We start from the raw sequence: 56,986 nt of genomic DNA, 5'->3' as shown, positions 1-56,986 counted from the left end.
CCCCCTGCAAGCCGTCGCCGACGCATTCCTTTTCGATTAGTACGCGATCCTGTCGCCTTCTCCGCGGCGCGGCCTCATTAAGCCAAAAGCTTAATTTCCCCCCTCCATAAATGATTACGTCATTCCTATATGAATCTGACTGAACTCAAGCAAAAGCCGATTACCGACCTGCTCCAATTGGCCGAAGAAATGGGCATAGAAAATATGGCCCGTTCGCGCAAGCAGGACGTGATTTTCTCCCTGCTCAAAAAGCACGCGAAAAGCGGCGAGGAAATCTCCGGTGATGGCGTGCTGGAGATTCTCCAGGACGGCTTCGGCTTCCTCCGCTCTGCAGACGCTTCCTATCTTGCCGGCCCAGACGACATCTATGTCTCGCCGAGCCAGATCCGTCGCTTCAACTTGCGCACCGGTGACACCATCGTTGGCAAGATCCGCCCTCCTAAGGAAGGCGAGCGTTATTTCGCCCTGCTCAAGGTCGACACGATCAACTTCGACCGTCCCGAGAACGCGAAAAACAAGATTCTCTTCGAGAACCTGACCCCGCTGTTCCCGACTGTGCGCATGAAGATGGAAGCCGGTAACGGTTCCACCGAAGACTTGACCGGTCGTGTCATCGACCTGTGCGCCCCGATCGGTAAAGGCCAGCGCGGTCTGATCGTCGCACCGCCGAAAGCCGGTAAGACCATCATGCTGCAGAACATTGCAGCGAACATCGCTCGTAACAACCCGGAAGTTCACCTGATCGTGTTGCTGATCGATGAGCGTCCGGAAGAAGTAACCGAAATGCAGCGCACTGTGCGCGGCGAAGTGGTTGCCTCCACGTTCGATGAGCCGCCAACCCGCCACGTGCAGGTTGCCGAAATGGTGATCGAGAAGGCCAAGCGCCTGGTCGAACACAAGAAAGACGTGGTGATCCTGCTCGACTCCATCACCCGTCTGGCCCGTGCCTACAACACCGTGATCCCAAGCTCCGGCAAAGTGCTCACCGGTGGTGTCGATGCCCACGCCCTGGAGAAACCAAAGCGTTTCTTCGGTGCTGCGCGGAACATCGAAGAAGGCGGCTCGCTGACCATTATCGCCACCGCGCTGGTTGAAACCGGCTCGAAGATGGACGAAGTGATCTACGAAGAGTTCAAGGGTACCGGCAACATGGAACTGCCGCTTGACCGTCGTATCGCTGAGAAGCGTGTGTTCCCTGCGATCAACATCAACCGCTCCGGCACCCGCCGCGAAGAGTTGCTGACCGCCGACGACGAACTGCAGCGCATGTGGATCCTGCGCAAGCTGCTGCACCCGATGGACGAAGTCGCCGCCATCGAGTTCCTGATCGACAAGCTGAAAACCACCAAGACCAACGACGAGTTCTTCCTGTCGATGAAGCGTAAGTAACACGACGCTCCAGGTCCGAAAAACGGCGCCCTTCGGGGCGCCATTTTTTTGTGTTGAGAAAGAGAGCTTTGCAGGACAATAGTGTCAGTTAAGAAACAAAAAAACTGAGTGCGGCTACGCTCATTCCCATTCGAATCAGGCTGACCTACGATTTATGACCGCTCTTGCTTACCGAAGGGACATTGACGGCCTGCGTGCCATCGCTGTCCTGGCTGTTGTGCTGTTCCATTTTGGAGTTCCAGGCGTCACTGGCGGCTTTGTTGGCGTTGATGTGTTCTTTGTGATTTCAGGGTTCCTGATCACTTCGATTATCTGGCGCGAGCGTGAAGCCGGGCGTTTCAGTTTCCTCGATTTCTGGGCTCGCCGGGCCCGGCGCATCCTGCCGGCACTGGTCGTCATGATGTTCGTGTCATTGGTGGTTGGCTGGTTTTTGATGGCGCCCAAGGACTATTCAGAGCTGGGACGCTCGATTCACAACCAAGTGATCTTCATCTCCAACCTCTTCTTTATGCGTCAGGACGGCTATTTCGATACAGCCTCCGATATGAAGCCGATGCTGCACACCTGGTCGCTTTCGGTTGAAGAGCAGTTCTACATCGGTTTTCCACTCTTGCTGGCGCTGCTGTCGAGCCGGCTCAAGCAATGGCGTGGTGCCTTGTTTGTGCTGATGCTCGCCTCATTTGCTGCCAGCGTGTGGGCGGTGTCCCGAGAACCGGACAAGGCCTTTTTCCTGTTGCCGATGCGAGCCTGGGAGTTGTTGGCGGGCTCCATGCTGGCGGTAATGCCGGCGCGGGCGCAGCGCGCAAGCCCGATGCTGGCGCAGACCGTCAGCTTGATTGGCCTGGGAATGATTCTGGTGGCGGTACTGGGTTATGACGCCAGCACCGCCTTTCCAGGGGTTGCAGCGCTGTTGCCGGTAGTGGGTGTGGTCGGGCTTATTTGGGCCAACGGTCAGCACAGCACACTGGTAGGCCGGTTGTTGGGTAGCCGTGTGCTGGTGGGCGTAGGGCTGATTTCCTATTCCTGGTACCTGTGGCACTGGCCGGTGCTGGTGTTTGGCAAGTACGCCAGCATTTTCGGCCTGGCGCCTGTGGAGGTTGCGGGCCTGTTTTTCCTGAGTCTGGTACTGGGCTATGGGTCCTGGCGATTCGTTGAGGGGCCCTTTCGCGAGCGGCGTCTGTTGGCGGGCAATCGGGCAATCCTGGCCGCGGGCGTCATGGCGCTCGTCAGCCTCGGCCTGATCGGCAAGAGCCTGGTGTGGTCGGATGGTTTTGCGTGGCGGCTGCCGCCTCAGGCGCTGCAATTTGCCCAGGCGTACACCTGGAGTCCCACGCTTATGAACTGCTTGTCGGACGACAAGAAAAACAAGCACCGTGAGTTGTGCCATTTTGGTCCGCAGGCGGCCACGGCCAAGGCGCTGGTCTGGGGCGACAGCCATGCCTCGGCGCTGATTCCGGCATTGAGCGATGCTTCAAAACAGTACGACTTCAGCATCACCCAGGCAGGCTACGCCGGTTGCCTGCCGTTCTACCGCAAAGAAAACACCCCAGGGTGCGGGGCGTTCAACGAGCGCGTTACGCAGTTGCTCAAGCGCGAGCCCTTCAGTGATGTGGTGCTGGTGGCGCGCTGGAGCCTGTACGTGTATGGACAGCGCTCCGGTGATACCGGTGCGTCGATCCATGACCCGGCGACGGGGAAATATGACCGCGCCGTGGCTGAGCAGCTATTCAGCGAGGGTTTGAATACCTTGGTGCAGCAATTACGCGCCGGTGGTCATCGTGTATGGCTGGTCAAGGAAGTGCCGCTGCAGGAATTCAATGTGCCGTACCGGCTTAGCCGTTTGGCCATGTTGGGGCGCCCGACCGACCGCGAAGGCTTGCCCCTGGCCGAACACCTGCAGCGCCAAACCTTCATCAGCGGTGTCTTTGAGCAGATCGCAGCGGCCGATCCAGGTGTTCAACTACTGGACCCGGCGCCGAAGCTGTGCGACACCAATGGGTGGTGTCGCGTCGAACTCGGCGGCCAGTCGCTGTATACCGATGACAACCACCTCTCAAGCGTGGGCACGCGGTATGTGGAAGGGTTCCTGGAGCCGTTCTTCCGCACCCTGCGCCAGGCCTCGGTGCAAACAGATGTAAGCCGCAATGATGTGCAATAAGCTGCCAGCGCTCGTAAGAGCAGGTAGGATGTACGCCTATTTTACGAGTGGCATGGTTAATGAAATTCAAGGATCTTCGGGATTTCGTGCAGCAACTTGAGCAGCGCGGAGAGTTGAAACGTATCCAGGTGCCGATTTCCCCGGTGCTGGAAATGACTGAGATTTGCGACCGTACCCTGCGTAACAAGGGCCCGGCGCTGCTGTTCGAAAACCCGACCGGCTTTGATATTCCGGTGCTCGGCAACCTGTTCGGCACGCCCGACCGTGTTGCCTTTGGCATGGGCGCCGAGTCGGTCAGCGAGCTGCGCGAGATCGGCAAGCTGCTGGCCTTCCTCAAGGAGCCCGAGCCACCCAAGGGCCTCAAGGATGCCTGGTCGAAGCTGCCGATCTTCCGCAAGATCATCGCCATGGCGCCCAAGGTGGTCAAAGACGCCGTGTGCCAGGAAGTGGTCATCGAAGGCGATGACGTCGACCTCGGCATGCTGCCCGTGCAGACCTGCTGGCCGGGCGACGTCGGCCCGCTGATCACATGGGGACTGACCGTCACCAAAGGCCCGAACAAAGACCGCCAGAACCTCGGCATCTACCGTCAGCAAGTGATCGGCCGCAACAAGGTGATCATGCGCTGGCTGAGCCACCGTGGCGGCGCACTGGACTTTCGTGAGTGGTGCGAAAAACACCCCGGCAAGCCGTTCCCGGTTTCCGTGGCCCTGGGCGCTGACCCGGCGACCATTCTCGGCGCCGTCACGCCAGTGCCCGACAGCCTCTCTGAATATGCCTTCGCCGGCCTGCTGCGCGGTAACCGTACCGAGCTGGTGAAGTGCCGCGGCAACGACCTGCAAGTGCCGGCCACCGCCGAAATCATCCTTGAGGGCGTGATTCATCCGGGCGAAATGGCCGATGAAGGCCCTTACGGCGACCATACCGGCTACTACAACGAAGTCGACAGCTTCCCGGTGTTCACCGTCGAGCGCATTACCCATCGGATCAAACCGATCTACCACAGCACCTACACCGGCCGTCCGCCGGATGAGCCGGCCATCCTGGGCGTGGCGCTCAACGAAGTGTTTGTGCCGATCCTGCAGAAGCAATTCCCGGAGATCACCGACTTCTACCTGCCGCCGGAAGGCTGCTCGTACCGCATGGCCATCGTGACGATGAAGAAGTCGTACCCGGGCCACGCCAAGCGGGTAATGCTCGGTGTGTGGTCGTTTTTGCGACAGTTCATGTACACCAAGTTCGTTATTGTCACCGACGACGACATCAATGCCCGGGACTGGAACGACGTGATCTGGGCCATCACCACGCGCATGGACCCCAAGCGCGACACGGTGATGATCGACAACACGCCGATCGACTACCTCGACTTCGCATCGCCAGTGTCAGGCCTGGGCTCGAAAATGGGCCTGGACGCCACCCACAAATGGCCGGGTGAAACGACCCGCGAATGGGGCCGGGTAATCGTCAAGGATGACGCCGTGACCGCGCGTGTCGATGCAATCTGGAAAGAATTGGGAATAGATTGATGCGTGTAACCCTGCAACCTTCCGGCGCTGTACTGGAACTGGTCCCTGGCGAGCGGATCCTCGAAGGTGCGCGCCGCCTGGGCTACGAGTGCCCGCAAGCCTGTCGCAATGGCGTGTGCCATGTGTGCGCGGCGCTGCTGGTAGAAGGGCGGGTACAGCAAGCCGGCGAGGTGCGCGACCATGGTGAGTTCTACACCTGCATCGCCGAGCCGCTGGAAGATTGCATTGTGTTGTGGGATGGCGTGCTGGCGCCGGGAGAGTTGCCGTTGCGCAAGTTGTCGTGCCAATTGAGTGAGTGCGTGGAAGTCGGTGGCGATGTATGGCGCGTGCGCCTGCGGGCTCCGGCCGGCAAGCCGGTGCGTTACCACGCCGGGCAATACCTGATGATCGAGCGGGAGAATGGCGAGAAATCGGCGTTTTCTTTGGCTTCGGCGCCCCACGCCGGGCGTGAGCTGGAATTGCATGTGCTGGCCCGTGAGGACAGCGCGCGTAACCTGCTCGAACAGTTGCAGCGTAATCAGATGGCTCGCATCGAATTGCCGTTTGGCGATACCCACCTGGCTGAACTGCCGGACGGACCGCTGGTATTGATCGCCGCCGGCACCGGCATGGCGCAGATGCACAGCCTGATCGAGCATTGCCGCGCCTCTGGCTTCAAGCACCCGGTGCACCTGTACTGGGGCGTGCGCCGCCCGGAAGACTTCTACGAAATCGAGCACTGGGACCAGTGGCTGAAACTGCCCAACCTGTTCCTGCACAAAGTGGTCAGCGACCTCTGTGGCTGGGAAGGCCGTTGCGGCCTCCTGCATGAAGCGGTGTGTGAAGACATCAGCGACCTTAAAGCCGTGCATGTCTACGCCAGTGGCTCGCCGGCGATGATCTACGGCACGCTGGATGCGCTGGTTGAAGCGGGTATGGATGCGCACCAGATGCGCGCCGATGTGTTCGCCTACGCACCGCGCCCTTAAAAGCGCACGCCGGTGGTGACCATCGCGGCATTAAAGCCCAGTAACACCAGCTCTGCTGCTACCGGCCCATAGTGGGCACCCACGGACGGGATGATCACCGGCGCAACGCCGAAACGGTTCAACGGGATCTTGTCGCGGTACTCGCCGCGATAGCCCTGCAATAACCCGCCCGTGAGTTTTACATACACCGGATAGTCGGCCATGTCATAGCGCTTGCCTGCATAGGCGTAGTAAGCGCGTTGGCTGAACGAATTGCGAAATGTCGCCGCGCCGTACACAAAACCTGACGCCTCATTGCGCTCCAGGCCGATCAGGTCCTGGTTGTTGTTGTGCTTAGGGTCGGGCGCGAAATGCCGGGTGTAGACGCTGGTCTGCGCGTACCAGAACCCTTTGTTTTCATCAGTTGGCGGCACTTCGGCCGCCAGTGCGGTGGTGGCCTGGGCCAGGAACAACAGGCTGGGCAATCGAAACTTCTTCATGGGTGCGACCTCGATAGGCGGTTGGACGGCTAAGTGGGTCGTGCTGTGCGCTATTTTGAGGGCTTAGCGCGTTGTCAGGCTGAACCGCGGCTGAAATTACCGGGATCGCTGGCCCCAATCCTGATGAACAGGTGCGGCGCTTATGCTTTTGCTTATGCATTAAAGGTATTTAATTTGTTACATAAATATCATTAAGCTATATCTCAACGGACTACCGACTATCTGCCAATAACCAATAACCAATAACTGACCGCCACCGCCCGCCAGCCGGATCGATCGTAGGAACTCAGAGCATGACGTTCTGATGTCTGATTCTGAGGGGAGCGGTATGGGGAGCTACAAGAAACACGCGCTGTACACAGCGATTTTGTCGGCCAATTTGCTGACTGCTGTGGGATTCAATCCCGTCATGGCTGCGCAGACAGCGGCCACCGATGCACCAAAACTCGACACCGTCATCGTCACCGGCACTCGCGCCCAAGAGCGCACGGCCAGTGCTTCGCTGTCGCCCATTGATGTGATTTCCGGCGACAGCCTGCGCAGCACCGGCTCCGATGAGCTGGGCGCTGTGTTGGCGCGCCTGATTCCGTCGATCAACTTCCCGCGTCCAAGCCTGGTGGACGGCGCCGAACTGGTGCGCCCTGCGCAACTGCGCGGTCTGTCGCCGGATCAAGTGCTGGTGCTGGTCAATGGCAAACGCCGCCACACCAGCGCCTTCGTCAACCTTGGCGGGGCAGTGGGGCGTGGCTCGGCCCCGGCGGATTTGAATGCGATCCCGTTGTCGGCAGTCGACCACATCGAAGTGCTGCGTGACGGCGCGTCAGCGCGTTATGGCTCTGACGCGATCGCCGGCGTGATCAACGTGATCCTCAAGCACGACGACCACGGCGGTTCGATCTCGACCAAGTTCGGCGAATACAAAAAGGGTGATGGCATCCAGCGCAATGTCAGCGGCAATACCGGGTTTGCCTTGGGCGACAATGGCTTTATTAATGTCTCGGGCGAAGGTGCCGACAACGATTACACCAACCGCGCCGGCGACGACTTCCGCCCAGGCAGCATCGGTTCCACCACGTATGGCCAGCGCGTGTTCCGTCAGGGCGAACCGGCCACCAATGAAGGCAAATTCCAGTTCAACTCGGAATATTCCTTCAACGATGCAGCCGAGTTCTACACCTTCGGCGGCTACAGCAAGCGTCGCGGCGAGACGGCGGCGTTCTACCGGGCGAGCAATGCGTCCAATAACATCCCCGCGCTGAACCCTAATGGCTACCTGCCGTTGATCAAAGGCAACCTGGAAGACACCTCATTGGTCGTCGGCCTGCGCGGCTTGCTGGCTTACGACTGGCATTACGACCTGTCGGCCAACTACGGCAAGAACCAGTACGAGCTGAGCACCGAAACCATCAACACCTCACTGGGCCTGGCCACGCCGCGCAAGTTCGACAACGGCACCCTGAGCAATGACCAGAAGCAAGTCAGCCTGGACCTGTCGCGCGAATTCGACGTGGGCTTCCTGCCGTACCCGGTGTCGGTGGCGTTTGGCGGCGAGTACCTGCGCCAGGGCTATGAAATCGAAGCCGGAGAACCTGCGTCCTACTATCAAAGCGGCAGCTCGGGCCTGGGTGGTTTCCGTGATGCCGACGCCGGCAGCAGCGCGCGGCATAGCTGGGCGCAGTACCTGGACCTGGAAACCAACTTCACCGAAAAACTCAGCGCCTCGGCCGCCGTGCGTCATGAGGACTACAGCGACTTTGGGTCCAACGTCAGCGGTTCGCTGTCGGCCCGTTATGACTTCACCCCGCAAGTGGCCTTGCGTGGCAGCATCTCGAACGGCTTTCGCGCACCTTCCCTGGCCCAGCAGAACTTTGCCTATACCTCGTCCCAGTTGATCGGTAACACCATTCAGGAAGCCGGCACGTTCCCGGCCAACAGCCAGGTGGCCCGCCTGCTCGGCGCCGAAGACCTGAAAGCCGAGAAGTCGCGCAACTACAGCCTTGGCCTGGTGCTGGAGCCTGCCGATGACTTGACCGTGACGCTCGACGTGTACCGGATCGATATCCGCGATCGCATCAGCCTGTCCTCCAACCTCAATCTCAACCCGGCCACCATCGCCTACCTGCAAGCCAATGGGGTTGGCAATATCAACTACACCAGCGCCCGTTACTTCACCAACGCCACCGACACCAGCACCGACGGCGTCGATCTGGTGGCCAACTATCGGTACCCGTTCGATAACGGCATCCGCTGGAACAGCACCGTGGGCTACAACTACAACCACACCAAAGTGCCCGACGTGAAGCCTAACCCGGCGATTCTGGACAGCCTGGGCGCCAACCTGGTGCGGGTGGACCGTCGTGAGCGCATCGGTTTGCTCGGCGACACCACGCCTCAGCACAAGCTGAGCCTGGGTAACGATTTCACCTATGGCCATTGGGCGCTGCACAGCAACCTGGTTCGCTACGGTGAATTCACCAGTTATCAGGCGGACAAGGTCAACGACCAGACCTTCAAGGCCGCCTGGGTGTTGGACCTGTCGGCGGACTACAAGCTCAAGAACTGGACTTTCACCCTGGGCGGCGACAACGTCACCGATAAATACCCGGAAAAGGTCAACGCTTACGCCAGCAGTGGCGGCAACCTCGCCTATAGCACTTTTTCGCCGTACGGTTACAGCGGCGCGTTTTATTACGGTAAAGTTGCTTACAACTGGTAACAGCTTATTTGAGTGAGAAAGGAGACCTAAGCGATCCGCCATGACCGTTATTGAAACCGATCTTTTGCAATTGGCTTACCCTCCGCGGCTCGATCTGGGGCCGCAACTGACTCACGAGCAATTAATGAGTTCGATGCAGGCCACCATGGCCAAGCACAAGGGTGGGCCGGTCTGGCTGTTCGCTTATGGTTCGCTGATCTGGCGCCCCGAATGCTCGTCGACCCAGCGCATGCGCGCACGGGTTCACGGCTATCACCGGGGTTTGTACCTGTGGTCACACGAGCATCGGGGTACGCCGGAGTTGCCGGGGTTGGTGTTCGGTCTGGATCGCGGCGGCTCATGCAGCGGGTTTGCCTACCGCTTGCCGGAGGATCAGCTGGAGGCCTCGCTTTACGCCCTGTGGCAGCGCGAGATGCCGTATCCCTCATACCGGCCGCACTGGCTCAGCTGCCGTCTGGAAGATGGCAGTCAGGTACAAGCGTTGGGGTTTGTGTTGGAGCGGCATTTGCCCAGTTATGCCGGCAACTTGCCCGATATCGTGCTCAATCACGTACTGGAAAGCGCTTGCGGGCGTTACGGCACCACGCGCGATTATGTCGAGCAGACCGTTAACGCCCTGCGTAGCCACGCCATGCCAGATAAAAATCTGGAGGCGCGGCTCAAGCGTTGTGCAAAGGATTGCTCAGGCGGTTAACGCGCTGCGCTGACGCTGTTGGTGTGCCACAGCGTTGGGATCAGGAAGGCAATCGCCAACAGACACGCGCCTACCAGCAACACAAAACCGCCGTCCCAGCCGAAATGGTCCACGGTGTAGCCCATGGCCGCACTCGCTGCCACTGAACCGCCCAGGTAACCGAACAAGCCCGTGAAACCCGCAGCGGTGCCCGCGGCTTTTTTCGGCGCCAGTTCCAGCGCCTGCAGGCCGATCAGCATTACCGGGCCGTAAATCAGGAAGCCGATGGAGAACAGCGCGATCATGTCGATCATCGGGTTGCCTGGCGGGTTGAGCCAGTAAACCAGGGTCGCCACGGTGACCAATGCCATGAACACGATGCCGGTCAGGCCGCGGTTGCCACGGAAGATCTTGTCCGACATCCAGCCGCACAGCAGCGTGCCCGGAATACCCGCCCACTCGTAGAAGAAGTATGCCCACGAGGTTTTATCCACGTCGAAGTGCTTGGCTTCCTTGAGGTACGTTGGCGCCCAGTCCAATACGCCGTAGCGCAGCAGGTAGACGAAGACGTTGGCGAATGCGATGTACCACAGCATTTTGTTGCGCAGCACGTACTTGACGAAGATTTCCTTGGCGCTGAATTCGTCTTCGTGGCTGGCGTCGTAGCCTTCCGGGTAGTCGTTTTTGTATGCCTCGATTGGCGGCAGGCCGACCGATTGCGGGGTGTCACGCATGGTGATGAAGGCAAACGCCGCCACCAGCAATGCCACGGTCGCCGGCACATAGAACGCTGCGTGCCAGTCGTTGAACCAGGCCATGCCCAGCAGGAACAGCGGGCCGATCAGGCCACCGCCGACGTTGTGCGCCACGTTCCATACCGACACCACGCCGCCGCGTTCTTTCTGCGACCACCAGTGCACCATGGTACGTCCGCTCGGCGGCCAGCCCATGCCCTGAGCCCAGCCGTTGATGAACAGCAAAATGAACATCATGGTCACGCTGGACGTGGCCCAAGGCGCGAAACCGAAAATGAACATCACCCCGGCCGATATCAGCAGGCCGAAGGGCAGGAAATAGCGTGGGTTGGAGCGGTCGGACACCAGGCCCATGAGGAATTTGGACAAGCCGTAGGCAATCGCAATCGCCGACATCGCCAGGCCCAGCTCACCACGGGTGTAACCCTCGTCGATCAGGTACGGCATGGCCAGCGAGAAGTTTTTGCGCAGCAGGTAGTAACCGGCGTAACCAAAGAAAATACCGGCGAAGATCTGCCAGCGCAGCCGTCGGTAGGTACTGTCTATTTTTTCTTCAGGCAGAGGCGCCTGGTGTGCGGCAGGACGAAAGAAAGCAAACATTCAAGAGCTCCAAATTTCTTGTTTTGACTGCGGATGCGAATGTTACAGTTTCGTTACCGAAAATAGCATCGCCTCTTATCTGCAAACACAGGAAATCGGAGCGATTGCATGTTCTGTTATGAACATGTCGCTAATAGGCAAGTGTGGGTCGTGATTGCGTTCTTCAGAACGATGGGAATCCAAATGTGGAAGCGGGCTTGCCCGCGAAAGCGCTGGGTCAGTCAGAACATGTATCGCTGACAGACCGCTTTCGCGAGCAAGCCCGCTCCCACATTGACCGCGTTTCAGATCAGTCGGCGGGTCTGGACGACGACCTTGCCCACCGCCTTGCGCTGCCCCAGATCATTGATCGCCTGGGCAGCCTGCTCCAGCGGATACACCTGCGACACCAGCGGCTTCAACTTGCCCTCGGCGTACCAGGTGAACAGTTGCTGGAAATTCGCCGCATTGTCCTGCGGCTGGCGCTGGGCAAACGAACCCCAGAACACCCCGACCACCGACGCACCTTTGAGCAGCGCCAGGTTCACCGGCAGCTCGGGAATACGCCCACTGGCAAAACCCACCACCAGCAGGCGGCCGTTCCAGGCGATGCCGCGAACGGCCTGGTCAAACAGATCGCCGCCCACCGGGTCGTAGATCACATCGACACCGTTGCCGTCGGTCAGGCGCTTGATCTCATCCTTGAGGCTGGCTTCGCTGTAGTTGATCAACTCGTCTGCACCGGCCGCCTTGGCCACGGCGAGCTTGTCGGCGCTGCTGGCGGCGGCGATCACGCGGGCACCCATGGCCTTGCCGATTTCCACGGCGGCCAGGCCCACGCCGCCAGACGCGCCGAGCACTAACAGGGTTTCGCCGGACTGCAGGTTGGCCCGTTGTTTCAAGGCATGCATCGAGGTGCCGTAAGTCATGCTGAACGCGGCCGCGACGTTGAAATCCATGCTCGGCGGGATCGGCAGCACGTTGTAGCCGGGGACCGCGACCTGCTCGGCAAAGCTGCCCCAGCCGGTCAGCGCCATGACCCGGTCGCCGACTTTCAAATGGCTGACCTTCTCGCCCACTTCACTGATCACGCCCGCCGCTTCGCCACCCGGCGAGAATGGAAAGGGCGGCTTGAACTGGTATTTGCCCTCGATGATCAAGGTGTCCGGGAAATTGACCCCGGCCGCGTGCACGTCCAGCAGGATTTCGTTCTTCTTGATCGTGGGGCTTGCGATCTCTTCCAGCACCAGGGTTTCGGCGGGGCCGAAGGCTTTGCACAGCACAGCTTTCATCGGACTATTCCTTTTGGCGTCATGGCCGATAAGTGTAGGAGGGTACGCCCGTGGGTCAACGAGCATGCCCAGGCCTGATAAGTCGCCATAAGCTTGTGCTCAGCCTTGCTAGCGTTATGCTACCCGGCAACCGAATTTGAGGAATGAACTGTGAAAGCGTGGATCCTGTTGATGCTCGCCCTGACCTTGCCGATGGCAGCCCAGGCCGAAGAAGCGAAAGAAGGCGAGGCACCGAAGGTCAGCTACATCAGCCTGACGCCGCCGTTCGTGGGCAACTATGGCCTGGACGGCTCCGCAAAGCTCAAGGTGTTCAAGGCCGACATTGCCCTGCGCGTGACCGGGCCTGAAGCCGCCGCTGCGGTCAAGGCCAACGATGCGTTGATTCGTAACCAACTGGTGGCGTTGTTCACCCAGCAGACCAACGAGGCCATGAGCACCGTTGAGGGCAAGGAAAAGCTGCGCCAGGAAGCCCTCAAGCAAACCCAGCAAGTGATGAACGACGAGACCGGCAAACCGGTGGTGGAAGACCTGTTGTTCAACAACTTGATCATCCAGTAACGGTTCCATGTGGCGAGCGGGCGTGTCGTGGCAAGCAGGGTTGTCGTGGCGAGCGGGCTTGCCCCGCGTTGGGTGGCGAAGCCGCCCCAGAACCATACGCCTCGGTACACCTGAATCAATGCGCTGACTTTGAAGGGGGCTGCTGCGCAGCCCAACGCGGGGGCAAGCCCGCTCGCCACAACACGCCCGCTCGCCACAATTAAGAGGCCAGGCTCTTTCTGAACCGTGCCAGTGCCACTGCAAAAAACACTAACCCAATCCCCGCCAGCGCCAGCACATCCGGCCACACCACGCTCACGCCTGCGTCCCTGAACAGAATCGCTGCGCTCAAACTCACAAAGTGTGTCGACGGCGATCCCTGCATCACCCATTGCAACCACTCGGGCATGCTGTCCAACGGCGTACTGCCGCCCGACAGCAACAGCATCGGGATGATCACCGGAATCGCCAGCAGCCCGAACTGCGGCGTCGAACGGGCGAGAGTGGCGAGGAATATCCCCAGCGCGGTGCTCGCAAACAAATACAGCGCCGTCACAAACAGAAACAGGCTCAAGGAGCCGGCCAACGGCACGCCGAGCAGGCCTTTGACCACCAGCTCCAGCGACAGCCACGTGCACAGCACCACCACCAGCATGTTGCTCCAGATTTTTGCCAGCATGATTTCCAGCGCGGTCAGTGGCAGCACCAGCAAATGGTCGAGGGTGCCGTGCTCGCGTTCGCGCAGCAGCGCGGTGCCGGTCAGCACAATCGCGAGGATGGTGATGTTGTTGACGATCTGGATCACCGCCAGAAACCAGCCGCCTTCCAGGTTGGTATTGAACAGCGCGCGGGTGGTCAGCAGTGCAGGCGCCTTTTGGCTGGCGTCGGTTTGGCCGCTGTAGTTGAGCAATTCGCGCTGAAAAATCCTGCCGATGTAACCTGCGCCCATAAACGCCTGGCTCATCGCCGTGGCATCCACGTTGACCTGCACACCTGGCTGGCGCCCGGCCAGCAGATCGGCCTGGAAATTGGCCGGCACGTTGATCACGAATGTGTACTCGCCGCTGTCCATGACCTTGTCCAGCTGGTCGTAGGCCAGCGGCGCAGGCGGCTGGAATTCGGGCGGTTGCAACGCCTCGGCCATTCGCCGCGAGAGCGCGCTGTGGTCTTCATCGACAAAGGCCACGCTGGCGTTGTGCACGCCAATCACCGAACCGGCGGCGGGCATGTAGATCGCGACTGTGAAGGCGTAGGCCAGAAACAGCAGCAATACGCTGTCATGGCGCAGGCTGGTCAATTCCTTGAAGCCCAGGCGCAGGATATGAGCGAGCTTGTGCATCAGGCCTCCTGCTTCTTGAGCATGATCAGGCTCAGGCCGGTGAACCCGACGAAAAACCCGAACAGCGCCAGGCATTGCGGCCACAACTGGCGCAGGTCGAGGGCTTTGGTGAAGGTGCCCACGGCGATATCCAGAAAGTGCCCGGCCGGAAACAGCATGCCCATCAGCGCGGCTGCGCCCTCCAGGGATGAGCGCGGCACGATCAGCCCGGAGAACTGGATGGTCGGCAGGCTGGTGATGATCATCGTGCCCAGGATTGCCGCGATCTGCGTGCGTGTGAACGCCGAAATCAGCAAGCCCATGCTGGTGGTGGCCAACACATACAACAGGCCGCCGAATGCCAGCGCCAGGCCGCTGCCCTTGAACGGCACGCCGAACAACCAACGGTTCATGGCCACCAGTAACGCCAGGTTGACCAGGCTAACGGCCAGGTACGGCGCCTGCTTGCCCAGCAGGAATTCCAGGCGGGTCAGGGGCGTGGCATAGAAGTTGGTGATCGAGCCCAGCTCTTTTTCGCGCACGATGCCCAGCGCGGTGAGCATCGCCGGGATAAACGCCAGGATCAGCGCCATCACGCCGGGGCCAATGGCATTCACGCTGACCACGTCCTGGTTGTAGCGAAAGCGCGTTTCCAGCTTGGCGGCGGCTTGAGTGCTGCGGGGCAGGCTGCTCAGGTCGGCCAGTTGCTGGAGGTTGCCTTGATGTACCGCTTCCACGTAATTACGGCTGGTTTCCGCGCGAAACGGCATGCCGCCGTCAATCCACGCCGCCACGGTGGGTTGGCGGCCGGCGTAGAGGTCACGGCCAAAGCCGGGCGGGATTTCCAGGGCGAGTTTGATTTCCGAACGTTGCAGGCGCCGATGCAGTTCGCTGGCATCGCGAATGGGCGCCTGTTCGGCGAAATAGCGCGAGCTGCGGAAGGCTTCCAGGTAGGCGCGGCTTTGTGGGGTCTGGTCCTGGTCATAGACGGCGAAGGCGAGGTTTTCCACGTCCAGGGAAATGCCGTAGCCGAAGATCACCATCATGAACATCGCCCCGAGCAGGGCAAAGGCCATGCGCACTTTGTCGCGCAGTAGCTCTTTGCCTTCGCGGCTGGCCACGGCCAACAGCCGAGAAAGACTGAAACCACGTTTGCTCATGGGCGGCGCACTGGTTTCGCTGACGGTGCTGCTGGGTGCTGCGGGTTCGGGAGCGCCTTGAGCTTGCTCCAGGCAGGTGACGAACGCGGCTTCCAGGGTGTCGCCGTGAAATTGCTGTTGCAGGGCGTCGGGTGTGTCACATGCCAGCACTTTACCCGCGTGCATCAGAGAGATGCGGTCGCAGCGCTGGGCTTCGTTCATGAAATGGGTCGACAGGAAAATCGTCACGCCTTGTTCGCGTGACAGCTCGATCAGCAGCCGCCAGAAGTCATCCCGCGCCGCCGGATCGACGCCCGAGGTGGGCTCATCGAGGATCAGCACTTCCGGGCGATGCAGCACCGCCACGGCCAATGACAAGCGCTGGCGCAGGCCAAGGGGCAATTCGCCGGAAGGCTGCTCGGCCACCTCGCCGAGGTCGAAGCGCTGAATCAACTCATCGATACGCGGGCCGCTGTCGGCCTTGGGCAGATCGAACAGCTGCGCGTGCAACACCAGGTTCTGGCGCACACTGAGTTCGCCGTACAGCGAGAAACTTTGCGACATGAACCCAACGCGCTTGCGGGTCGCCAGGTCCTTGGCATTCACCGGGTTGCCGAGCAGCGTGGCACTGCCCTCGGTGGCCGGCATCAGCCCGGTGAGGACTTTCATGGTGGTGGTCTTGCCGCAGCCGTTGGAGCCGAGAAAGCCGAAAATCTCACCGCGACCAATCGCGAAGCTGACCTTGTTTACCGCCGTGAAATCACCAAAGCGCAGGGTCAGGTCGTGGGCTTCGATGGCGATATCGGTGTTGCCGTTTTCGCGCGGCGGGATCACCAAAGGCTGATTGTTGTGGGCGCTGTCGCCCTGGAAATGGGTAAAGGCTTCATCGAGTTTGCCGCTGGGTGTCGCGGCTGCCAGTTCGCGGCTCAGGCCATCGGCGATGAGTTTGCCGCGATCGAGCATCAGGCAATGTTCGAACTGCTCGGCTTCTTCCATGTAGGCCGTAGCCACCAGCAGCGTCAGTTGCGGGCGCTCGCTGCGCACGCTTTCGACCAGTTCCCAAAAGCGTCGGCGCGACAGCGGGTCGACGCCGGTGGTGGGCTCGTCGAGGATCAACAGGTCCGGGTCGTGGATCAGTGCACAGCACAGGCCGAGTTTCTGTTTCATGCCGCCGGACAACTTGCCGGCCGGGCGCTCGGCGAAGCGTGCAAGGTCGGTGGCCAGCAGCAGGTTGTGCATGCGCTGTTCGCAATCGCCTTTCGACAGGCCGAACAGTGTGGCGAAGAAGCGGATGTTCTCGCTGATGGACAATTCCGGATACAGGTTGCCACCCAGGCCTTGGGGCATGAAGGCAATACGCGGGTACAGGCTGTTGCGGTGGCGGCGATCCTCGATGGAGCCGCCGAGCACCTCGAGCTGGCCGTCTTGAAGTTTTTTAACCCCGGCGATCAACCCCAGCAAGCTCGATTTGCCCGCGCCGTCCGGACCGATCAACCCGCAGCGCGTGCCGGCGGGCAGGCTGAAGGCAATGTCGACCAGTGCCTGTTGCTTGCCGTAGCGATGGTTGATGCCCGTGGCGTGCAGCGCCAGGCCGGTCATTGCAGGTTGGCCGGCCAGTCGATATCCGCCGTGCGCACGTAGCCTGCGCCGGGCATGCCCGGTTTGGCTTGCGGTACGGCACTGGGTTGGGTCAGGCGCAGTTTGACGCGAAACACCAGCTTCTGGCGTTCGTCGCGGGTTTCCACTTCCTTGGGCGTGAACTGCGATTTAGCCGCGACAAAGCTGATTTTCGCCGGCAGCGGTTGTTGGGGTAGGGCGTCGAGCAGAATGCGCGCGTCACTGCCGACGGTCAGGCGACCGGTGACGGAGGCGGGCAGGTAGAGGTTCATGTACTGGTCATTCGGATCGATCAGCAGCAACACGCGACCGCCCGCGCCGAGCACTTCACCTGGCTCGGCCAGGCGCAATTGGATAATGCCGTCGATGGGCGCGCGCAGGCTGCTGTCGTCGATTTCGCTGGTGAGCTGCGCAACCTGGGCCTGTGCGGCGCCGATGGCAGCCTTCACCGAGTTGACCTGGGCTTGCGCGGCGATCACTGCGGCATTACCGGTGTTCTGGCGTGCTTGTTGTTGGTCGATCAACTGGCTGCTGGCGAAGCCGCGCTTGTACAGCTCCTGGGTGCGCTTGAGTTCCTGATTGGCCAGCAGTTGCTCGCTTTGGCGCAACTGCACGTTGGCCTGGGCGGCGGCGAAGTTTTCCCTGGCGCGCAGCACCTCGGCTTCAGCCTGGGCGCGCTGGGCTTCGAGGGTGCGGGTGTCCATGCGCGCGAGCAATTGGCCCTTGAGCACTTTGTCGCCTTCATCCACGCGCACTTCGGCCAGGCGCCCTGGGATCTTGGCGGCGATCTGTACTTCGGTGGACTCCAGGCGGCCATTGCCCATGCTCAAGCCTTCGGGCAGGCGGTCCTGGGTCGATCGCCAGTAACCGAAGCCGCCTGCGCCCAGTAACAGGACGATCAGGGCGATGGCGAAAAGGCGCGACATATGATGGTTCGTAGACATGGCTGCATCCTGCGGCATTAGCATCCTAGTTTGACCGATAGCGTCGGAGCGGCCGTTGATACCGGTCAAATGAAGCGCAAGCCTAACCCGCTTGGCACGCAGATGCATGCGCCAGAAGTGTGACCGCAGGGTTCTGCCCTTTCAGCGCAGCGCCAGCACCGCCGCCCACTGCTCGGCGGTCACCGGCATCACCGACAGTCGGCTGCCTTTTTGCACCAAGGGCAACTCGGCGAGGGCGCTTTGTTGTTTCAGATAGCCCAGGCCCAGCACCTTTGCGAAGGTTTCGACGTGGGCGACGTTGATTGCACTCCACGGATTTTTCTGCGGGCTGGCCTTGGCGTCGAAATAGTGGCTTTGCGGCTCCAGCGCTGTCGGGTCCGGGTAGGCTGCCTCGACGATCTTGCCGATGCCGGCAATGCCGGGCTCGGGGCAGCTGGAGTGGTAAAAGAAAAACTCGTCACCGACGGCCATGGCGCGCAGGAAATTGCGTGCCTGGTAATTGCGTACGCCGTCCCAGCGGGCTTCGCCGAGCGTTTCCAGGCCCTTGATGGAGAGTTCGTCGGGCTCGGATTTCATCAGCCAGTAGGCCATTGTTGGGCTCCTGAAAAAGGCATTGGGCAAGTTGTCGGGCAATCCCATGACAAACCGACAGTCGGTTGGCGCCAAGGTTTGCGTGTTGGTTCACGTTACCGCAGAATGCGCGCTTTTAAGCTTGACGCAGCTGCAACGGACTACTTTGGAACGTTGTTGTCATCGTGTACGAGGTGCCTGAAGGGGGGCAATCGATGCAACGTAAACCGGATTTACTATGGATTTTGGTTATTTTGTTTGGTCTGGGCGTCGTGACCACCGGGTATGCCCAGAGCTTGTGGTCGAACAAGACCGATGCGCCGGTTGAACTGGCTCAGCAGCAGCCACAACCGTTCAAGCGTTAACACCCTTCAAGGCGTCGCTGGTTCCAGCGACGTTTGTGCGACATACCACTGCTTATCCGTGACGGTGCCTGCCAGCGGCACATCCCAGCTTGCCTGCGCCAGGCGCTCGACTTTCTGACATTCATGGGCCAGCCCCAGCAGCGCGGGCGTGCGCCAACTCTGGCGCCTGGCGAGGTAGGCCAGGCTGCGGTCGTAAAAACCACCGCCCATGCCCAGACGCCCACCCACATCATCGAACCCCACCAGCGGCAGCAGCACCAGGTCGAGTGCCCAGACGGGGCGCTGGCGATTGGCATTCACGCGCGGCTCCAGGATACGAAAACGGTTGGGCGACAACTTGTCCCCAGGCCGCACCCGCTGGAACACCATCTTGGTTCGCGGCCAGGCGCTGAGCACTGGCAGGTAAGTCGCCTTGCCCCGGCGCTGAGCGGCGCGCAGCAGCAGGCGCGGATCGATTTCACCGTCCGTCGGTAGATATAAGGAAATATGTTTAGCCCGGCGAAACAGCGGGTGCTGCGCCAGTTGCCGATACAGGCCATGGGCGGCCTTGCGCTGCTCGCTCGGCGTCAGTTCGCGGCGGGCTTTGCGCAACATGCGTCGAAGTTGCGGACGGGAAAGCGGCGCAGGTTCGGTCATGGTTTTTCGGCTCATAAAACAATGCCAGTCCGAGGACTGGCATTGAGTTTGGAATTCAGGCTCCCCGACAGAGCCGCTGTCGACTTAGCCCTTGAACCCGAAAGTTCAAGGTGGAAGATGCAGTAGGCTTTAAGGCTTTCCGTCTAGCGGACATGCACACCAGCCCAACGTGCAACTTCCAGGGTAGTGCGAATCGGCTCAGGGACATCGCCGACTGGCAAACACGCCAGGGAGTGGGGCGAGTATACCTTAAACAGACTCGGCAATCAGCCCTTGGGTGGCTCTGGATCGGTAGAAAGTACCAGATCAACCCGTTCCAGCAGGTCGCGCACTTGCTCGCGCGTCGAACCGCTGGCCTGCACGTCAGGCCGTTCCTGCTTATGCAGCAAATCGTGGGTAATGTTCAGCGCGGCCATCACGGCGATACGATCGGCGCCGATGACTTTGCCGCTACTGCGGATTTCACGCATCTTGCCATCCAGGTAGCGGGCAGCACTCACCAGGTTGCTGCGTTCTTCCTGGGGGCAGATGATCGAATATTCTTTGTCGAGGATCTGCACGGTAACGCTATTGCTTGAACTCATGAGTCTTGCTCCAGGGCCTTCAGGCGCGAAATCATCGATTCGACCTTACGCCGGGCGATTTCGTTTTTTTCAATGAGGTGAGCGCGTTCCTCGCGCCAGGTCTTTTCCTGAGCTAATAGGAGTCCGTTTTGACTCTTAAGTTGCTCGACCCGATCAATTAGCAATTCGAGTCTGGCCATCAGCGCTTGCAGGTCGGTGTCTTCCATTGGGTTCCACTGGATTTGTCTGATGAATGGCAACTGCAGGATAAACGATCTGACGCCCTCGATAGTCTTGGTACGTCTGCCGGTGCTAGGATACAGCGCTTCATTCTAGACATTGCGCCGTCTGGCGCCTAGCTCACCATGCCTATTCAGAACTCCCCGTACGACGCTTTTTCCAAACTGCTGAGCACCAGCGGTCATCCTTGCTCGCCTGCCGAACTGCACGGCGTGTTGTTGGGCCGCAGCTGCACCGGTGTTGGCTTTGATGCCGACAATTGGCTGGCTGATGTGGCCGAGCTGCTGGAAACCGAGCCGACCGAGAACGTGCGTAACGCGCTGATCGGCCTGCAAGAGATGGTCAAAGGCGAGCTGACCGGTGATGACGTCACCGTGGTCCTGCTGCTGCCGACCGACGACGCGCCGCTGACCGAGCGCGCTGCTGCGCTGGGCCAATGGTGCCAGGGTTTCCTCCACGGTTTCGGCGTGAACGCCGGCGGCCTGGAGCTGAGCACCGACGCCAAGGAAGTGCTGCAGGACCTGGCGGCTATTTCCCAGGTGCAAGACGCCCTGGAAGAGTCCGAAGACGGCGAAGGCGATTACATGGAAGTCATGGAATACCTGCGCGTCGCGCCACTGCTGCTGTTCACCGAGACCAAAAAGGCCGCTGAGCCAGCCGCACCCAAGCCGTCGCTGCACTAAGAAAGGAAGCCCATCTGCCCATGATCCATATCCCGAAAGCGGAATACACCCGTCGCCGCAAGGCGCTCATGGCGCAGATGGAACCCAACAGCATCGCAATTCTGCCGGCCGCCGCCGTGGCGATCCGCAACCGTGATGTCGAGCATGTTTACCGCCAGGACAGCGACTTTCAATACCTGAGCGGCTTCCCTGAACCGGAAGCGGTGATCGTGCTGATGCCTGGTCGCCAGCACGGCGAGTACGTGCTGTTCTGCCGCGAGCGCAATGCCGAGCGCGAATTGTGGGACGGCCTGCGCGCTGGCACCGAAGGCGCGATCCGTGACTTTGGCGCCGACGACGCGTTTCCCATCACCGATATCGACGACATCCTGCCCGGCCTGATCGAAGGCCGTGACCGGGTGTATTCGGCCATGGGCAGCAACGCCGAATTCGACCGGCACGTGATGGAATGGATCAACGTGATCCGCTCTAAAGCGCACCTGGGCGCCCAGCCACCGAACGAGTTTGTTGCCCTGGATCACCTGCTTCACGACATGCGCCTGTATAAATCGGCGGCAGAAGTGAAGGTGATGCGCGAGGCCGCGCGAATTTCCTGCGCGGCGCACGTCAAGGCGATGCAGGCCAGCCGCGCCGGGTTATATGAGTTCAGCCTCGAAGCCGAGCTGGATTACGAATTCCGCAAGGGCGGCGCGAAGATGCCGGCCTATGGCTCCATCGTCGCTGCCGGGCGTAACAGCTGCATCCTGCATTACCAGCAGAATGACGCCGTGCTCAAGGACGGCGACCTGGTGCTGATCGACGCCGGTTGCGAGATCGACTGCTACGCCAGCGACATCACCCGCACCTGGCCGGTCAACGGCAGGTTTTCGCCCGAGCAAAAGGCGATCTACGAGATTGTGCTGGCCTCCCAGGAAGCCGCCTTTGCCGAGATCGCGCCGAACAAACATTGGAACCAGGCCCATGAGGCGACGGTGCGCGTCATCACCGCCGGGCTGGTAAAGCTGGGACTGCTGCAAGGCGACGTCGACGAGTTGATTGCCAGCGAAGCCTACCGCGCTTTTTATATGCACCGCGCCGGCCATTGGCTGGGCATGGACGTGCATGATGTAGGCGAATACAAGGTGGGCGGCGAATGGCGGGTGCTGGAAGTCGGCATGGCGTTGACTGTGGAACCCGGCATCTATATTTCGCCGGACAACCAGAACGTGGCGAAGAAATGGCGTGGCATTGGCGTACGCATCGAGGACGACGTGGTAGTGACCAAGCAAGGCTGTGAAATTCTGACCGGCGGCGTGCCCAAGACCGTCGCTGACATCGAAGCGCTGATGGCGGCTGCCCGATGAGCCGGGTCAACCTGGCCATCATCGGCGGCGGACTGGTAGGCGCCAGCCTGGCGTTGGCCTTGCAGGCGGGTGCCAAGGCACGGGGTTGGAAAATCGTGCTGATCGAACCGTTCGCGCCAGGCGACAGTTACCAACCGAGCTACGACGCGCGCTCTTCGGCGTTGTCCTTCGGCGCCCGGCAGATTTATCAGCGCTTGGGTGTGTGGCAGGACATCTCCCGCCGCGCCGAGCCGATCAAACAGATTCACGTGTCGGACCGTGGCCGTTTCTCCACCGCGCGCTTGTCTGCCATGGAGGAGGGCGTGCCGGCCCTCGGCTACGTGGTGGAAAACGCCTGGCTTGGCCAGTGCCTGTGGCAAGGTTTGGACAAACAAGTGGTCAGTTGGCGCTGCCCGGCGGAAGTCACCCGCATGGAGCCACTGCCCGACGGGTATCGCCTGACGCTCAACGACGAAACCGTGCTCGAATGCGACCTTGCGGTATTGGCCGATGGCGGCCGCTCCGGTTTGCGCGAGCAATTGGGCATCGGCGTGAAAACCCGGCCCTACAACCAGAGCGCGCTGATCGCCAACATCACTCCAAGCGAGGCGCACAATGGCGAGGCGTTCGAGCGCTTTACCGACGAAGGCCCAATGGCCTTGCTGCCGCTGCCGGACAACCGTTGCGCGCTGGTATGGACGCGCATCGGCATGGACGCCCAGCGCCTGGCCAACCTCGATGAGCGCAGTTTCCTGAGTGAATTGCAGGGCGTGTTCGGCTACCGCCTGGGCACGCTGAAACAAGTCGGCGCCCGCCATTTGTACCCGCTGACGCTGGTGGAGGCCGAAGAACAAGTGCGCTCGCACCTGGCAATCCTCGGTAATGCCGCCCACAGCCTGCACCCGATTGCCGGGCAGGGTTTCAACTTGTCCCTGCGCGACGCGAACGCCTTGGCCGAGGCCTTGCTGGCCGGGCCGGCAGTGCCCGGCGACCTGGCAACCTTGCAACGCTATCGCGAGCGCCAGCGCCAGGACCAGCAACTGACCGTAGGTTTTTCCGATCAAGTGACCCGACTGTTTGGCAGCGCGCAACCGTTAGTGGCACTGGGCCGTAACATGGGCCTGCTGGGCCTGGATTTGTTGCCGCCCGCCAAACGCTGGTTCGCCCGTCAGGCCATGGGCCTGGGCACACGCCCTGATGCGTAACTGGCTGACCCGACGCCTGGGCAAGGCGCGGCTGTTGCGCTGGGTGCTCTCCCTGTACCCGCCTTACCTGGGCGCGGGAATTCGGGTGCAGGTCCTCAGCGCCGATTTTCGCCATGCCAAGGTGCGCATGGGCCTGGGCTGGTACAACCGCAATTACGTCGGTACGCAATTTGGCGGCAGCCTGTATTCGATGGTCGATCCGTTCTACATGTTGCTGTTGATGGAGAACCTGGGGCGCGACTACATCGTCTGGGATAAAGCTGCGAGCATCGACTTCGTGTCGCCGGGCAAAGGCCCGGTCTACGCTGAGTTTTCCATCGACGAGGCCTTGCTGGACGAGATTCGCCGGCAAACCGAAGGCGGCGAGAAGTATTTGCCCCTCCTCAAAGTACAGATTCATGACGGCTCCGGCACTCTGGTGGCGCGGGTCGACAAAACCCTTTACGTGCGGCGCAAGCCGCCAGCAAAGCAGGCTTAAAGCATGGACATGCGCGCAGATGTGCTGATTGTCGGGGCCGGAATGGTCGGAAGCGCCCTGGCGCTGGCGTTGCAAGGCAGTGGCCTGCAGGTGCTGCTGCTCGATGGCAGCCCGCTGAGCGTCAAACCGTTCGACCAGGATGCGGCCTTCGAACCCCGCGTGAGTGCCTTGTCGGCCGCCAGCCAGCGCATTCTGGAGCGCCTGGGCGTGTGGGATGGCATTGTCGAACGGCGCGCCAGCCCTTACGGTGAAATGCAGGTGTGGGACGGCAGCGGCACCGGGCAGATCCATTTTTCGGCGGCCAGTGTGCATGCGGAAGTGCTCGGGCATATCGTCGAGAACCGGGTGGTTCAGGATGCTTTGCTCGACCGCCTGCACGACTGCGACCTGGGCCTGCTGGCCAACGCGCGCCTGGAGCAGATGCGTCGCTCCGGCGATGACTGGCTGCTGACCCTGGCCGACGGTCGCAAATTGCGTGCGCCCCTGGTGGTGGCCGCCGACGGCGCCAATTCTGCTGTGCGCCGCTTGACCGGCACCGCCACGCGCGAGTGGGATTACCTGCACAACGCCATCGTCACCAGCGTGCGCTGCAGCCAGCCGCACCAGCGCACGGCGTGGCAACGCTTTACCGATACCGGCCCGCTGGCATTTTTGCCGCTGGTGCGCGAGGGTCAAGAGGACTGGTGCTCGATCGTGTGGTCGACCACACCCGCTGAGTCCGAGCGCCTGATGGCGTTGGATGATGAACGCTTCTGCCGTGAGCTGGAGCGAGCATTTGAAGGGCGACTCGGTACGGTCATCAGCGCCGATCCACGGGTCTGTGTGCCGTTGCGCCAGCGCCACGCCAAACGCTATGTGGCCGAAGGCCTGGCGTTGATCGGTGACGCGGCCCACGTCATCCACCCGTTGGCGGGGCAAGGTGTGAACCTGGGCTTTCTTGATGCGGCGGTGCTGGCCGAAGTGCTGTTGTCGGCGACCGAACGCGGCGAGCGCCTGGCGGATGTGAAGGTGCTGAGCCGTTACGAGCGTCGGCGCATGCCGCATAACCTCGCGCTGATGGCGGCAATGGAAGGCTTTGAACGGTTGTTCCAGGCTGACCGGCTGCCGTTGCGTTGGCTGCGTAATGCCGGATTGAAACTGGTCGACCAGATGCCCGAAGCCAAGGCAGTGTTTGTGCGCCAGGCCCTCGGGCTAACGGGCGACCTGCCAGACCTCGCAAAGCCCTGAATCGAAATATGCCCCCTGTGGGAGGGGGCTCGCCCCGATGAGGCCAGCCCATCCATCGCACATCCCAACTATGCAACATCTGGTAACGCCTCCAGCAAGCGCTACTAAATGTGAGTCCTTATCATTTGCCCTCTTTTTGCAAATGAGAGACCGCACCCATGTTGGCACCCAAGCGCCTCCTGACTGCCCTGGCACTCACCCTTATCGGCAGCACCACCGTGCAGGCAGCCGACGAAGTCGTGGTCTACTCCTCGCGCATCGACGAACTGATCAAGCCGGTGTTTGACGCCTACACCCAGAAGACCGGCGTGCAGGTGAAGTTCATCACCGACAAGGAAGCCCCCTTGATGCAGCGGATCAAGGCCGAAGGCGAAAACGCCACGGCCGACCTGCTGCTCACCGTTGATGCCGGCAACCTCTGGCAAGCCGAACAGATGGGCATCCTGCAGCCGTTCACTTCTGCAGTGATCGATAAGAATATCCCCCTGCAATACCGCTCTTCCAACCACGCCTGGACCGGCTTGAGCCTGCGCGCGCGGACCATCGCCTATTCCACCGACCGGGTAAAACCGGGTGACCTGACCACTTACGAAGCCCTGGCCGACAAGCAATGGGAAGGCCGCTTGTGCCTGCGCACAGCGAAGAAGGTCTACAACCAGTCGCTGACCGCCACGCTGATCGAAACCCATGGCGCGGCCAAGACCGAAGAAATCGTCAAGGGTTGGGTCAACAACCTGTCCACCGATGTGTTCTCCGATGACATCGCCGTGCTCGAAGCGATCAACGCCGGGCAGTGCGACGTAGGCATCGTCAACACCTACTACTACGGCCGCTTGCACAAGCAGAAACCGGACCTCGCGGTGAAGCTGTTCTGGCCGAACCAGGGCGACCGTGGCGTGCATGTGAACCTGTCGGGCATCGGCCTGACCAAACATGCGCCGCACCCGGAAGCCGCCATGGCCTTGGTGGAATGGATGACCACGCCTGAGGCGCAGAAGATCTTTGCCGACGTGAACCAGGAGTTCCCGGCCAACCCCGCTGTGCCGCCGTCGGCGGAAGTCGCAACCTGGGGCAAGTTCGTGGCCGATACCTTGCCGGTGGAAGTAGCCGGTAAACGTCAGGCTGAGGCCATTCGCCTGATGGATCGCGCGGGCTGGAACTGAATACCGATCTAAATGTGGGAGCGGCCTTGTGTGGGAGCTGGCTTGCCTGCGATAGCATTACCTCGGTGTGACTGACGCACCGAGGTGCCTGCATCGCGGGCCAGCCCGGCCCCACACAACCCGCTCCCCACAGTGTTAGCCGCGACTTCAACACCATCATTTCCAGAGAACTTTTCCTTGGCCCACCCCGCCCAACGTCGCTGGTACCTGCCGGTTTTCACCGTCGCCGCACTGGTGCTGTTGCCGCTGAGCGTGTTGTTGCTGTCCTGGCAGAGCATCGATCAACAGATCTGGTCGCACCTGTGGGAAACCCAGATGCCCCGCCTGCTGGGCAACACCCTGACATTGGTGTTGGGCGTTGGCGCCGGCGTGACGCTGTTGGGCGTAAGCCTGGCCTGGCTGACCAGCCTCTGCGAATTTCCGGGGCGGCGCTGGCTCGACTGGGCGTTGATGCTGCCCTTCGCGATTCCGGCCTACGTGCTGGCTTTTGTGTTTGTCGGCCTACTGGATTTCGCGGGGCCGGTGCAAACCCTGCTGCGCGAATGGTTCGGCAACGGCCTGCGCCTGCCACGCGTGCGCTCTACCAGCGGCGTGATCATCGTGCTGGTGCTGGTGTTCTATCCCTACGTCTACCTGTTGGCGCGCACTGCATTTTTGGCGCAGGGCAAAGGCCTTATGGAAGCGGCGCGGGTGCTCGGTCAATCGCCATGGCAAGCGTTCTGGCGTGTCGCATTGCCCATGGCGCGGCCGGCGATTGGTGCCGGCGTCGCCTTGGCATTGATGGAAACCCTGGCGGACTTCGGCGCGGTTTCGGTGTTCAACTTCGACACCTTCACTACGGCCATCTACAAGACCTGGTACGGCTTTTTCAGCCTTTCCAGCGCCGCCCAACTCGCCAGCCTGTTGCTTCTGGTGGTGATGCTGGTGCTGTACGGCGAACGACGTGCCCGAGGCGCCAGCCGCCCGAGTAATGAGCGACCCCGTGGCGAGGCGTTGTATCACCTGCGCGGTTTCAAAGCGGCGGCAGCCAGCACGTGGTGCGGCTTGGTGTTCGCCTGCGCCTTTGTCATCCCCATGCTGCAACTGGTCGCCTGGTTCTGGCAACGTGGCCGTTTCGACCTGGATGAGCGTTACAGCGGCTTGATCATCCATACCCTTTACCTGGGTGGCATCGCGGCACTGATTACGGTCAGCGTGGCGTTGATATTGGCCTTTGCCAATCGCCTGGCGCCTACGCGGGCGATTCGCTCCGGGATCAGCCTGGGTAATGTCGGCTATGCCTTGCCGGGCTCGGTGCTGGCCGTGTCGATCATGCTGGCGTTCAGCTACCTGGACCGTGAACTGGTGGTGCCATTGTCGAGTTGGCTCGGCGGCGCGGGCAAGCCTCTGTTGCTGGGCAGCCTGTCGGCGCTGGTGCTGGCGTATCTGGTGCGTTTCCTGGCAGTGGCCTACGGGCCGTTGGAAAACAGCCTGGCGCGAATCCGCCCTTCGTTGCCGGAAGCCGCGCGCAGCCTCGGCGTGAGCGGACCGCGACTGTTTTGCAAAGTGTATCTGCCGCTGTTGCTGCCGGGGACGTTGAGCGCGGCGCTGCTGGTGTTTGTCGATGTGCTCAAGGAAATGCCTGCGACCCTGCTGATGCGCCCGTTTGGCTGGGACACCCTGGCTGTACGAATTTTTGAAATGACCAGCGAAGGGGAGTGGGCGCGAGCCTCATTACCCGCACTCACGTTGGTGTTGGTGGGCCTGTTGCCGGTGATCGGCCTGATTCGACGCTCCGCCCGGCAAATCGGTTAGGTGCCAGTCCTACGGCTTGCAGCTACAATGCGCGGCATTCGGTGCGCTCCGTCCTTCGGATCGAGTCGCTGTGTGTCGCTGCAGGCCTTGTAGTCAGAGGTATTGAGCGCAAACAGCAGCTCTGTGCATCTTCGCCAATCCCGGAAGGAGAAACCCATGGGACAGCGTACGCCTCTGTATGACCTGCATCTCGCCCTCGGCGCGAAAATGGTCGATTTTGGCGGTTGGGATATGCCTCTGCACTACGGCTCGCAAGTTGAAGAGCACCATCAGGTGCGACGCGACTGCGGGGTGTTTGACGTATCTCATATGACCGTGATCGATGTCACAGGCCTTCAGGCCAAGGAATGGCTCCAGCACCTGCTGGCCAATGATGTCGATCGTTTGCATGGCTGCGGCCGTGCGCTTTACAGCGCCATGCTCAATGAGCAGGGCGGCGTGGTGGACGACATGATCGTTTACCGTACCGAGACCGGTTACCGGCTGGTGGTCAACGCCGCTACGCGTGATCAGGACATGGCCTGGATGCAAGCACAGCTGGGCGACTACGCGGCTCAGCTGCATGAGCGGCCAGAATTGGCGATGCTCGCCATTCAAGGCCCGCACGCCCGGCAGAAAATCGCCGAGCTGGTCACGCAGGCCCGCGGCACGCTTATCCACCAGCTCAAGCCCTTTGAAGGCCAGGCCGATGGCGATTGGTTTATCGCCCGCACGGGTTACACCGGCGAAGACGGCCTGGAAATTGTCCTGCCGGCCGAGCAGGCTCCGGGCTTTTTCAACGATCTGGTAGGGGCCGGTATCTCACCTATCGGCCTTGGCGCCCGCGATACGCTGCGCCTCGAAGCCGGCATGAACCTGTACGGCCAGGATATTCACCAGGATGTATCGCCTCTGGCGGCCAATATGGCGTGGAGCATTGCCTGGGAACCGGCTGAGCGTCAGTTCATCGGCCGCACTGCCCTTGAGGCGGAAAAGGCCGCAGGTGTGCAGTTCAAATTGGTCGGGCTGGTACTGGAAGAGCGTGGTGTTTTACGCGCTCATCAGGTGGTTCGTATCGCCAATGTTGGCGAAGGGGAGATAACCAGTGGTAGTTTCTCTCCTACGCTGAGCAAATCCATTGCCCTGGCGCGCGTACCGACGGCCACCACCGATCGGGCCGAAGTGGAAATCCGCGGCAAGTGGTACCCGGTTCGAGTGGTCAAACCGACCTTCGTGCGCCATGGCAAAACCTTGATCTAACTATTTCCGGCAGGCCTGAGGCCGCTGACATTTCTTCTTGAGGACACAGACTATGAGCGATATCCCTGCCGACCTGCGTTTTGCCGAAAGTCACGAGTGGGCCCGTCTGGAAGCCGACGGCACCGTGACCGTCGGTATCTCCGACCATGCTCAGGAAGCTTTGGGTGATGTGGTGTTCGTTGAGCTGGCTGAGGTGGGTGCCAACTTTGACGCTCAAGGCCAGGCTGGCGTCGTTGAGTCGGTGAAAGCTGCGTCAGATATCTACTCACCGGTTGCTGGCGAAGTGATCGCCGTCAACGAGGAACTGAGCGGCAGCCCTGAACTGTTGAACTCCGACCCGTATGGCGCCTGGATCTTCAAGCTCAAGCCAAGCAACCCGGCTGACTTGGAAAAACTGCTTGATGCCGCTGGCTACAAAGCGGCCATCGGCGAGTAAACGCAAGCCGTTGGAACAGCACAAATCAATGTGGGAGCTGGCTTGCCTGCGATAGCATCACTGCGGTGTGATTGAATCACCGCAGTGCCGGCATCGCAGGCAAGCCAGCTCCCACAGTTGATTGCGGATAGCTGGCAGTTTGTTTTCAGCTCGCTTTCAGTACCGCTTTTACCGCCGCTACAGACCGCTCTACGTCCGCTTCTGTCATCGCCGTGAACATCGGCAACGATACGATCAAACGCCCAACACGCTCCGCCACCGGGAACATGCCTTCCTTGAAACCCTGCGCCCGATACAAGCTCAGCAGGTGGATTGGCGGGTAGTGATAGCCAATGCCGACGCCGTGGGCCTGCATCTGTTCCATGAACGTAGCGCGGGCGGGCAGACCGTCCTGACGCTCCGGCAGTACCAGCTGGAACAGGTGCCAGTTGCTGTTTTCGAAATCAGCTGGCGGCAGTTGCGCGCCATATTGCGCTTCAAAGTCGCTGCCGAAGCACTTGAAGTAATGGCGTGCAAGGTTCTGGCGATGCGCAGTGATTTTCTCGATATGCGCAAACTGGCCCAGGCCGATAGCGGCGGCGATATCGGTCATGTTGAACTTGCCGCCCAGCACATCCACGTCCAGGCCATCGAAGCCGGTGCGGGTAACACCTTGCAGGCGATACTTTTCAGCCAGACGGGCTTCCTCGGCATTGTTCAACACCAGGCAACCGCCTTCGGAAGACGTGATGTTCTTGTTCGCCTGGAAGCTGAACGACACGAAGTCGCCGGTCGCGCCGATACGCTCGCCATCCCAGCTGGAACCCAATGCCTGGGCGGCGTCTTCGACAATGCGCAGGTTGTACTTGTTGGCCAGCGCGTAGAGCATCGGCATATCCAGGGGCAGGCCCGCCAGGTACACAGGAATGATCGCCTTGGTGCGCGGGGTGATCGCGGCTTCTACCTGAGCCAGGTCGATATTGCGGGTGACCGGGTCGATATCCGCAAATACCGGCGTGGCACCTACTTCCAGAATCACGTTGGCCGTGGCGACCCAGGAAATCGGCGTGGTGATCACTTCATCCCCAGGCCCGATGCCGGCGATGCGCAACGCGATCTCCATGGTGCAGGTGCCGGAATTGAAGGTACGCACCGGACGGCCGCCAAAGTATTCCGAGAGCTGCGCTTCGAACGCCTGCACTTTCGGCCCGCTGGTGATCCAGCCCGAGCGCAGTACATCGCCGACCGCCGAGATGGTCGCTTCGTCAATGGTAGGTTTGGAAAACGGCAGAAAGGGCTGTTGGCTCATAACGACGAAGGCATCCGTTTCAGATAGGCGATGAGTAATAGAGGTATCAGTACCGCATGCTTGCACGGCTCGACTGAATATAGCCTGTCGTCGGTGAACGAATTGTCATGTGGCGCATAAAAATGCCGCTTATCAGCGGCATTTTCTGTTGCAGGTCAGAATGAAACGCGAGCTTCAAGAAACACATTCTGCTCCTTGAGTTTGCCCTTGAGCTGTTCATCGCGGGCGTTTATCCGGTTAGCGAAGGTGTTGTAGCCGGTTTCGACCTTGCCCATGTCCACGTAACGCCAACCTGTGCCCAGAGTGACTTTTTCGCTGACCTTGGCCTCCAGGCCCAAGCCTGCGCTGTAGGCAAAGTTGTAGTGGCGGTTACTGGCGAACTGGCGGGTGGCATTGCTCTGGTATCCCGCGGCATCAATTTGCGCCATGCCGATACCGGCCATGGCGTAGAACGACAGCCAGTCATTGACCGCGATATTTTTATAGCCGTTGAGCATCACGCGCTGGCTGTCGACCTCCAGGCGGTTGACGTTGGCATTGAAGGGCGCCCAATAGGAGTCGAACGTCGAGCTGCTGCGCGTGGTGTATTCCCCTTCCAGGCGCCAGCCATCAGCAAAGGCGTAGCCTAGAGCCAGTGATCCAGTGAACGCTTTGTTACTGTCAGGGGCCTGCACGCGATCAGTGACGCGTGGGCTGGTCAATTGCGCACTGGAGAGGTTCTGACGGGCACTGTTGAGTTTTGCCGACCCGTACCAATTTTCTGCCTGAGCCAAAGGTGCAGCTAACGCAGAGAGAGCCAAAGCGTAAGCAAGTTTTTGCATGGGAGATGATTCGCTTTAAACAAGAGAATCTCAGTGTGGCGCTTGGTACTTTGGGGTTCGGCAGGAGTTTTCCGCTTTCAACGGGAAAAAGCAGAAGGTCTGGGCGGCGGCGGAGATCGTAGAGAAACGGGCATAAAAAATGCCGCTTAAAAAGCGGCATTTTTTATGGGCAGGTATTACTCGGTCACAGCATTTTTCGCGAGGATGGCGTTGGCCAACTCCATGTCCGTGGCTTGCAGGCCAGGGTTGTCGGCGCGAACTTTCTGCATGGCAGCTTCCAGGTAGGGGCCGCGGATGCCGCCGTCGCTGGCGACAAAGCTACCAGCGTCGTCTTGGGCGGCGACTACCAGCTTGTGGTCCTTGAAGGTCAGGTACGTCGAGCCGGTCGTGGCACCCGACGAGATGACATTGCGCCAGAAGCTGTCGGCCATGGCTGAACCGACAGGTAGGGAAAGCACAGCGAGGGTTGCGACAGCATATTTGAGACGCATGGTGGGTGACTCCGGGTGGGTTATCTGAACAGTTTGATTGTAGATAACCCAGGCGAGTTCCATCACTGACTAAACAGTTTCGACCTGTAAAACCACGCCATCCTGACCAATGACACGAACTTGAGCGCCGACGGGGCTGTCCGGCCCGGTTGCCATCCACACGCCATCGCCGACTTTTATCTTGCCTCGACCATCGACGATGGCTTGATGCACCACAAAGGTGCGGCCTACTAATTCCGAGCCGCGCATGTTCAGCCCCGGCTGGTCGCTCACCTTCGCGCTGCTGCGCTGGCGTTTCCACCAGTACACCGCAGTGAGGATCGACAACACGGCAAATAGCAGCAGTTGCCATTCCAGCCCGAGCGGTGGGATCAAAAACTTGATCACGCCCACAGCAGCGGCAGCGATCCCCATCCACAGCAGGTAGCCACCGGCGCCAAACACTTCAAGAATCAACAGCACCGTACCCAGCGCCAACCAATCCCAGAACGACAGATGCTGCAGGAAATCCCACATGGCGATTGCCTCAGCCTTTCTTGTTGTCGAAGGTTGCCTTGACGATCTCGCCGATACCACCGACGGCGCCAATCACCTGGCTGGCTTCCAGCGGCATCAGGATGACTTTGCTGTTGTTGGCCGACGCCAGCTTGCCCAGCGCATCGATGTATTTTTGCGCGACAAAGTAGTTGATGGCCTGCACGTTACCGGTGGCGATTGCTTCTGAAACCACCTGGGTTGCACGGGCCTCTGCTTCTGCCTGGCGTTCACGGGCTTCGGATTCGAGGAAGGCTGCCTGGCGTCCGCCTTCGGCCTCAAGGATCTGCGCCTGCTTCTTGCCTTCGGCGGTCAGGATTGCCGATGCCCGCAGGCCTTCGGCTTCCAGGATCTGCGCACGCTTGATTCGCTCGGCCTTCATCTGGCCGGACATGGCGGCCATCAGGTCGGCGGGCGGGCTGATGTCCTTGATCTCGATACGGGTGATCTTGATGCCCCACGGCGCCGTGGCTTCGTCCACGGTGCGCAGCAGTTTTTCGTTGATGCCGTCACGCTGGCTAAGCATCGCGTCCAGCTCCATGGAGCCGAGCACGGTACGGATATTGGTTTGCAGCAGGTTACGGATGGCATGCTCGAGGTTATTGACCTCGTAGGCGGCCTGGGCGGTGTTGACCACCTGGAAGAAGCACACGGCGTCGATCTGCACGGTGGCGTTGTCGGCGGTGATCACTTCCTGGGGCGGGATATCCAGCACGCTTTCCATCACGTTGATCTTGCGACCGATGCGGTCCATGACCGGGATGATGATGTTGAGGCCAGGTTTAAGGGTGTTGGTGTAGCGGCCGAAACGCTCGACCGTCCACTGGTAACCCTGAGGCACCACCTTGAAACCCATGAAAAGGATGGCCACGGCCAACCCCACGAAAAGAAGCAGTACGGTTCCGATCTGCATAGCGATTCCCTATCTGATGGTGTCAGTGAAGCGACGTGCGGCCGATTGTAACGGTCTGCTCACTGATAAGGACGGTTTCAGGGTGCAACAAGCAAATCATTTGTTTCTGAATCCCCAGGCGTTACCCGTAATACTTCTGCCATCGTTGTCAGCCCGGCATTCACTTTGTCGATGCCACTCATCCGCAGGCTGCGCATGCCTTGGCTGCGCGATGCCCGACGTAAAGCCTGCACGTCGGCGCCGGGTGTAATCAGCGCCTTGAGCTTCTCGTCCATCACCATGATTTCGTAGAGCCCGGCCCGGCCTCGATAACCACTATCACGACAGTCCGCGCAGCCGACCGCTTCATGGGTATTGCCCTGCCCAGTCACCCCACGTTTGCAGTGAGGGCATAAAAGCCGCACCAAGCGCTGCGCCATCACGCCTATCAGCGTAGCTTTGATCAAATAATGAGCAATGCCAAGTTCCTGCAAACGGCTGATAGCGCTGGGTGCGTCGTTGGTGTGCAGGGTCGACAGCACCAGGTGCCCGGTGAGCGCGGCCTGGATGGCCATTTCTGCAGTTTCCTGATCGCGAATCTCGCCGATCATGATGATGTCCGGGTCCTGGCGCAGCAGTGCGCGAACTCCGCTGGCGAAGGTCAGGTCGATGTTGTGCTGCACTTGCATCTGGTTAAAGGCGGGTTCCACCATTTCTATCGGGTCTTCTACCGTGCACAGGTTGACCTCGCGGGTCGCCAGTTGCTTGAGCGTGGCGTAGAGCGTGCTGGTCTTGCCTGAGCCGGTAGGCCCGGTGACCAGGATGATGCCGTTGGCCTGGCCGGCCATGGCTTGCCAGCGTTGCTGATCATCGGCAGACAAACCCAACTGGTCAAAATCCTTGAGCAGGACGTGCGGGTCGAAAATTCGCATCACCAGTTTTTCGCCAAACGCGGTCGGCAGTGTTGAGAGGCGCAACTCCACTTCGATACCCGCCGGGCTCTTGGTCTTGACCCGGCCGTCCTGGGGTTTGCGTTTTTCCGCCACATTCATTCGGCCCAGACTTTTCAGGCGGCTGACCACCGCCATGGTGACCTGGGGTGGAAACTGATAGACGTCATGCAGCAGCCCGTCGATGCGAAAACGCACGCGGCCTTGGTCGCGGCAGGGTTCGATATGGATATCACTGGCTCGCTGGCCGAAGGCGTACTGCAACAGCCAGTCGACGATGTTGACGATATGCGCGTCATTGGCATCCGGCTCCTGATCACCGGTACCGAGGTTGAGCAGTTCGAAGTTGCCAGCTACTGCGACTTTTTGATCGGCGCCGCTGACGGACTTGGCCAGCCGGTAAAAGTCACCGATACAGCGCTGAATCTCTCGGGGGTTGGCGACCACGCGCCTGATCGAGCGCTTGAGCACCTGTGCCAAACCGGCCTCCCATCCACGGATATGCGGCTGGGCGCTGGCGACGGTGACGGTCTGCGCATCCACCGCCACCGCCAGGATGGCGTGGCGCTGTGCGAACGCGTGGGACATCAACGGCACCACCGCCGCCACGTCGATCTTCAGCGGGTCGATACGCAGATAAGGTTGCCCGACATGCCCGGCAAGCCATTGAGTCAACGTTTCGAGGCAAGGCCCTTCAGCCGCGATGCTTTCCAACGGATGTTGAGTGGCGGGTGCTGCCGCTGACCTTTGCGCCTCGTGCGCTGTAATCAGCCCCTGCTCGACCAATGCAGGTAACAGTTGATGCAGTTCCAATCGCTGATCGTGCAAGGCGGCGAGCATGAAGATTTCCTGAGTGACGTCGGGCGTGATCTCAGGCTAGCCATTCTCTGAACACTCACCGCTCAGGGTGTATTGCAGGCTTTTACTGATTGGCCGCCGCCACCGCTTGGGGCCGCACGGAATCGGCCTGCCACACCTCCAGCGAGCACACGCTGATCAGGTTTCGAATCTTTTCACCGATCACCAGGGCGCGGTGCCAGCTCAGACCGTTCATCACGATATCAATGCTCAGCAGGTCGTCGTCACGGCTCACATGGACCTGTTGCGGCGTCAGGAACTGCAGCGCGAAGTAATTGAGTACCCTGCACAGCAGGTCCGGTTCTGCCTCGGCGGTGATCTGATAATGCGCTTGGCAGTGGGCGCTGTTGACGGCCCATGCATCGATACGCGTAGCAGGGCAGGTGGTTTCGACGGCGTGCATGCTGACTCTCCAGATTCGACTGGAGAAATTTTTACATTCGCGTGCGGAGATTTCTTATCTAAGATGCGGCTTATTGGTGAGAAAAAGACTCACGTAATTCAGGCTTGGCGCTTTCATAGGTATTTTTATGCACAGTGAGTTGGACGTCTACGACCGCCGCATTCTGGCCCTGCTGCAAGAGGACGCCTCGCTTTCCAGCGCGCAGATCGCCGAGCAGGTGGGTCTCTCGCAGTCGCCATGCTGGCGGCGTATTCAACGGCTTAAAGAGGAGGGTGTGATTCGCGGACAGGTCACGCTACTGGACCGCAAGAAGATCGGTCTCAACACGCAGATTTTCGCCGAGGTCAAACTCAATGCCCATGGACGGTCCAACTTCACCGAATTCACCGAAGCGATTCGCGGGTTTCCGGAAGTCCTGGAGTGCTATGTGCTGATGGGGGCAGTGGATTTTCTGCTGCGCATCGTTACCTCTGACATCGAGGCGTATGAGCGGTTTTTCTTCGAGAAGCTGTCGATGGTGCCGGGGATTCAGGAGGTGAATTCGATTGTGGCCCTGTCGGAGATCAAGTCCACCACCAGCCTGCCAGTGCTGCGCTGACGGTGGGAGCGCGCTTGTTCGCGAATGCGGTGTGTCAGCTACTAAAGAAGTCGACTGATCCAGCGCTTTCGCGAGCAAGCCCGCGCCCACATTTGACCCAGCTGCCTGGTATTACAGGCGCAGCAAAGTCTTCCACGCACGGTTCTGATACACCGCAATCGCCTGATGCATACGCGCATCCAGCGACTCGTCGGTAATCGGCTGATTAGCCAGTACCGCCAGCTTGTTCAGCTCACCGTACAAACGGTCCAGCTCCGGAATGTCTACCACCTGACGCGCGTGGTGCAGCCAGGCCTGGATGCGTTCAATGCGCGGCAGCTGCTCGGCCAGGTCTTCCGGTTGTTGCTGGTAACGCGACAGTTGCAGGGCAACGGCGTCGTCAGCCAGCAGGCGCGGCAGCCAGTTGGTGATTTGCGCAGCGCCCTGGCGGTTGCCACGTACGTTGCGGTCGGCGGTCCAGGTGCGGGCCAGCAGCCAGCGCGAGGTGTTCAGCGAGAACAAGCCCCAGCGCACGTCTTGCAGCTCTTCAACAAACTGTTCAGGTGCGGCTTTGCGGATGTCTTCATCGTCGTCACCGGCCTGCACCAGTGGGCGCCAGTCTTCCAGCAATGCATCGAGTGCGCGCCGCAGCTCGCTGGTGGATTGACGCGGAGCGGCCTGGCCGAGGCTGCCGATCAGCGCGCGCAGTTCACCGAGGTTTTCGACCCAGTCCTGCAGCAAGCGCCAGTGACCATTGAAGCGATATTGCTCGGCCAGGCGCTGGCTGCTGCCCAACAGGTGCCACATGATCGCGGCGAAGGCGTCGTCCAGCGGCATTTCGGCGTGGATCTGCGGCGCAGGCAGGCTCAGCGAGTAGCTGCTGGCGTCGTATAGACGGTAGCCGCGCTCGGCCTTGCTGATATCACACGGCATCAGCGCCAGGGTGGCGGCCAGTTCGGCAGCCAGTTCCAGCAGGGCGGCCGGTTCACCTTCGCGCAGTTCCAGTTCCAGCTCGCAGATTTCTTCTTTCTGCTTGCCGACCACCACGTGGCCCAGGTCCAGGGCGGCTTCGATCACGACCTTGGCCTTGCCACGGCCCCAGGCGATTTCGGCACGTTCGCGCACAAAATCGGTGGTGAAAATCGGCTTGAGGGTCTTTTTGTCCAACTCGGCCAGTTGCTCGGGCCAGCATTCGCCGTCGAGCTTCTTCACGTCGAGCTTGGCTTTGGGCAGGTCCCAGTTGTACTCATTGCGTTCCGACAAGCCGGCGACGCTTTGGCCACGGGTCTTGAGGGTCTGGATGATTTCGTCACCGTCCTTGCGCAAACGCAGGGCGACTTTGGCCTGCGCCAGGTCGCGCTCGGGGGTGTCGAAATACTGGTTCATCAACTCACGGCGTTCCCAGCCACTTTTGTTGCGTTTTTTCAGTAGCGGGTGCTCACGCAGCGCGGCGAGTGTTTCGCGGCTGACGCGGAGCTTGATTTCGGTTTCTTTCTGCATGGCCGGAAAATCCAGGATCGGGAGCGCAGCCGGGGAAAAGAGTGGCTGCCAAGGTCGTGCAGTGTACAGGACTGAGCCCGGCAACGCGCCGCAACGGTTTATTGTGGCGTGCAGATGGTTCTATAGTGGGGCTCATCCGGGAAGTTGAGAGGCCGCGCATGCCGTTACCGTCCATGAAAGAGCAATTCGCCGCATTGATTGCCGCGCCGTCGGTCAGTTGCACCCAAGCGTCTCTCGACCAGACCAACCGCCCGGTGATCGACCTGCTCGCCGGGTGGCTGGGCGACCTGGGTTTTGCCATCGACATCCAGCAAGTCAGCCCGGGCAAATTCAACCTGCTCGCCAGTTTCGGCAGTGGCCCCGGCGGCCTGGTGTTGGCTGGCCATAGCGATACCGTTCCCTACGACGCCGCGCTGTGGAAGACCGATCCGCTCAAGTTGACGGAAGTTGACGGCCGCTGGGTAGGACTGGGCAGTTGTGACATGAAGGGCTTTTTTGCGCTGGCCATTGAAGCCGTGCTGCCGTTGCTGGACCAGCCGTTCAAACAACCGCTGCTGATCCTCGCGACCTGCGATGAAGAAAGCTCGATGTCCGGCGCCCGCGCACTGGCCGAGGCCGGGCGCCCTCTGGGCCGCGCGGCGGTGATTGGCGAACCGACGGGCCTCAAGCCGATCCGCCTGCACAAGGGCGTGATGATGGAACGCATCGACATCCTTGGCCAAAGCGGCCATTCGTCAGACCCAAGCCTGGGCCACAGTGCTCTGGAAGCCATGCACGATGCCATCGGCGAGCTGCGCGGCCTGCGCCTGGCCTGGCAGCGCGAGTACCGCAATCCGCAATTCAGCGTACCGCAGCCGACGATGAATTTTGGTTGCATCCACGGCGGTGACAACCCCAACCGTATCTGCGGCCAATGTTCCCTGGAGTTCGACCTGCGGCCCCTGCCGGGCATGGACCCCAAGGTGCTGCGCGACGCTATCCGGCAAAAGCTCGAACCCCTGGCCGAGCGCCATAAGGTCAAGATCGACTACGCGCCGTTGTTCCCCGAAGTGCCGCCGTTCGAGCAGGCCGAAGGCGCCGAGCTGGTGCGGGTGGCGGAACGATTGACCGGTCATCGTGCCGAAGCAGTAGCGTTCGGCACCGAAGCGCCTTATCTTCAGCGCCTTGGGTGCGAAACCCTGGTGCTCGGCCCTGGCGATATCGCCTGCGCCCACCAGCCGGGCGAGTACCTCGAAATGTCACGCTTGACGCCTACAGTGCGTCTATTGCGGGAACTGATCGACCATTACTGCCTGAAACCTGCATAAATTAACCCCCGCCCATTCGTACATAAGGAGAGCGAGCGTGTCGCCAAGCCTGTTCCGACGATAACCATCAGCCCGCTGTGCGCTTTTATGTTTCATCCTTTTTTGGCTGCTTTTTATTACAGGCCCAGGTTTTATGCCCGAATACGTCAATTGGCTTCGTCACGCTTCGCCCTACATCAACGCCCACCGCGACTGCACCTTTGTGGTCATGCTGCCCGGCGATGGTGTGGAACACCCCAACTTCGGCAATATCGTCCACGACCTGGTGCTGCTCCATAGCCTGGGTGTGCGGCTGGTATTGGTTCATGGGTCGCGCCCACAAATCGAAGCGCGCCTTGAAGCGCGCGGCCTCACCCCGGCTTATCACGAAGGCCTGCGCATCACCGATGCCGCGACGCTGGAGTGCGTAATCGACGCGGTCGGCCATTTGCGTATTGCTATCGAAGCACGCCTGTCGATGGACATGGCCTCCTCGCCGATGCAGGGCTCGCGCCTGCGCGTCGCCAGCGGCAACCTGGTGACGGCGCGGCCGATCGGAGTGCTTGAAGGCGTGGATTACCACCACACCGGCGAAGTGCGCCGGGTCGACCGCAAGGGCATCAACCGCCTGCTGGACGAGCGCTCCATCGTGTTGCTGTCGCCGTTGGGTTACTCGCCGACCGGGGAAATCTTCAACCTGGCCTGCGAAGACGTCGCCACCCGCGCCGCCATCGACCTGGGGGCCGACAAGCTGCTGCTGTTTGGCGCCGATCTGGGCCTGATCGACGAACATGGTCGCCTGGTCCGCGAGCTGCGTCCGCAGCAAGTGCCTGCGCACCTGCAGCGCCTGGGCAGCAACTATCAAGCTGAACTGTTGGACGCTGCCGCCGAAGCGTGCCGTGGCGGAGTAGGGCGCAGCCATATCGTCAGCTACGCCGAAGATGGCGCGTTGCTCACCGAGCTGTTCACCCGGGACGGCGGCGGTACGCTGGTGGCCCAGGAGCAATTCGAACAAGTGCGCGAGGCGGCGATTGAGGATGTGGGCGGTCTGCTCGACCTGATCAGCCCGCTGGAAGAGCAGGGCATTCTGGTGCGGCGTTCGCGGGAAGTGCTGGAGCGTGAGATCGAGCAGTTCAGCGTGGTTGAGCGCGAAGGCATGATCATCGCCTGTGCGGCGCTGTATCAGATCGCGGATTCGGATGCAGGGGAGCTGGCGTGTCTGGCGGTCAACCCGGAGTATCGTCACGGCGCACGCGGTGACGTGTTGCTGGAGCGCATCGAGACCCGTGCGCGGGCGCAGGGTTTGAAGACGCTGTTTGTGCTTACCACGCGAACCGCACACTGGTTTCGCGAGCGCGGGTTTGTGCCGAGCAGCGTCGACCGCCTGCCGTCAGCGCGGGCGTCGCTGTACAACTATCAGCGTAACTCGAAGATTTTCGAGAAGGCCCTGTAAGCCCGATTTCGGAACTCAAGCAGGTCCAAGTGTGGGAGCGGGCTTGCTCGCGAAGGCGGAGTGTCAGTCACTGAATGTGTTGACTGATCCAGCGCTTTCGCGAGCAAGCCCGCTCCCGCATTTGATCGCGTTCAGTCTTTGATGAATTTGTCGGTCACGAAAGCCGAGTAGTCCGGCAACACCGCTTCAACCTTCCCCTGTTCCTTCAAAAACTTTGCCGTTTCCCCAATCGCCTTCGCCGTGCCCCCTTTAAGCAGGGCATCGGTTTGCTGCGCCTGCGCGTCCGGGAAAGTGCTGCCGGCCAACAGCTCGGGAATATCGGCGGCATTCGAACCTGTCAGTTTGGCGATTTTCTGCACCGGCTCTGAATCCACCGTCCAGCTGTCTTTATGGGCGGCGTAGTCGGCGAATGCGTCCAGCGTGACCTTGGCAAACTTGGCCACTGTGTCAGGATGTTTTTCCGCGAAATCCTTGCGTGCCACCCACACCTCAAACGTCGGTGCACCCCACTGACCCACCTGGGCGGCGTCTGTCAGGGTTTTCCCGGTCTTGCGGATTTCCCCCAGCGCCGGTGACCACACGAACGCACCGTCGATATCGCCCCGTTTCCACGCGGCCGCAATTTCGGCGGGCTGCAGGTTCACTACTTTGACTTGTTTGGTGTCCAACCCCCAATGCTTCAGCGCGCCGAGCAGGCTGTAATGAGAGGTTGAGACGAAGGGCGTAGCGATGGTTTTACCGATCAGGTCCTGCGGTTTGTCGATACCACTGCCGTTGCGCACCACCAGGGCTTCAGAAGCATTGATCTGCGCCGATACGATAAAGGCCACGATGGGTAGATTGCGTGAAGCCGCCGCTGCGAGGGGGCTGGAACCGAGGTTGCCGATTTGCACATCGCCCGATGCAATCGCGGTTACGACGTCGGGCCCACTGTTGAAACGGCGCCAGGCAATCTTCTCGCCGAGGGCTTTTTCATAGAGGCCGTCGGCCTGTGGGACTTTGCTGGGGTCGATACCGGTCTGGTAGCCGATGGTTAAATCGGCCGCTTTGACACCAAAAGAAAGTATTAGTGACACAAAAACTGTAACAAATTGACGGGAGGATGTGCGTTTGGCCATGATGGCGTCGCCTTTTTGATCGTGGGTGACGTATGCAACTGAACGTCCACACTAATCGATCTAAAAAAAGGCTAGTAAATACCCTTTAGGAATTAGCTTATGGAGCGGTTGATCTATGCTGATCGGCTCGCGTCATGGAAGGGCTTATTCCTGGATGGTATGAAAAAGAATGAAACAATTCTTTTTGGGTGTATGAAAAACTCATTACCCTGCAGGGACCAAATTAACTGCGGCTAGACGAAGGTAGTAGACACACAAGGTTACGATTGACTTGTCGGTCACTATCTGGCGCTAATCGCGCATCTGTGGATCGAGGGCGTCAGACCCGAGACCAAAGAAATACAAAAATTAGAAATGAGAGGAGCGGTACATGAAGAAGTCAACATTGGCGTTGGCCGTGGCTGTCGCTGCGATTGCCCAACAGGTAAACGCCGCCGGTTTCATCGACGACAGCAAAGTAACACTGGGTCTGCGTAACTTTTACATCAACACCGACAACCGTGATTTGAAGCCTTCGGCGACCTCGAACACCCGCAGCAAGAACGCTGAATGGGGCCAAGGTTTTGACCTGCGTTTCATCTCCGGCTTCACCGAAGGGACCGTTGGTTTCGGCCTTGATGCGATCGGCCTGTACGGCGTGCGTCTGGATTCCAGCCGTGCCGACCACGGTAACTACACGGGCACCGCGTCTGGCGGCACCGTGTTCCCAAGCGATGGCAACAAAGCTGTCAACGATTTCGCCAGCCTGGGTGTGACCGGTAAGGTCAAGGTTTCCCAGACCGTGCTGAAAATCGGCACCCTGCAGCCAAACAACCCGGTCATCAAGACCAACGACGGTCGTTTGCTGCCGCAAACATTCCAAGGTGGCGAGATCTCCTCGAATGAGATCAAGGACCTGACCCTGACTGCTGGTCAGATCGAGCACTCCAAGGGCCGTAACTCCAGCAACAACGAAGGCCTGTCGCTGGCGGGTGCCAACGGTAGCTCGAACTATGACGCTGGCAACTTCGTCAACAAGTTCTACTACGCCGGTGCTGACTACAAAATCACCAAGGATCTGACCGCTTCGTACTACTACGGCGAGCTGAAAGACTTCTACGCGCAGAACTTCCTGGGCTTGGTCCACAACTGGGCTATCGGTCCTGGCGTGCTGAAAAGTGACCTGCGTTACTACCGCAGCCGCGACAACGGCGCCAACGGCAACGAAGCGGGCTACTACACCTCGGGTTACTACTCGGATCACCCGACCAACGCCACCAAGGTTAAAGGCAAGGTCGATAACGATCTGTACAGCTACCTGGCGTTGTACTCGGTTGCCGGTCACACCTTCGGCGGTGGCTACCAGTACACCAAGGGCGACAGCGACTTCCCTTGGCTGAACCAGGGTGATGGTTCTTCGAACAGCACCACCACCGACATGCAAATCCAGAAGTTTGCCCGTGCTGGCGAACGCACCTGGCAAGCTCGCTACGCGTATGACTTCGCCAAGGTTGGCCTGCCAGGCCTGACTGCTGGTGTTGTGTACCTCAAAGGCAGCAACATCCAGACCACCGCCGGCGATAAAACCGAGTGGGAACGCGACCTGACTCTGGCTTACGTTGTTCCAGAAGGTCCGCTGAAAAACCTCGGCGTCGCCTGGAAAAACGCTATGTGGCGTACCGACCTGGTCAACACCCGTGCCCAGGACGAAAACCGTGTAATCGTTAGCTATAGCTACGCGTTCAAGTAAGAGCGTAAAACCTTGCCCGGCGCAACGCCGGGCAGGGTGACTTACTGTTCAAGTCGGGCTCAACCCCCGCAAGCCCTTCCTGAATCCCCTCTTTGTACAGCGTCTCAAGGCCTTCTCGAACCTTGTGATGGATGTTGATCCTCGGCCTTTGTCGCGTCCAATGAATTGATTTTTAATATTCGTTTATCGTCTAAATAAATCGATATTTATTCTTTTTAAATAATCTTCAACCCATGCACAGTGGACTCCATAAGCACTCACCAGGAGCCACACCATGAGCCTAAGATTGGGCGACATCGCCCCCGACTTCGAACAGGATTCCAGCGCCGGCAAGATTCGTTTCCACGAATGGTTGGGCGATAGCTGGGGCGTGCTGTTTTCCCATCCGGCGGACTTCACCCCGGTGTGCACCACCGAGCTTGGCTTTACCGCCAAGCTCAAGGACGAATTCGCCCAGCGCGGCGTCAAGGCCATTGCCCTGTCGGTCGACCCGGTGGACTCGCACCACAAGTGGATCGAAGACATCAATGAAACCCAGAATACGGTCGTCAACTTCCCGATCCTGGCCGATGCCGATCGTAAAGTGTCGGACCTGTATGACCTGATCCACCCGAACGCCAGTGACACCCTCACCGTGCGCTCCTTGTTCGTGATCGACCCGAACAAGAAAATCCGCCTGACAATTACCTACCCGGCCAGCACCGGCCGCAATTTTCACGAAATCCTGCGGGTCATCGACTCGCTGCAGCTGACTGACAACCACAAGGTCGCCACCCCCGCCAACTGGCAGGACGGCGATGAGGTGGTGATTGTGCCGTCGCTCAAGGACGAAGAAGAGATCAAGAAACGCTTTCCCAAGGGCTATCGCGCAGTGAAGCCGTACCTGCGCCTCACCCCACAGCCCAACCGTTAACACGCAACCCAATGTGGGAGCGGGCTTGCTCGCGAATGCTGACTCTCAGTTGATGCATTTGAATGACACACCGCCTTCGCGAGCAAGCCCGCTCCCACATTTCAACGCATTTGCAGTCTCACATAGCAGGGGTTTTCAGGCCGTTTCGACGGCCTTTTTTTTCGCCCCAGGATATATAAAGTACATATGCATTTATAGAATAAACAAATGAAAAAATAAGATTTAAAGATATATAAATATGCTGATAGGGTCTGTCCCATCTTGGCGCCATCGCCACACAGCGAACCGCCGACACTTGCTCAAGGAATACCTGCATGCTGGTCGTAACACTTGGAGGCAGTCCCAGCCAGCGTTCCCGCTCCGGGGTCTTGCTGGAAAAAACCCGTCAGTGGCTGCAAGACAAAGGCGTGGAAGTGGTGAGTTATCAGATACGGGACTTCCCGGCCGAAGACTTGCTGCATGCACGCTTCGACAGCCCCAAGGTCATCGACCTGCTGCAACAGGTCGCCAACGCCGACGGCCTGGTCATTGCCACCCCGGTGTACAAAGCCTCGTTCTCCGGCGCGTTGAAAACCGTGCTGGATCTGCTGCCCGAACGCGCCCTGGCCCACAAGATCGTATTGCCCATGGCCACGGGCGGCAGCATCGCGCACATGCTGGCGGTGGACTACGCGCTGAAGCCCGTGCTGTCGGCCCTCAAGGCCCAGGAATTGCTCCACGGCATTTTTGCCGAGGACAGCCAGATCGCTTATGCCGAAGGCAGCGCCCAGGCGCAGCTGGTGCCCGTGCTTGAACAGCGTTTGCACGAGGCCCTGGAGACCTTCTATAGCGCCATGGCCCGTCGCCCCAAACCGCTGGACCCCAATGTGTTGAATGAACGTTTGTTGAGTGCTCGCTGGAGCATTTAAGCCTGACCCGATTGTTGTAGCACTCACCTTACTCAGCCGCCAACGGCCAAGCAGGTGCAGCCAACCCCCCCATCGCATTTTTGGAGAGAGCGCCATGCGCACTGTCATCTTGCGTCGTGGTCTGGTCGCACTGTTTGTTGCGGCTGTGTCCTTCGGCGCCATGGTTCAAGCCCAAGCTGCCGAAACCCTGCGGATCGGCTATCAGAAGTACGGCACGCTGGTGCTGCTCAAAGCCAAGGGCACCCTGGAAAAACGCCTGGCCGCCCAAGGCGTGCAGGTGCAATGGACTGAGTTCCCCGGTGGTCCGCAACTGCTCGAAGGCCTGAACGTCGGCTCCATCGACTTCGGCGTCACCGGCGAAACCCCGCCGGTCTTCGCCCAGGCGGCCGGTGCCGATCTGCTCTACGTGGCTTACGAGCCGCCAGCGCCGACCAGTGAGGCGATCCTGGTGCCGAAAGACTCGCCGATCAAATCCGTGGCCGAGCTCAAGGGCAAGAAAATCGTGCTCAATAAAGGCTCCAACGTGCACTACCTGCTGGTGCGTGCGCTGGAAGATGCCGGCCTGAAATACACCGACGTGCAGACCGTGTTCCTGCCGCCCGCCGATGCCCGCGCCGCGTTCGAGCGTGGCAGCGTCGACGCCTGGGTGATCTGGGACCCGTACCAGGCTGCTGCCGAGAAACAACTGCAGGCACGCACCCTGCGTGACGGCACCGGCATTGCCGATAACCACCAGTTCTACCTGGCGACCAAGCCCTATGCCACGCAGCACCCTGAAGTGATCAAGGCGCTGGTGGAGGAAGTGCGCGCAGTGGGCGAATGGTCCAAGGCCAACCCGCAGGAAGTCACCGAACAAGTCGCACCGCTGCTTGGCCTGCCGGCTGACATCACCCTGACCTCGGTGAAGCGCCAAGGCTACGGCGCGCTGTTCTTGACCCCGGACGTGGTCGCCGCCCAGCAGAAAATCGCCGACAGCTTCTACCAGCTCAAACTGATCCCCAAACCCTTGAACATCAAGGACGTGATCTGGACGCCACCCGCCGCCGTTGCCACAGCGCCGTAATCCGATTTCTTCAGGAGACAACTCCATGAGCCTTAATATTTTCTGGTTCCTGCCTACCCACGGCGACGGCCATTACCTTGGCACCGCCGAAGGCGCTCGCGCCGTCGATCACGGTTATCTGCAGCAAGTGGCCCAGGCCGCTGACCGCCTGGGGTTTGGCGGTGTGCTGATTCCCACCGGCCGCTCCTGCGAAGACTCGTGGCTGGTGGCCGCCTCGCTGATCCCGGTGACCCAGCGTTTGAAATTCCTTGTGGCTCTGCGCCCCGGAATCATTTCCCCGACGGTGGCCGCACGTCAGGCCGCGACTCTGGATCGCCTGTCTGGCGGCCGTGCGCTGTTCAACCTGGTCACCGGTGGTGATCCGGAAGAACTGGCCGGCGACGGCTTGTTCCTCAGCCACGAAGAGCGCTACCAGGCCTCGGTCGAATTCACGCGCATCTGGCGCCGTGTGCTCGAAGGCGAAACCGTGGACTACGACGGCGAGCACATCAGCGTCAAAGGCGCCAAATTGCTCTACCCGCCGATCCAGCAACCGCGTCCGCCGCTGTACTTCGGCGGTTCCTCGGAAGCGGCCCAGGACCTGGCAGCCGAACAGGTGGAAATGGTCCTGACCTGGGGCGAACCGCCGGCTGCGGTCGCGGAAAAAATCGAACAGGTGCGCGCCAAGGCCGCGAAACTCGGGCGTACCGTGCGCTTTGGCATTCGCCTGCATGTAATCGTGCGCGAGACCAATGACGAAGCGTGGAAAGCCGCCGACAAGCTGATCTCCCACTTGGATGACGACACCATCGCGCGTGCCCAGGCGTCCCTGGCGCGCTTCGATTCCGTCGGCCAGCAACGCATGGCCGCCTTGCACGGCGGCAACCGCGACAACCTCGAGGTCAGCCCCAACCTGTGGGCCGGCGTTGGCCTGGTACGTGGCGGCGCAGGCACCGCGCTGGTGGGCGATGGCCCGACCGTCGCGGCACGCGTCAATGAATACGCTGCGTTGGGCATCGACACGTTCATCTTCTCGGGTTACCCGCACCTGGAAGAATCGTATCGGGTGGCCGAGCTGCTGTTCCCGCACTTGGATATCGAACGTCCCGATCTGCCCAAAAGCGCCGGTTACGTCAGCCCGTTCGGCGAGATGGTTGCCAACGATATCCTTCCCAAAGCGGCGTCGCAGAGCTGAGGCGTAGTCATGAACTATGAAAAATTAAGCCATCGTGTCGCGCCTTGGGTGCTGCCGATCCTGTTGCTGGCGGTGTGGCAGCTGTCGGTGTCGGCGGGCTGGTTGTCGACCCGCATTCTGCCGGCGCCGAGTGCGGTGATCGAGGCTGGGGTCAACCTGGTTCGCACGGGCGAAATCTGGACGCACCTAGCTATCAGCGGCTGGCGTGCCGGCCTGGGTTTTGTGATCGGTGGCAGCATCGGTTTGGCCCTGGGCTTTATCACCGGCCTGTCGAAATGGGGCGAGCGCCTGTTGGACAGTTCGGTGCAGATGATCCGCAACGTGCCGCACCTGGCGCTGATTCCGCTGGTGATCCTGTGGTTCGGCATTGACGAGACCGCGAAGATTTTCCTGGTCGCCCTCGGCACGCTGTTCCCGATTTACCTGAACACCTACCACGGTATCCGCAACGTCGACCCGGCGTTGGTGGAAATGTCGCGCAGCTATGGTTTGTCCGGTTTCAGCCTGTTCCGTCAGGTGATCCTGCCGGGCGCGCTGCCTTCGATTTTGGTGGGCGTGCGTTTTGCCCTGGGCTTTATGTGGTTGACGCTGATCGTGGCGGAAACCATCTCGGCCAGCTCCGGCATCGGTTACCTGGCGATGAATGCGCGTGAATTTCTGCAAACCGACGTGGTGGTATTGGCCATCGTCATGTACGCCATCCTCGGCAAGCTGGCCGACCTGGCCGCGCGCGGTCTGGAGCGTGTGTGGCTGCGCTGGCACCCGGCGTATCAAGTGAATAAAGGCGGTGCGGCATGACGGCTCAACAACCTCCGCGCCTGCTCAAGGGCATCCCGCTGGCGGTGCGCAAATTGCGCAAGGCCTTTGGTGCGCGGGAAGTCCTCAAAGAGATTGATCTGCACATTCCCGCCGGCCAGTTCGTGGCGGTGGTGGGGCGCAGCGGCTGCGGCAAAAGTACCTTGCTGCGCTTGTTGGCTGGCCTGGACAAAGCCAGCGGCGGCGAGTTGCTGGCAGGCTCTGCGCCGCTTGGCGATGCGATTGAAGACACGCGGTTGATGTTTCAGGAAGCGCGCCTGCTGCCGTGGAAAAAGATCATCGACAACGTGGGTCTGGGTCTGAAGGGCAACTGGCGCCCCAGGGCGCTTGAAGCGCTGGAAGCGGTTGGCCTGGCCGAGCGTGCCAACGAGTGGCCCGCGGCCTTGTCCGGTGGCCAGAAGCAGCGCGTGGCCCTCGCCCGCGCGCTGATTCATCAGCCGCGCCTGCTGCTGCTGGATGAGCCGCTGGGCGCGCTGGATGCCCTGACCCGTATCGAAATGCAGCAACTGATCGAAAACCTCTGGCAGAAGCACGGCTTTACCGTGTTGCTGGTGACCCACGACGTCAGTGAAGCCGTGGCGATTGCCGACCGGGTGATCCTCATCGAGGACGGTGAGATCGGTCTGGACCTGATTGTCGACCTGCCGCGCCCACGCGCCCGGGGCTCACATCGCCTGGCGGCGCTGGAAGCCGAAGTGCTTAACCGTGTGCTGTCGTTGCCCGGCACGCCGCCTGAACCCGAACCTGTTTCACCGCTGCCTACGCAATTGCGTTGGGCTCAATAACTTACTTGTCCCACGAAGGAAAAACACCATGACTATCAAAGCCATCAACGTGCGTAACCAGTTCAAGGGCACCATCAAGGAAATCGTCGAAGGCGACGTGCTTTCCGAAATCGATGTTCAGACAGCGTCTGGCATCGTGACTTCTGTGATCACCACGCGCTCGGTCAAAGAGTTGGAGCTGGTGATTGGCAGCGAAGTGATTGCCTTTGTGAAGTCCACTGAGGTGTCGATCGCCAAGTTGTGATTGCCGTCGCTCTGGAGGCTGCCTTCGCGAGCAAGCCCGCTCCCACACTTGACCGAGTTCCAACGCTGGAATGCATTCAAATGTGGGAGCGGGCTTGCTCGCGAAGAGGCCGGCACAGTCACCACAAGCCTTACCGCTTGGGCAAATACGCCGGCAAATAAAGCCCCACATACGCATCAAACACCCGCATCCCTTCTTCTGCCATGCGCGGCGTGATCTGGCCGTGCTGATGCACCGAGCGCGCGTAAACGCGGTCGCTGAGTTCCAGCGCCAGGGCGAACACATCCACATCAGCGGGCAACGTCGGCACTTCGAAGTGACGATTGAACACCTCCAGCATCAAATCCCCCAGTTCCAGATCATGCTGACGGTCCGCCTGGGTCACTTCGGTCAGCCCATGCTGGGCCAGGATCAACTGGCGTGCGGCGGCGTCATGGTCGTAGACACTGAGCATGCGTTGCTCGACGAGGCAGGACAGGTCACGCCAATGCTTGAGTGACTCATGCTCGATGGGCGCCTGGATTGCAGCGCGGAAGGCGGCGTGCACGTCGGCGGTCAGGGCTTCCAGCAACGCCGGCACACTGGCAAAAAAGTGATACACCGACGACGGTGGAATCTGCGCGCGCTCGGCCACGCTGTAGATCGACAGACTGGCCACGCCTTCGGTTGCCAGCAAGGTGCGGGCGGCGTCGAGGATCGCATCAATCCGGGCCTGGCTGCGGGCACGGGGTTTGCGAGGAGCGGCGGGGCGAGTCGTCATGGAAGTCTCCTACAAGGCAGCGGGCATTGTATGAGCACACAAGTGTGTTGTCTGCCGCGCCGCCTTCGCAGGCAAGCCAGCTCCCACATTTGACTGCGTTCCGAAGTGGGAACTCGGTTAAATGTGGGAGCTGGCTTGCCTGCGAATGGACCAACCCGGTCTCCATGAATAAACCCATAAAAAAACGCCACAGACCAAAAGCCTGTGGCGTTTTTTCAATCCAGCAACCGCTTACACGGTATGCAGGTACCAGTTGTACTCAAGGTCGGAGATGGAGTGTTCAAACTCCTCCAGCTCACTTTCCTTACAGGCGACGAAGATATCGATGTACTTAGGATCGATGTACTTGGCCATCACCTCGCTGTCGTCCAACTCGCGCAGGGCATCGCGCAGGTTGTTCGGCAGGCTTTGTTCGTTCTGCTCGTAGCTGTTGCCTTCCACTGGAGCGCCCGGTTCGATTTTGTTGGTCAGTCCGTGGTGCACGCCTGCCAGGACCGAAGCCATCAGCAGGTAAGGGTTGGCGTCGGCGCCGGCCACACGGTGTTCGATACGTACGGCGTCGGACGAGCCGGTCGGTACGCGAATCGCCACGGTGCGGTTATCCAGGCCCCAGCACGGCGAGTTCGGCACGTAGAACTGTGCGCCGAAACGACGGTAGGAGTTGACGTTGGGGCACAGGAACGCCATTTGGGCGGGTAGGGTCTCGAGCACACCGCCGATCGCGTGACGCAATGCGGCGTTCTGCTCGGGATCCTCGCTGGCAAAGATGTTCTTGCCGTCCTTGTCCAGGATCGAAATGTGTACGTGCAAACCGTTGCCTGCCTGGCCTGGGTAAGGCTTGGCCATGAAGGTGGTGTCCATTTCATGGTCGTAGGCGATGTTCTTGATCAGGCGCTTGAGCAGTACCGCGTAGTCGCAAGCCTTGATCGGGTCGGCCACGTGGTGCAGGTTCACTTCGAACTGCGCCGGGGCACTTTCCTTGACGATGGCGTCGGCAGGGATGCCTTGCTCTTTGGCCCCTTCCAGAATGTCCTGGAGGCAGTCGACGTATTCGTCGAGGTCGTCGATCAGGTAGACCTGTGTCGAGTGCGGGCGTTTGCCGGAGATCGGCGAGCGGGGCGGTTGGGGGCGGCCGTTCACGTTCTCCTGGTCGATCAGGTAGAACTCAAGCTCGAAGGCGGCGCAGATGGTCAAACCGAGGTCGTCGAATTTGCTGACAACTTGGCGGAGCACTTCGCGAGGATCGGCGAAGAAAGGTTCACCTTCAAGTTCGTGCATGGTCATCAGCAGTTGCGCGGTGGGGCGCTTTTGCCAGGGTTCATTGCACAGGGTGTCGGGGATCGGATAACAGATTCGGTCAGCATCACCGATGTCCAGACCCAGGCCGGTGCTTTCCACCGTCGAGCCGTTGATATCCAGGGCAAATAAAGAGGCAGGCAGGTTAATGCCCTTCTCGTAAACCTTGTGGAGGCTGGTGCGTTCGATGCGCTTGCCGCGCACCACACCATTCATATCCGCAATTAGAAGGTCTACGTACAGAACCTCAGGATGATCCTTAAGGAACGCGTTCGCTTCGTTAAGCTGAACGGCACGCGGGGGTACCGACATGATGCAACACCTTTGTTGTTAAAAATATCAATCATTGATCTTTTCTGGTTTCAGTCAACCCGAACGGCATGCCGAAGTCAAGCGAGGCCTTTTTTGCCCTAAAAAAGCGCCTTGAGGCCTTTTTTGGGGCTTTTTGGGGCGGTTTTTTGGGTTTGGAGGGCTTGGGACTAGCAGGCTTGAGCGGGCCGTGTTGTATTTTTTACGGGGGTGTTGTGTAAAAAAATGAACAAGGCTAAGCTCGATTCAAACCCATAACAGCAATAATACCGGGGTGCTTCATGTCTCGCCTGCCGTTAATCGGCGTCACCGCCTGCTCCAAACAGGTCGGTCTGCATGCTTATCACATCAGTGGCGACAAATACGTCCGTGCAGTGGCCACCGCTGCCAAGGGCTTGCCATTGATCATTCCATCCTTGGGCGATCTGCTCGACCCGGCCAATATTTTTGACGGCCTGGATGGCATTCTATTTACCGGCTCTCCTTCCAATATCGAACCCTTTCATTACGACGGTCCGGCCAGCGCGCCCGGGACTGCTCATGATTCTGCACGCGATCAGACCACCTTGCCGTTGCTGCGTGCCGCGATTGCCGCAGGCGTCCCGGTGCTGGGCATCTGCCGTGGCTTCCAGGAAATGAACGTGGCGTTTGGCGGCAGCCTGCACCAGAAGGTTCATGAAGTGCCGGGCATGATGGATCACCGCGAAGACGACACTCAGCCGCTGGAGGTCCAGTACGGCCCGGCGCACGCCGTGGCGATCTCCCCGAGTGGGGTATTGGCAAGCCTGGGTTTGCCGCAGACGGTCCAGGTCAATTCGATTCACAGCCAGGGCGTTGACCGCCTGGCGCCCGGTTTGCAGGTCGAAGCCACCGCGCCTGATGGGCTGATCGAAGCTTTTTCTTACACCGCGGGCAAGGCTTTTGCTTTAGGAGTGCAATGGCACCCCGAATGGCAGGTAAGCTCTAACCCGCACTACCTCGCGATCTTCCAGGCCTTTGGTTCGGCCTGTCGACAGCGGGCGATGCAACGCGACGCGGATGCTGCGTCAACTTACGCCTGACCTTTAATGGATGTCAGGAAACACAGCCCAGAGGCATTTATGAGTAACAACCTCGACCAGCTCACCGATTGGTTGAAAGACCACAAGATCACAGAAGTCGAATGCATGATTGGCGACCTCACCGGCATCACCCGGGGCAAGATCTCGCCGACCAACAAGTTCATCGCCGAAAAAGGCATGCGCCTGCCCGAGAGCGTTCTGTTGCAGACCGTGACCGGCGACTATGTCGAAGACGACATCTATTACGAATTGCTCGACCCGGCCGACATCGACATGATCTGCCGCCCGGACCAGAACGCCGTATTCCTGGTGCCCTGGGCCATCGAGCCCACCGCCCAGGTGATTCACGACACCTACGACAAGCAAGGCAACCCGATCGAGCTGTCGCCGCGCAACGTGCTCAAGAAAGTCCTCAAGTTGTACTCCGACAGAGGCTGGCAGCCCATCGTGGCGCCGGAGATGGAGTTCTACCTGACCAAACGCTGCGAAGACCCGGACTTCCCGCTGCAACCGCCGATCGGCCGTTCCGGGCGCCCGGAGACCGGTCGCCAATCCTTCTCTATAGAAGCGGCCAACGAATTCGACCCATTGTTCGAAGACGTCTACGACTGGTGCGAGCTGCAGGAGCTGGACCTCGACACGCTGATCCACGAGGACGGCACGGCGCAGATGGAAATCAACTTCCGTCACGGCGATGCCCTGTCCCTGGCCGACCAGATTCTGGTGTTCAAGCGCACCATGCGTGAAGCCGCGCTCAAGCACAACGTGGCCGCCACCTTCATGGCCAAGCCGATGACCGGCGAGCCCGGCAGCGCGATGCACCTGCACCAGAGCATCATCGACATCGCCACTGGCAAGAACGTCTTCTCCAATGAAGACGGGACCATGAGCCAATTGTTCCTCAACCACATTGGCGGCCTGCAGAAATTCATCCCTGAATTGCTGCCGCTGTTTGCCCCCAACGTGAACTCGTTCCGCCGCTTCCTGCCCGACACCTCGGCGCCGGTGAATGTGGAGTGGGGCGAAGAGAACCGCACCGTGGGCCTGCGCGTACCGGATGCCGGCCCGCAGAACCGTCGCGTCGAAAACCGCCTGCCGGGCGCCGACGCCAACCCGTACCTGGCAATTGCCGCCAGCCTGTTGTGCGGCTACATCGGCATGGTCGAAGGCCATAACCCGAGCGCGCCCGTGGTGGGTCGTGGCTACGAGCGGCGCAACCTGCGCCTGCCGTTGACCATCGAAGACGCCCTGGAACGCATGGAAAACAGCAAGACCATCGAGAAATACCTGGGTCAAAAATTCATCACAGGCTACGTCGCGGTCAAGCGGGCCGAGCATGAAAACTTCAAGCGCGTGATCAGCTCATGGGAGCGGGAATTCCTGCTCTTCGCCGTCTGATGCGCCGGGCGCGCCGCAGGATTGGCGCGCCCTCACCTGAAAAAGTCTAGGAGATTGGTATGTCCAGCAACAACCCGCAAACCCGTGAATGGCAAGCCTTGAGCAACGATCACCACCTGGCGCCGTTCAGTGACTTCAAGCAATTGAAAGTGAAAGGCCCACGGATCATCACCAAAGCCCACGGCGTTTACCTGTGGGACAGCGAAGGCAACAAGATCCTCGACGGCATGGCCGGCCTGTGGTGCGTGGCGATCGGTTACGGTCGCGATGAACTGGCTGACGCCGCCGCCAAGCAGATGAAAGAACTGCCGTACTACAACCTGTTTTTCCAGACCGCTCACCCGCCGGTGCTGGAGTTGGCCAAGGTTATTTCCGACATCGCACCGGCCGGCATGAACCACGTGTTTTTCACCGGTTCAGGCTCCGAAGGCAACGACACCATGTTGCGCATGGTCCGCCACTACTGGGCGGTCAAAGGCCAGCCGAACAAGAAGACCATCATCAGCCGCAAGAATGGCTACCACGGCTCTACCGTGGCCGGTGCCAGCCTGGGCGGCATGACCTATATGCATGAACAGGGCGACTTGCCGATCCCGGGCATCACCCACATCGCCCAGCCGTACTGGTATGGCGAAGGCGGCGACATGAGCCCGGAAGAGTTCGGGGTGTGGGCCGCCAACCAGTTGGAAGAGAAGATTCTGGAACTGGGCGTGGACAACGTCGGTGCCTTTATTGCCGAGCCGATCCAGGGCGCCGGTGGTGTGATCGTGCCGCCAGAAACCTACTGGCCGCGCATCAAGGAAATCCTCGCCAAGTACGACATCCTGTTTGTTGCTGATGAAGTGATCTGCGGTTTCGGCCGGACCGGTGAGTGGTTCGGCAGCGACTTCTACGACCTCAAGCCGCACATGATGACCATCGCCAAAGGCCTGACCTCGGGTTACATCCCCATGGGCGGCCTGATCGTGCACGACGACGTGGTCGCCGTGCTCAATGAAGGCGGCGATTTCAACCACGGCTTCACCTATTCCGGTCACCCGGTAGCGGCAGCCGTGGCGCTGGAAAACATCCGCATCCTGCGCGATGAAAAAATCGTTAACCGTGTGCACGACGAAACGGCACCGTATTTGCAGAAACGTCTGAGGGAACTGGCTGATCACCCGTTGGTGGGTGAAGTTCGCGGAGTCGGCATGCTCGGGGCGATTGAGCTGGTGCAGGACAAGGCCACGCGCAAACGTTACGAAGGCCGTGGTGTGGGCATGATCTGCCGCACGTTCTGCTTCGAGAACGGCCTGATCATGCGCGCCGTGGGCGACACCATGATCATTTCGCCGTCGCTGGTGATCAGCAAGGCGGAAATCGACGAGCTGGTGACCAAGGCTCGCCAGTGCCTGGACCTGACTTTGGCGGCATTGCAGGGCTAAGTGCTAGGCTCAGGGCGCAGCGGCTTCGGGTGCTGCGTCCGGGCAGTTACAAAAACGCAGTAATAAGGGCGCTTTGGTTGAAAGCCGGCCCCTGAACTTGCCAGACTGTCGCCCTGTTTTGTTGCCCTTTGGAAGGGCCGCTGAACGTGTAAAAAATGTGGCCCAAAAAAGAAAAATTGGAGCATCACCAAATGAAGGCATTAGGTTTGAAGAACGCTGGCAAGACCCTCCTCGCCTTGTCCCTGTTGGGCGCAATGGCGGGCGCGGCCCAGGCAGACGATAAAGTGCTGCACGTCTATAACTGGTCCGACTACATTGCACCGGACACCATCGCCAACTTTGAAAAAGAGTCGGGCATTAAAGTGGTGTACGACGTTTTCGACAGCAACGAGACGCTGGAAGCCAAGTTGCTGGCAGGCAAGTCCGGTTACGACATTGTCGTACCGTCGAACAACTTCCTCGCCAAGCAGATCAAGGCCGGTGTCTATCAGGAGCTGGACAAGTCCAAGCTGTCCAACTACGACAACCTGAACAAATCCCTGCTCAAGGCCGTGTCGGTCAGCGACCCGGACAACAAGCACGCCTTCCCGTACATGTGGGGCTCGATCGGTATCGGCTACAACCCGGAGAAGGTCAAGGCTGCACTGGGCATCGACAAGATCGAATCCTGGGACACCATCCTCAAGCCGGAAAACCTCGCCAAGCTGAAAGGCTGCGGCGTGAGCTTCCTCGATTCGCCAACCGAAATGCTGCCGGTGGCCCTGCATTACCTGGGGCTGCCGACCGACACCCAGAAAAAGGCCGACCTCAAGCAAGCCGAGGACCTGTTCCTCAAGCTGCGCCCTTCGATCGGCTACTTCCACTCGTCCAAGTACATCTCGGACCTGGCCAACGGCAACATCTGCGTAGCCGTGGGCTACTCGG

At 60.2% G+C, this 56,986-nt stretch carries 53 protein-coding genes and 1 other RNA gene (1 of these 54 running past the window's edge); 32 read left to right on the top strand and 22 right to left on the bottom strand.

Annotated elements, in window-relative coordinates; translation table 11 throughout:
* The first annotated feature begins 129 nt into the window (after positions 1–129).
* The 4 genes from rho to AACW30_RS01550 all read left to right on the top strand — a co-directional run bounded on the left by rho (position 130) and on the right by AACW30_RS01550 (position 6,041).
* Positions 130–1,389 carry a transcription termination factor Rho gene (gene rho, locus AACW30_RS01565; protein ID WP_003176825.1) on the top strand — a complete coding sequence of 420 codons (1,260 nt, stop codon included), beginning with the start codon at positions 130–132 and terminating at the stop codon, positions 1,387–1,389.
* Positions 1,390–1,543: 154 nt separating this feature from the next.
* A complete protein-coding gene (locus tag AACW30_RS01560; RefSeq protein ID WP_124418719.1) occupies positions 1,544–3,547 on the top strand; it encodes an acyltransferase family protein in 2,004 nt (667 codons plus the stop codon).
* 59 nt (positions 3,548–3,606) lie between these two features.
* Positions 3,607–5,073 carry a 4-hydroxy-3-polyprenylbenzoate decarboxylase gene (gene ubiD / locus AACW30_RS01555; protein WP_106575787.1) on the top strand — a complete coding sequence of 489 codons (1,467 nt, stop codon included), beginning with the start codon at positions 3,607–3,609 and terminating at the stop codon, positions 5,071–5,073.
* Complete coding sequence (locus AACW30_RS01550) at positions 5,073–6,041, top strand: CDP-6-deoxy-delta-3,4-glucoseen reductase (RefSeq protein WP_179676497.1); 969 nt, start codon at positions 5,073–5,075, stop codon at positions 6,039–6,041. Before ubiD ends, AACW30_RS01550 begins: the two co-directional genes overlap by 1 nt.
* Here AACW30_RS01550 and AACW30_RS01545 read toward each other — a convergent pair.
* The gene (locus tag AACW30_RS01545; protein ID WP_200622334.1) at positions 6,038–6,520 is read right to left on the bottom strand and encodes a sn-glycerol-3-phosphate transporter; all 483 of its coding nucleotides are present in this window, start codon (positions 6,518–6,520) and stop codon (positions 6,038–6,040) included. The genes AACW30_RS01550 and AACW30_RS01545 overlap by 4 nt on opposite strands.
* Positions 6,521–6,848: 328 nt before the next feature.
* On the opposite strand from AACW30_RS01545, the gene AACW30_RS01540 reads away from it, so the two are divergent.
* Together AACW30_RS01540 and AACW30_RS01535 are read left to right on the top strand one after the other, a co-directional pair.
* The gene (locus AACW30_RS01540) at positions 6,849–9,236 is read left to right on the top strand and encodes a TonB-dependent receptor plug domain-containing protein (RefSeq protein WP_200622332.1); all 2,388 of its coding nucleotides are present in this window, start codon (positions 6,849–6,851) and stop codon (positions 9,234–9,236) included.
* A gap of 40 nt (positions 9,237–9,276) precedes the next feature.
* On the top strand, positions 9,277–9,930 hold the full coding sequence (locus tag AACW30_RS01535) for a gamma-glutamylcyclotransferase (RefSeq protein WP_119737303.1): 654 nt from the start codon (positions 9,277–9,279) through the stop codon (positions 9,928–9,930).
* Here the strand turns inward: AACW30_RS01535 and glpT are convergent.
* Positions 9,927–11,264 carry a glycerol-3-phosphate transporter gene (gene glpT / locus AACW30_RS01530; protein WP_106575782.1) on the bottom strand — a complete coding sequence of 446 codons (1,338 nt, stop codon included), beginning with the start codon at positions 11,262–11,264 and terminating at the stop codon, positions 9,927–9,929. The genes AACW30_RS01535 and glpT overlap by 4 nt on opposite strands.
* 284 nt (positions 11,265–11,548) lie before the next feature.
* Entirely contained in the window at positions 11,549–12,535 is a 987-nt protein-coding gene (locus AACW30_RS01525; protein ID WP_200622330.1) for an NADPH:quinone oxidoreductase family protein, read from the bottom strand.
* Positions 12,536–12,685: 150 nt separating this feature from the next.
* On the opposite strand from AACW30_RS01525, the gene AACW30_RS01520 reads away from it, so the two are divergent.
* Complete coding sequence (locus AACW30_RS01520) at positions 12,686–13,093, top strand: flagellar basal body-associated protein FliL (protein ID WP_106575780.1); 408 nt, start codon at positions 12,686–12,688, stop codon at positions 13,091–13,093.
* 199 nt (positions 13,094–13,292) lie between these two features.
* Here AACW30_RS01520 and AACW30_RS01515 read toward each other — a convergent pair whose 3' ends face one another.
* From AACW30_RS01515 to AACW30_RS01500, 4 genes are all read right to left on the bottom strand, one after another.
* Positions 13,293–14,411, bottom strand: coding sequence for an ABC transporter permease (locus AACW30_RS01515; protein WP_106575779.1), 1,119 nt, complete (start codon positions 14,409–14,411; stop codon positions 13,293–13,295).
* Complete coding sequence (gene rbbA / locus AACW30_RS01510; RefSeq protein ID WP_200622328.1) at positions 14,411–17,128, bottom strand: ribosome-associated ATPase/putative transporter RbbA; 2,718 nt, start codon at positions 17,126–17,128, stop codon at positions 14,411–14,413. The genes AACW30_RS01515 and rbbA overlap by 1 nt, the downstream gene beginning before the upstream one ends.
* A complete protein-coding gene (locus AACW30_RS01505; protein WP_169367812.1) occupies positions 17,125–18,090 on the bottom strand; it encodes an HlyD family secretion protein in 966 nt (321 codons plus the stop codon). The genes rbbA and AACW30_RS01505 overlap by 4 nt, the downstream gene beginning before the upstream one ends.
* A 141-nt stretch (positions 18,091–18,231) precedes the next feature.
* Complete coding sequence (locus AACW30_RS01500) at positions 18,232–18,681, bottom strand: EVE domain-containing protein (RefSeq protein WP_124418713.1); 450 nt, start codon at positions 18,679–18,681, stop codon at positions 18,232–18,234.
* 194 nt (positions 18,682–18,875) lie between these two features.
* Between AACW30_RS01500 and AACW30_RS01495 the strand changes: the two genes are divergently transcribed.
* Entirely contained in the window at positions 18,876–19,025 is a 150-nt protein-coding gene (locus tag AACW30_RS01495) for a hypothetical protein (protein ID WP_010207387.1), read from the top strand.
* 6 nt (positions 19,026–19,031) lie between these two features.
* On the opposite strand, the gene AACW30_RS01490 is transcribed toward AACW30_RS01495, so the two are convergent.
* The 4 genes from AACW30_RS01490 to AACW30_RS01475 form a co-directional block, all read right to left on the bottom strand.
* A complete protein-coding gene (locus tag AACW30_RS01490; protein ID WP_119737311.1) occupies positions 19,032–19,661 on the bottom strand; it encodes a 5-formyltetrahydrofolate cyclo-ligase in 630 nt (209 codons plus the stop codon).
* Between the two features lie 57 nt (positions 19,662–19,718).
* Positions 19,719–19,897: non-coding RNA, 6S RNA (gene ssrS, locus AACW30_RS01485), on the bottom strand.
* A 30-nt stretch (positions 19,898–19,927) separates the two neighbouring features.
* Entirely contained in the window at positions 19,928–20,245 is a 318-nt protein-coding gene (locus AACW30_RS01480) for a cell division protein ZapA (RefSeq protein ID WP_003213956.1), read from the bottom strand.
* Positions 20,242–20,451 carry a TIGR02449 family protein gene (locus AACW30_RS01475; protein ID WP_003177365.1) on the bottom strand — a complete coding sequence of 70 codons (210 nt, stop codon included), beginning with the start codon at positions 20,449–20,451 and terminating at the stop codon, positions 20,242–20,244. Before AACW30_RS01475 ends, AACW30_RS01480 begins: the two co-directional genes overlap by 4 nt.
* Before the next feature lie 138 nt (positions 20,452–20,589).
* Between AACW30_RS01475 and AACW30_RS01470 the strand changes: the two genes are divergently transcribed.
* The 9 genes from AACW30_RS01470 to gcvH all read left to right on the top strand — a co-directional run bounded on the left by AACW30_RS01470 (position 20,590) and on the right by gcvH (position 30,011).
* Complete coding sequence (locus AACW30_RS01470) at positions 20,590–21,147, top strand: YecA/YgfB family protein (RefSeq protein ID WP_106575774.1); 558 nt, start codon at positions 20,590–20,592, stop codon at positions 21,145–21,147.
* A gap of 20 nt (positions 21,148–21,167) precedes the next feature.
* Positions 21,168–22,490, top strand: a complete 1,323-nt coding sequence (pepP, locus tag AACW30_RS01465; protein ID WP_106575773.1) for a Xaa-Pro aminopeptidase — start codon at positions 21,168–21,170, stop codon at positions 22,488–22,490.
* Positions 22,487–23,674, top strand: a complete 1,188-nt coding sequence (ubiH, locus tag AACW30_RS01460) for a 2-octaprenyl-6-methoxyphenyl hydroxylase (protein WP_200622326.1) — start codon at positions 22,487–22,489, stop codon at positions 23,672–23,674. The genes pepP and ubiH overlap by 4 nt, the downstream gene beginning before the upstream one ends.
* Positions 23,667–24,152, top strand: coding sequence for a DUF4442 domain-containing protein (locus AACW30_RS01455; RefSeq protein WP_124418711.1), 486 nt, complete (start codon positions 23,667–23,669; stop codon positions 24,150–24,152). Before ubiH ends, AACW30_RS01455 begins: the two co-directional genes overlap by 8 nt.
* Positions 24,153–24,161: 9 nt before the next feature.
* Positions 24,162–25,379 (top strand): 2-octaprenyl-3-methyl-6-methoxy-1,4-benzoquinol hydroxylase, encoded by a 1,218-nt coding sequence (locus tag AACW30_RS01450; RefSeq protein ID WP_200622648.1) that lies wholly within the window; start codon positions 24,162–24,164, stop codon positions 25,377–25,379.
* Positions 25,380–25,537: 158 nt separating this feature from the next.
* On the top strand, positions 25,538–26,542 hold the full coding sequence (locus AACW30_RS01445; protein ID WP_200622324.1) for an extracellular solute-binding protein: 1,005 nt from the start codon (positions 25,538–25,540) through the stop codon (positions 26,540–26,542).
* A 177-nt stretch (positions 26,543–26,719) separates the two neighbouring features.
* Positions 26,720–28,336, top strand: coding sequence for an ABC transporter permease (locus AACW30_RS01440; RefSeq protein ID WP_124418708.1), 1,617 nt, complete (start codon positions 26,720–26,722; stop codon positions 28,334–28,336).
* A gap of 156 nt (positions 28,337–28,492) precedes the next feature.
* Positions 28,493–29,575 carry a glycine cleavage system aminomethyltransferase GcvT gene (gene gcvT, locus AACW30_RS01435; RefSeq protein ID WP_179676500.1) on the top strand — a complete coding sequence of 361 codons (1,083 nt, stop codon included), beginning with the start codon at positions 28,493–28,495 and terminating at the stop codon, positions 29,573–29,575.
* 52 nt (positions 29,576–29,627) lie between these two features.
* Entirely contained in the window at positions 29,628–30,011 is a 384-nt protein-coding gene (gcvH, locus tag AACW30_RS01430) for a glycine cleavage system protein GcvH (protein ID WP_106575766.1), read from the top strand.
* Between the two features lie 145 nt (positions 30,012–30,156).
* Here the strand turns inward: gcvH and AACW30_RS01425 are convergent, their stop codons facing one another.
* The 7 genes from AACW30_RS01425 to AACW30_RS01395 form a co-directional block, all read right to left on the bottom strand.
* Positions 30,157–31,299: a DegT/DnrJ/EryC1/StrS family aminotransferase gene (locus AACW30_RS01425; protein WP_106575765.1), complete on the bottom strand. Its 1,143-nt coding sequence runs from the start codon at positions 31,297–31,299 to the stop codon at positions 30,157–30,159.
* Between the two features lie 155 nt (positions 31,300–31,454).
* A complete protein-coding gene (locus tag AACW30_RS01420; RefSeq protein WP_106575764.1) occupies positions 31,455–32,120 on the bottom strand; it encodes an outer membrane protein in 666 nt (221 codons plus the stop codon).
* 176 nt (positions 32,121–32,296) lie between these two features.
* Entirely contained in the window at positions 32,297–32,611 is a 315-nt protein-coding gene (locus AACW30_RS01415) for a DUF2388 domain-containing protein (protein ID WP_003176799.1), read from the bottom strand.
* A gap of 69 nt (positions 32,612–32,680) precedes the next feature.
* Entirely contained in the window at positions 32,681–33,127 is a 447-nt protein-coding gene (locus AACW30_RS01410; protein WP_106575763.1) for an NfeD family protein, read from the bottom strand.
* A gap of 10 nt (positions 33,128–33,137) precedes the next feature.
* Complete coding sequence (locus AACW30_RS01405; RefSeq protein WP_024077991.1) at positions 33,138–34,058, bottom strand: SPFH domain-containing protein; 921 nt, start codon at positions 34,056–34,058, stop codon at positions 33,138–33,140.
* Between the two features lie 77 nt (positions 34,059–34,135).
* Positions 34,136–35,827, bottom strand: a complete 1,692-nt coding sequence (locus AACW30_RS01400; protein ID WP_200622322.1) for a GspE/PulE family protein — start codon at positions 35,825–35,827, stop codon at positions 34,136–34,138.
* An 82-nt stretch (positions 35,828–35,909) separates the two neighbouring features.
* Complete coding sequence (locus AACW30_RS01395) at positions 35,910–36,248, bottom strand: hypothetical protein (RefSeq protein ID WP_200622320.1); 339 nt, start codon at positions 36,246–36,248, stop codon at positions 35,910–35,912.
* A gap of 127 nt (positions 36,249–36,375) precedes the next feature.
* On the opposite strand from AACW30_RS01395, the gene AACW30_RS01390 reads away from it, so the two are divergent.
* Positions 36,376–36,846: an Lrp/AsnC family transcriptional regulator gene (locus AACW30_RS01390; RefSeq protein ID WP_010167872.1), complete on the top strand. Its 471-nt coding sequence runs from the start codon at positions 36,376–36,378 to the stop codon at positions 36,844–36,846.
* A gap of 111 nt (positions 36,847–36,957) precedes the next feature.
* Here the strand turns inward: AACW30_RS01390 and AACW30_RS01385 are convergent, their stop codons facing one another.
* Positions 36,958–38,325, bottom strand: coding sequence for a CYTH domain-containing protein (locus AACW30_RS01385; RefSeq protein ID WP_200622318.1), 1,368 nt, complete (start codon positions 38,323–38,325; stop codon positions 36,958–36,960).
* Positions 38,326–38,483: 158 nt separating this feature from the next.
* Here AACW30_RS01385 and argE point away from each other — a divergent pair, with 158 nt between their 5' ends.
* Together argE and argA are read left to right on the top strand one after the other, a co-directional pair.
* Complete coding sequence (gene argE / locus AACW30_RS01380; protein ID WP_200622316.1) at positions 38,484–39,632, top strand: acetylornithine deacetylase; 1,149 nt, start codon at positions 38,484–38,486, stop codon at positions 39,630–39,632.
* A 133-nt stretch (positions 39,633–39,765) separates the two neighbouring features.
* Positions 39,766–41,064 carry an amino-acid N-acetyltransferase gene (gene argA / locus AACW30_RS01375; RefSeq protein WP_119737335.1) on the top strand — a complete coding sequence of 433 codons (1,299 nt, stop codon included), beginning with the start codon at positions 39,766–39,768 and terminating at the stop codon, positions 41,062–41,064.
* A gap of 131 nt (positions 41,065–41,195) precedes the next feature.
* Here argA and tauA read toward each other — a convergent pair whose 3' ends face one another.
* Positions 41,196–42,182: a taurine ABC transporter substrate-binding protein gene (gene tauA / locus AACW30_RS01370; protein WP_124418703.1), complete on the bottom strand. Its 987-nt coding sequence runs from the start codon at positions 42,180–42,182 to the stop codon at positions 41,196–41,198.
* Positions 42,183–42,552: 370 nt separating this feature from the next.
* On the opposite strand from tauA, the gene AACW30_RS01365 reads away from it, so the two are divergent.
* The 8 genes from AACW30_RS01365 (at position 42,553) to AACW30_RS01330 (ending at position 49,814) form a co-directional block, all read left to right on the top strand.
* Positions 42,553–43,911 carry an OprD family porin gene (locus AACW30_RS01365; RefSeq protein ID WP_106575756.1) on the top strand — a complete coding sequence of 453 codons (1,359 nt, stop codon included), beginning with the start codon at positions 42,553–42,555 and terminating at the stop codon, positions 43,909–43,911.
* A gap of 274 nt (positions 43,912–44,185) precedes the next feature.
* The gene (locus AACW30_RS01360) at positions 44,186–44,824 is read left to right on the top strand and encodes a peroxiredoxin (RefSeq protein WP_015886425.1); all 639 of its coding nucleotides are present in this window, start codon (positions 44,186–44,188) and stop codon (positions 44,822–44,824) included.
* Between the two features lie 314 nt (positions 44,825–45,138).
* Entirely contained in the window at positions 45,139–45,732 is a 594-nt protein-coding gene (gene ssuE / locus AACW30_RS01355) for an NADPH-dependent FMN reductase (protein ID WP_106575754.1), read from the top strand.
* A gap of 94 nt (positions 45,733–45,826) precedes the next feature.
* Positions 45,827–46,795, top strand: a complete 969-nt coding sequence (locus tag AACW30_RS01350) for a sulfonate ABC transporter substrate-binding protein (protein WP_119737339.1) — start codon at positions 45,827–45,829, stop codon at positions 46,793–46,795.
* A gap of 25 nt (positions 46,796–46,820) precedes the next feature.
* Positions 46,821–47,969 carry an FMNH2-dependent alkanesulfonate monooxygenase gene (gene ssuD, locus AACW30_RS01345; RefSeq protein WP_200622314.1) on the top strand — a complete coding sequence of 383 codons (1,149 nt, stop codon included), beginning with the start codon at positions 46,821–46,823 and terminating at the stop codon, positions 47,967–47,969.
* A 9-nt stretch (positions 47,970–47,978) separates the two neighbouring features.
* Complete coding sequence (ssuC, locus tag AACW30_RS01340; protein ID WP_106575751.1) at positions 47,979–48,767, top strand: aliphatic sulfonate ABC transporter permease SsuC; 789 nt, start codon at positions 47,979–47,981, stop codon at positions 48,765–48,767.
* Positions 48,764–49,570, top strand: coding sequence for an aliphatic sulfonates ABC transporter ATP-binding protein (gene ssuB, locus AACW30_RS01335; protein ID WP_200622312.1), 807 nt, complete (start codon positions 48,764–48,766; stop codon positions 49,568–49,570). The genes ssuC and ssuB overlap by 4 nt, the downstream gene beginning before the upstream one ends.
* A 28-nt stretch (positions 49,571–49,598) precedes the next feature.
* On the top strand, positions 49,599–49,814 hold the full coding sequence (locus AACW30_RS01330; RefSeq protein WP_003213899.1) for a TOBE domain-containing protein: 216 nt from the start codon (positions 49,599–49,601) through the stop codon (positions 49,812–49,814).
* Between the two features lie 130 nt (positions 49,815–49,944).
* On the opposite strand, the gene AACW30_RS01325 is transcribed toward AACW30_RS01330, so the two are convergent.
* Positions 49,945–50,574: a TetR/AcrR family transcriptional regulator gene (locus tag AACW30_RS01325; protein WP_200622310.1), complete on the bottom strand. Its 630-nt coding sequence runs from the start codon at positions 50,572–50,574 to the stop codon at positions 49,945–49,947.
* Positions 50,575–50,805: 231 nt separating this feature from the next.
* Positions 50,806–52,182 (bottom strand): glutamine synthetase family protein, encoded by a 1,377-nt coding sequence (locus AACW30_RS01320; RefSeq protein WP_003213894.1) that lies wholly within the window; start codon positions 52,180–52,182, stop codon positions 50,806–50,808.
* Between the two features lie 278 nt (positions 52,183–52,460).
* On the opposite strand from AACW30_RS01320, the gene AACW30_RS01315 reads away from it, so the two are divergent.
* The 4 genes from AACW30_RS01315 to AACW30_RS01300 form a co-directional block, all read left to right on the top strand.
* A complete protein-coding gene (locus tag AACW30_RS01315) occupies positions 52,461–53,240 on the top strand; it encodes a gamma-glutamyl-gamma-aminobutyrate hydrolase family protein (RefSeq protein WP_200622309.1) in 780 nt (259 codons plus the stop codon).
* A gap of 39 nt (positions 53,241–53,279) precedes the next feature.
* A complete protein-coding gene (locus AACW30_RS01310) occupies positions 53,280–54,638 on the top strand; it encodes a glutamine synthetase family protein (RefSeq protein ID WP_017139534.1) in 1,359 nt (452 codons plus the stop codon).
* A gap of 59 nt (positions 54,639–54,697) precedes the next feature.
* A complete protein-coding gene (locus AACW30_RS01305) occupies positions 54,698–56,062 on the top strand; it encodes an aspartate aminotransferase family protein (RefSeq protein ID WP_106575747.1) in 1,365 nt (454 codons plus the stop codon).
* A gap of 206 nt (positions 56,063–56,268) precedes the next feature.
* Positions 56,269–56,986, top strand: partial view of a polyamine ABC transporter substrate-binding protein gene (locus tag AACW30_RS01300; RefSeq protein WP_106576071.1) — the 5' portion only. The gene runs 377 nt beyond the window's last position; only the first 718 of its 1,095 coding nucleotides appear in the window; it begins with the start codon at positions 56,269–56,271; its stop codon lies beyond the right edge, outside the window.

Source organism: Pseudomonas sp. MF6747 (genome assembly GCF_963890955.1).
GTDB lineage: Bacteria > Pseudomonadota > Gammaproteobacteria > Pseudomonadales > Pseudomonadaceae > Aquipseudomonas.
Note: the sequence above shows the minus strand (reverse complement) of the source record. Positions and strands in the feature narration are given on the sequence as shown.

Coding starts and splice junctions, on each gene's coding strand:
- AACW30_RS01495 (WP_010207387.1), top strand. CDS start 18,876: ATGCAACGTAAACCGGATTTACTATGGATTTTGGTTATTTTGTTTGGT.
- AACW30_RS01540 (WP_200622332.1), top strand. CDS start 6,849: ATGGGGAGCTACAAGAAACACGCGCTGTACACAGCGATTTTGTCGGCC.
- AACW30_RS01560 (WP_124418719.1), top strand. CDS start 1,544: ATGACCGCTCTTGCTTACCGAAGGGACATTGACGGCCTGCGTGCCATC.
- AACW30_RS01350 (WP_119737339.1), top strand. CDS start 45,827: ATGCGCACTGTCATCTTGCGTCGTGGTCTGGTCGCACTGTTTGTTGCG.
- AACW30_RS01515 (WP_106575779.1), bottom strand. CDS start 14,411: ATGCACAAGCTCGCTCATATCCTGCGCCTGGGCTTCAAGGAATTGACC.
- AACW30_RS01320 (WP_003213894.1), bottom strand. CDS start 52,182: ATGTCGGTACCCCCGCGTGCCGTTCAGCTTAACGAAGCGAACGCGTTC.
- pepP (WP_106575773.1), top strand. CDS start 21,168: ATGATCCATATCCCGAAAGCGGAATACACCCGTCGCCGCAAGGCGCTC.
- AACW30_RS01330 (WP_003213899.1), top strand. CDS start 49,599: ATGACTATCAAAGCCATCAACGTGCGTAACCAGTTCAAGGGCACCATC.
- AACW30_RS01490 (WP_119737311.1), bottom strand. CDS start 19,661: ATGACCGAACCTGCGCCGCTTTCCCGTCCGCAACTTCGACGCATGTTG.
- rho (WP_003176825.1), top strand. CDS start 130: ATGAATCTGACTGAACTCAAGCAAAAGCCGATTACCGACCTGCTCCAA.
- ubiH (WP_200622326.1), top strand. CDS start 22,487: ATGAGCCGGGTCAACCTGGCCATCATCGGCGGCGGACTGGTAGGCGCC.
- AACW30_RS01405 (WP_024077991.1), bottom strand. CDS start 34,058: ATGCAGATCGGAACCGTACTGCTTCTTTTCGTGGGGTTGGCCGTGGCC.
- AACW30_RS01410 (WP_106575763.1), bottom strand. CDS start 33,127: ATGTGGGATTTCCTGCAGCATCTGTCGTTCTGGGATTGGTTGGCGCTG.
- AACW30_RS01550 (WP_179676497.1), top strand. CDS start 5,073: ATGCGTGTAACCCTGCAACCTTCCGGCGCTGTACTGGAACTGGTCCCT.
- ubiD (WP_106575787.1), top strand. CDS start 3,607: ATGAAATTCAAGGATCTTCGGGATTTCGTGCAGCAACTTGAGCAGCGC.
- AACW30_RS01475 (WP_003177365.1), bottom strand. CDS start 20,451: ATGGAAGACACCGACCTGCAAGCGCTGATGGCCAGACTCGAATTGCTA.
- AACW30_RS01500 (WP_124418713.1), bottom strand. CDS start 18,681: ATGGCCTACTGGCTGATGAAATCCGAGCCCGACGAACTCTCCATCAAG.
- AACW30_RS01415 (WP_003176799.1), bottom strand. CDS start 32,611: ATGCGTCTCAAATATGCTGTCGCAACCCTCGCTGTGCTTTCCCTACCT.
- gcvT (WP_179676500.1), top strand. CDS start 28,493: ATGGGACAGCGTACGCCTCTGTATGACCTGCATCTCGCCCTCGGCGCG.
- AACW30_RS01470 (WP_106575774.1), top strand. CDS start 20,590: ATGCCTATTCAGAACTCCCCGTACGACGCTTTTTCCAAACTGCTGAGC.
- ssuC (WP_106575751.1), top strand. CDS start 47,979: ATGAACTATGAAAAATTAAGCCATCGTGTCGCGCCTTGGGTGCTGCCG.
- AACW30_RS01325 (WP_200622310.1), bottom strand. CDS start 50,574: ATGACGACTCGCCCCGCCGCTCCTCGCAAACCCCGTGCCCGCAGCCAG.
- gcvH (WP_106575766.1), top strand. CDS start 29,628: ATGAGCGATATCCCTGCCGACCTGCGTTTTGCCGAAAGTCACGAGTGG.
- ssuB (WP_200622312.1), top strand. CDS start 48,764: ATGACGGCTCAACAACCTCCGCGCCTGCTCAAGGGCATCCCGCTGGCG.
- tauA (WP_124418703.1), bottom strand. CDS start 42,182: ATGGCCAAACGCACATCCTCCCGTCAATTTGTTACAGTTTTTGTGTCA.
- rbbA (WP_200622328.1), bottom strand. CDS start 17,128: ATGACCGGCCTGGCGCTGCACGCCACGGGCATCAACCATCGCTACGGC.
- argA (WP_119737335.1), top strand. CDS start 39,766: ATGCCCGAATACGTCAATTGGCTTCGTCACGCTTCGCCCTACATCAAC.
- AACW30_RS01505 (WP_169367812.1), bottom strand. CDS start 18,090: ATGTCTACGAACCATCATATGTCGCGCCTTTTCGCCATCGCCCTGATC.
- AACW30_RS01365 (WP_106575756.1), top strand. CDS start 42,553: ATGAAGAAGTCAACATTGGCGTTGGCCGTGGCTGTCGCTGCGATTGCC.
- AACW30_RS01450 (WP_200622648.1), top strand. CDS start 24,162: ATGCGCGCAGATGTGCTGATTGTCGGGGCCGGAATGGTCGGAAGCGCC.
- AACW30_RS01310 (WP_017139534.1), top strand. CDS start 53,280: ATGAGTAACAACCTCGACCAGCTCACCGATTGGTTGAAAGACCACAAG.
- AACW30_RS01305 (WP_106575747.1), top strand. CDS start 54,698: ATGTCCAGCAACAACCCGCAAACCCGTGAATGGCAAGCCTTGAGCAAC.
- AACW30_RS01385 (WP_200622318.1), bottom strand. CDS start 38,325: ATGCAGAAAGAAACCGAAATCAAGCTCCGCGTCAGCCGCGAAACACTC.
- AACW30_RS01545 (WP_200622334.1), bottom strand. CDS start 6,520: ATGAAGAAGTTTCGATTGCCCAGCCTGTTGTTCCTGGCCCAGGCCACC.
- AACW30_RS01360 (WP_015886425.1), top strand. CDS start 44,186: ATGAGCCTAAGATTGGGCGACATCGCCCCCGACTTCGAACAGGATTCC.
- AACW30_RS01395 (WP_200622320.1), bottom strand. CDS start 36,248: ATGCACGCCGTCGAAACCACCTGCCCTGCTACGCGTATCGATGCATGG.
- AACW30_RS01445 (WP_200622324.1), top strand. CDS start 25,538: ATGTTGGCACCCAAGCGCCTCCTGACTGCCCTGGCACTCACCCTTATC.
- AACW30_RS01455 (WP_124418711.1), top strand. CDS start 23,667: ATGCGTAACTGGCTGACCCGACGCCTGGGCAAGGCGCGGCTGTTGCGC.
- AACW30_RS01425 (WP_106575765.1), bottom strand. CDS start 31,299: ATGAGCCAACAGCCCTTTCTGCCGTTTTCCAAACCTACCATTGACGAA.
- ssuE (WP_106575754.1), top strand. CDS start 45,139: ATGCTGGTCGTAACACTTGGAGGCAGTCCCAGCCAGCGTTCCCGCTCC.
- AACW30_RS01420 (WP_106575764.1), bottom strand. CDS start 32,120: ATGCAAAAACTTGCTTACGCTTTGGCTCTCTCTGCGTTAGCTGCACCT.
- AACW30_RS01400 (WP_200622322.1), bottom strand. CDS start 35,827: ATGCTCGCCGCCTTGCACGATCAGCGATTGGAACTGCATCAACTGTTA.
- AACW30_RS01315 (WP_200622309.1), top strand. CDS start 52,461: ATGTCTCGCCTGCCGTTAATCGGCGTCACCGCCTGCTCCAAACAGGTC.
- ssuD (WP_200622314.1), top strand. CDS start 46,821: ATGAGCCTTAATATTTTCTGGTTCCTGCCTACCCACGGCGACGGCCAT.
- AACW30_RS01390 (WP_010167872.1), top strand. CDS start 36,376: ATGCACAGTGAGTTGGACGTCTACGACCGCCGCATTCTGGCCCTGCTG.
- AACW30_RS01480 (WP_003213956.1), bottom strand. CDS start 20,245: ATGAGTTCAAGCAATAGCGTTACCGTGCAGATCCTCGACAAAGAATAT.
- AACW30_RS01525 (WP_200622330.1), bottom strand. CDS start 12,535: ATGAAAGCTGTGCTGTGCAAAGCCTTCGGCCCCGCCGAAACCCTGGTG.
- AACW30_RS01535 (WP_119737303.1), top strand. CDS start 9,277: ATGACCGTTATTGAAACCGATCTTTTGCAATTGGCTTACCCTCCGCGG.
- glpT (WP_106575782.1), bottom strand. CDS start 11,264: ATGTTTGCTTTCTTTCGTCCTGCCGCACACCAGGCGCCTCTGCCTGAA.
- argE (WP_200622316.1), top strand. CDS start 38,484: ATGCCGTTACCGTCCATGAAAGAGCAATTCGCCGCATTGATTGCCGCG.